This window comes from Emticicia agri, from assembly GCF_004168285.1.
In the GTDB taxonomy this organism is placed as follows: domain Bacteria; phylum Bacteroidota; class Bacteroidia; order Cytophagales; family Spirosomataceae; genus Emticicia; species Emticicia agri.
This window is the reverse complement of the sequence record NZ_SEWF01000008.1, coordinates 1-57,671: the sequence shown is the minus strand read 5'-3', so window position 1 is coordinate 57,671 and position 57,671 is coordinate 1. Positions and strand designations below refer to the sequence as shown.

The 57,671-nt window shown below is 39.6% G+C and carries 46 protein-coding genes; 20 read left to right on the top strand and 26 right to left on the bottom strand.

What is annotated here, in order from left to right:
* Window positions 1-11 precede the first annotated feature (11 nt).
* The 5 genes from lpxD to EWM59_RS07190 all read right to left on the bottom strand — a co-directional run bounded on the left by lpxD (window position 12) and on the right by EWM59_RS07190 (window position 5,161).
* On the bottom strand, window positions 12-1,064 hold the full coding sequence (gene lpxD, locus EWM59_RS07210; RefSeq protein ID WP_130020276.1) for a UDP-3-O-(3-hydroxymyristoyl)glucosamine N-acyltransferase: 1,053 nt from the start codon (window positions 1,062-1,064) through the stop codon (window positions 12-14).
* A gap of 133 nt (window positions 1,065-1,197) precedes the next feature.
* Window positions 1,198-2,469, bottom strand: coding sequence for an HD domain-containing protein (locus EWM59_RS07205; protein ID WP_130020275.1), 1,272 nt, complete (start codon window positions 2,467-2,469; stop codon window positions 1,198-1,200).
* A 190-nt stretch (window positions 2,470-2,659) separates the two neighbouring features.
* Window positions 2,660-3,289 carry a nucleotidyl transferase AbiEii/AbiGii toxin family protein gene (locus tag EWM59_RS07200; RefSeq protein ID WP_229239303.1) on the bottom strand — a complete coding sequence of 210 codons (630 nt, stop codon included), beginning with the start codon at window positions 3,287-3,289 and terminating at the stop codon, window positions 2,660-2,662.
* Between the two features lie 11 nt (window positions 3,290-3,300).
* Window positions 3,301-3,603 carry a DUF6922 domain-containing protein gene (locus EWM59_RS07195; protein WP_130020274.1) on the bottom strand — a complete coding sequence of 101 codons (303 nt, stop codon included), beginning with the start codon at window positions 3,601-3,603 and terminating at the stop codon, window positions 3,301-3,303.
* Window positions 3,604-3,751: 148 nt separating this feature from the next.
* Entirely contained in the window at window positions 3,752-5,161 is a 1,410-nt protein-coding gene (locus EWM59_RS07190) for a hypothetical protein (RefSeq protein ID WP_130020273.1), read from the bottom strand.
* Window positions 5,162-5,478: 317 nt separating this feature from the next.
* Here EWM59_RS07190 and EWM59_RS07185 point away from each other — a divergent pair, with 317 nt between their 5' ends.
* Complete coding sequence (locus EWM59_RS07185) at window positions 5,479-6,843, top strand: vanadium-dependent haloperoxidase (protein ID WP_130020272.1); 1,365 nt, start codon at window positions 5,479-5,481, stop codon at window positions 6,841-6,843.
* Between the two features lie 187 nt (window positions 6,844-7,030).
* On the opposite strand, the gene tsaD is transcribed toward EWM59_RS07185, so the two are convergent.
* On the bottom strand, window positions 7,031-8,038 hold the full coding sequence (gene tsaD, locus EWM59_RS07180) for a tRNA (adenosine(37)-N6)-threonylcarbamoyltransferase complex transferase subunit TsaD (protein ID WP_130020271.1): 1,008 nt from the start codon (window positions 8,036-8,038) through the stop codon (window positions 7,031-7,033).
* A gap of 252 nt (window positions 8,039-8,290) precedes the next feature.
* Between tsaD and EWM59_RS07175 the strand changes: the two genes are divergently transcribed.
* Window positions 8,291-12,874 (top strand): translocation/assembly module TamB domain-containing protein, encoded by a 4,584-nt coding sequence (locus tag EWM59_RS07175; protein ID WP_445447091.1) that lies wholly within the window; start codon window positions 8,291-8,293, stop codon window positions 12,872-12,874.
* Window positions 12,875-12,996: 122 nt separating this feature from the next.
* On the opposite strand, the gene EWM59_RS07170 is transcribed toward EWM59_RS07175, so the two are convergent.
* The 3 genes from EWM59_RS07170 to EWM59_RS07160 all read right to left on the bottom strand — a co-directional run bounded on the left by EWM59_RS07170 (window position 12,997) and on the right by EWM59_RS07160 (window position 19,327).
* The gene (locus tag EWM59_RS07170; RefSeq protein WP_229239302.1) at window positions 12,997-14,316 is read right to left on the bottom strand and encodes a putative porin; all 1,320 of its coding nucleotides are present in this window, start codon (window positions 14,314-14,316) and stop codon (window positions 12,997-12,999) included.
* A gap of 140 nt (window positions 14,317-14,456) precedes the next feature.
* Window positions 14,457-15,872 (bottom strand): inorganic phosphate transporter, encoded by a 1,416-nt coding sequence (locus tag EWM59_RS07165; RefSeq protein ID WP_130020269.1) that lies wholly within the window; start codon window positions 15,870-15,872, stop codon window positions 14,457-14,459.
* A 278-nt stretch (window positions 15,873-16,150) separates the two neighbouring features.
* Entirely contained in the window at window positions 16,151-19,327 is a 3,177-nt protein-coding gene (locus tag EWM59_RS07160) for a PAS domain S-box protein (protein ID WP_130020268.1), read from the bottom strand.
* Between the two features lie 372 nt (window positions 19,328-19,699).
* Here EWM59_RS07160 and EWM59_RS07155 point away from each other — a divergent pair, with 372 nt between their 5' ends.
* Both EWM59_RS07155 and EWM59_RS07150 read left to right on the top strand, forming a co-directional pair.
* Entirely contained in the window at window positions 19,700-20,407 is a 708-nt protein-coding gene (locus EWM59_RS07155) for a gamma-glutamyl-gamma-aminobutyrate hydrolase family protein (RefSeq protein ID WP_130020267.1), read from the top strand.
* 151 nt (window positions 20,408-20,558) lie between these two features.
* On the top strand, window positions 20,559-22,112 hold the full coding sequence (locus EWM59_RS07150) for a phytoene desaturase family protein (RefSeq protein ID WP_130020266.1): 1,554 nt from the start codon (window positions 20,559-20,561) through the stop codon (window positions 22,110-22,112).
* A gap of 137 nt (window positions 22,113-22,249) precedes the next feature.
* Here the strand turns inward: EWM59_RS07150 and EWM59_RS07145 are convergent, their stop codons facing one another.
* From EWM59_RS07145 to EWM59_RS07135, 3 genes are all read right to left on the bottom strand, one after another.
* A complete protein-coding gene (locus EWM59_RS07145; RefSeq protein ID WP_130020265.1) occupies window positions 22,250-23,929 on the bottom strand; it encodes an N-acyl-D-amino-acid deacylase family protein in 1,680 nt (559 codons plus the stop codon).
* A gap of 137 nt (window positions 23,930-24,066) precedes the next feature.
* On the bottom strand, window positions 24,067-24,459 hold the full coding sequence (locus EWM59_RS07140; protein ID WP_165372132.1) for a nuclear transport factor 2 family protein: 393 nt from the start codon (window positions 24,457-24,459) through the stop codon (window positions 24,067-24,069).
* A 49-nt stretch (window positions 24,460-24,508) separates the two neighbouring features.
* Complete coding sequence (locus tag EWM59_RS07135) at window positions 24,509-24,934, bottom strand: hypothetical protein (RefSeq protein WP_130020263.1); 426 nt, start codon at window positions 24,932-24,934, stop codon at window positions 24,509-24,511.
* A gap of 166 nt (window positions 24,935-25,100) precedes the next feature.
* Here EWM59_RS07135 and EWM59_RS07130 point away from each other — a divergent pair, with 166 nt between their 5' ends.
* Together EWM59_RS07130 and EWM59_RS07125 are read left to right on the top strand one after the other, a co-directional pair.
* Window positions 25,101-26,111 (top strand): sensor histidine kinase, encoded by a 1,011-nt coding sequence (locus EWM59_RS07130; protein ID WP_130020262.1) that lies wholly within the window; start codon window positions 25,101-25,103, stop codon window positions 26,109-26,111.
* The gene (locus EWM59_RS07125; protein WP_130020261.1) at window positions 26,108-26,809 is read left to right on the top strand and encodes a LytR/AlgR family response regulator transcription factor; all 702 of its coding nucleotides are present in this window, start codon (window positions 26,108-26,110) and stop codon (window positions 26,807-26,809) included. Before EWM59_RS07130 ends, EWM59_RS07125 begins: the two co-directional genes overlap by 4 nt.
* Window positions 26,810-26,811: 2 nt before the next feature.
* Here EWM59_RS07125 and EWM59_RS07120 read toward each other — a convergent pair whose 3' ends face one another.
* Both EWM59_RS07120 and EWM59_RS07115 read right to left on the bottom strand, forming a co-directional pair.
* Window positions 26,812-27,360 (bottom strand): Uma2 family endonuclease, encoded by a 549-nt coding sequence (locus EWM59_RS07120; RefSeq protein ID WP_165372131.1) that lies wholly within the window; start codon window positions 27,358-27,360, stop codon window positions 26,812-26,814.
* A gap of 22 nt (window positions 27,361-27,382) precedes the next feature.
* Entirely contained in the window at window positions 27,383-27,889 is a 507-nt protein-coding gene (locus EWM59_RS07115; RefSeq protein ID WP_130020259.1) for a dihydrofolate reductase, read from the bottom strand.
* A gap of 276 nt (window positions 27,890-28,165) precedes the next feature.
* Between EWM59_RS07115 and EWM59_RS07110 the strand changes: the two genes are divergently transcribed.
* Window positions 28,166-29,047 (top strand): EamA family transporter, encoded by an 882-nt coding sequence (locus tag EWM59_RS07110; protein WP_130020258.1) that lies wholly within the window; start codon window positions 28,166-28,168, stop codon window positions 29,045-29,047.
* Window positions 29,048-29,101: 54 nt separating this feature from the next.
* Here EWM59_RS07110 and EWM59_RS07105 read toward each other — a convergent pair whose 3' ends face one another.
* From EWM59_RS07105 to EWM59_RS07070, 8 genes are all read right to left on the bottom strand, one after another.
* Window positions 29,102-29,482, bottom strand: coding sequence for a nuclear transport factor 2 family protein (locus tag EWM59_RS07105; protein WP_130020257.1), 381 nt, complete (start codon window positions 29,480-29,482; stop codon window positions 29,102-29,104).
* A 218-nt stretch (window positions 29,483-29,700) separates the two neighbouring features.
* Window positions 29,701-30,459, bottom strand: a complete 759-nt coding sequence (locus EWM59_RS07100; RefSeq protein ID WP_130020256.1) for a hypothetical protein — start codon at window positions 30,457-30,459, stop codon at window positions 29,701-29,703.
* Between the two features lie 135 nt (window positions 30,460-30,594).
* The gene (locus tag EWM59_RS07095; RefSeq protein ID WP_130020255.1) at window positions 30,595-31,731 is read right to left on the bottom strand and encodes an iron-containing alcohol dehydrogenase; all 1,137 of its coding nucleotides are present in this window, start codon (window positions 31,729-31,731) and stop codon (window positions 30,595-30,597) included.
* 112 nt (window positions 31,732-31,843) lie between these two features.
* The gene (locus EWM59_RS07090) at window positions 31,844-32,542 is read right to left on the bottom strand and encodes a zinc metallopeptidase (RefSeq protein WP_130020254.1); all 699 of its coding nucleotides are present in this window, start codon (window positions 32,540-32,542) and stop codon (window positions 31,844-31,846) included.
* A 78-nt stretch (window positions 32,543-32,620) separates the two neighbouring features.
* Window positions 32,621-33,100 carry a D-glycero-beta-D-manno-heptose 1-phosphate adenylyltransferase gene (gene rfaE2, locus EWM59_RS07085; RefSeq protein WP_130020253.1) on the bottom strand — a complete coding sequence of 160 codons (480 nt, stop codon included), beginning with the start codon at window positions 33,098-33,100 and terminating at the stop codon, window positions 32,621-32,623.
* 386 nt (window positions 33,101-33,486) lie between these two features.
* On the bottom strand, window positions 33,487-34,479 hold the full coding sequence (locus EWM59_RS07080) for a lysylphosphatidylglycerol synthase transmembrane domain-containing protein (protein WP_310587835.1): 993 nt from the start codon (window positions 34,477-34,479) through the stop codon (window positions 33,487-33,489).
* A complete protein-coding gene (gene panD / locus EWM59_RS07075; RefSeq protein ID WP_130020252.1) occupies window positions 34,476-34,826 on the bottom strand; it encodes an aspartate 1-decarboxylase in 351 nt (116 codons plus the stop codon). Before panD ends, EWM59_RS07080 begins: the two co-directional genes overlap by 4 nt.
* 312 nt (window positions 34,827-35,138) lie before the next feature.
* On the bottom strand, window positions 35,139-36,023 hold the full coding sequence (locus EWM59_RS07070) for an alpha/beta hydrolase (RefSeq protein WP_374755937.1): 885 nt from the start codon (window positions 36,021-36,023) through the stop codon (window positions 35,139-35,141).
* A gap of 368 nt (window positions 36,024-36,391) precedes the next feature.
* Here EWM59_RS07070 and EWM59_RS07065 point away from each other — a divergent pair, with 368 nt between their 5' ends.
* The 3 genes from EWM59_RS07065 to EWM59_RS07055 all read left to right on the top strand — a co-directional run bounded on the left by EWM59_RS07065 (window position 36,392) and on the right by EWM59_RS07055 (window position 40,576).
* Window positions 36,392-38,467: a DUF5916 domain-containing protein gene (locus EWM59_RS07065; protein WP_229239309.1), complete on the top strand. Its 2,076-nt coding sequence runs from the start codon at window positions 36,392-36,394 to the stop codon at window positions 38,465-38,467.
* Window positions 38,468-38,496: 29 nt separating this feature from the next.
* Window positions 38,497-39,162, top strand: a complete 666-nt coding sequence (locus tag EWM59_RS07060; RefSeq protein WP_130020251.1) for a hypothetical protein — start codon at window positions 38,497-38,499, stop codon at window positions 39,160-39,162.
* A 334-nt stretch (window positions 39,163-39,496) separates the two neighbouring features.
* Window positions 39,497-40,576: a hypothetical protein gene (locus EWM59_RS07055; RefSeq protein ID WP_130020250.1), complete on the top strand. Its 1,080-nt coding sequence runs from the start codon at window positions 39,497-39,499 to the stop codon at window positions 40,574-40,576.
* Window positions 40,577-40,759: 183 nt separating this feature from the next.
* On the opposite strand, the gene EWM59_RS07050 is transcribed toward EWM59_RS07055, so the two are convergent.
* Complete coding sequence (locus EWM59_RS07050) at window positions 40,760-41,971, bottom strand: chorismate-binding protein (protein WP_130020249.1); 1,212 nt, start codon at window positions 41,969-41,971, stop codon at window positions 40,760-40,762.
* A gap of 168 nt (window positions 41,972-42,139) precedes the next feature.
* On the opposite strand from EWM59_RS07050, the gene EWM59_RS07045 reads away from it, so the two are divergent.
* The 7 genes from EWM59_RS07045 (at window position 42,140) to EWM59_RS07015 (ending at window position 51,649) form a co-directional block, all read left to right on the top strand.
* Entirely contained in the window at window positions 42,140-43,471 is a 1,332-nt protein-coding gene (locus EWM59_RS07045) for a thioredoxin family protein (RefSeq protein ID WP_165372130.1), read from the top strand.
* 273 nt (window positions 43,472-43,744) lie between these two features.
* Complete coding sequence (locus tag EWM59_RS07040; protein ID WP_130020247.1) at window positions 43,745-46,591, top strand: DUF7133 domain-containing protein; 2,847 nt, start codon at window positions 43,745-43,747, stop codon at window positions 46,589-46,591.
* A gap of 63 nt (window positions 46,592-46,654) precedes the next feature.
* Complete coding sequence (locus EWM59_RS07035; RefSeq protein WP_130020246.1) at window positions 46,655-47,704, top strand: sugar phosphate isomerase/epimerase family protein; 1,050 nt, start codon at window positions 46,655-46,657, stop codon at window positions 47,702-47,704.
* Between the two features lie 357 nt (window positions 47,705-48,061).
* Window positions 48,062-48,520 (top strand): peptide-methionine (R)-S-oxide reductase MsrB, encoded by a 459-nt coding sequence (gene msrB, locus EWM59_RS07030; RefSeq protein ID WP_130020245.1) that lies wholly within the window; start codon window positions 48,062-48,064, stop codon window positions 48,518-48,520.
* Between the two features lie 6 nt (window positions 48,521-48,526).
* Complete coding sequence (locus EWM59_RS07025) at window positions 48,527-49,336, top strand: helix-turn-helix domain-containing protein (RefSeq protein ID WP_130020244.1); 810 nt, start codon at window positions 48,527-48,529, stop codon at window positions 49,334-49,336.
* Window positions 49,337-49,410: 74 nt separating this feature from the next.
* Complete coding sequence (locus tag EWM59_RS07020; RefSeq protein WP_130020243.1) at window positions 49,411-51,060, top strand: serine hydrolase domain-containing protein; 1,650 nt, start codon at window positions 49,411-49,413, stop codon at window positions 51,058-51,060.
* Window positions 51,061-51,223: 163 nt separating this feature from the next.
* Window positions 51,224-51,649 (top strand): thioredoxin family protein, encoded by a 426-nt coding sequence (locus tag EWM59_RS07015; protein WP_130020242.1) that lies wholly within the window; start codon window positions 51,224-51,226, stop codon window positions 51,647-51,649.
* Here the strand turns inward: EWM59_RS07015 and EWM59_RS07010 are convergent.
* The 3 genes from EWM59_RS07010 to EWM59_RS07000 form a co-directional block, all read right to left on the bottom strand.
* Window positions 51,646-52,023, bottom strand: coding sequence for a co-chaperone GroES (locus EWM59_RS07010; RefSeq protein WP_130020241.1), 378 nt, complete (start codon window positions 52,021-52,023; stop codon window positions 51,646-51,648). The genes EWM59_RS07015 and EWM59_RS07010 overlap by 4 nt on opposite strands.
* Before the next feature lie 232 nt (window positions 52,024-52,255).
* The gene (gene feoB / locus EWM59_RS07005) at window positions 52,256-54,364 is read right to left on the bottom strand and encodes a ferrous iron transport protein B (RefSeq protein ID WP_130020240.1); all 2,109 of its coding nucleotides are present in this window, start codon (window positions 54,362-54,364) and stop codon (window positions 52,256-52,258) included.
* 33 nt (window positions 54,365-54,397) lie between these two features.
* Window positions 54,398-54,640 (bottom strand): FeoA family protein, encoded by a 243-nt coding sequence (locus tag EWM59_RS07000; RefSeq protein ID WP_130020239.1) that lies wholly within the window; start codon window positions 54,638-54,640, stop codon window positions 54,398-54,400.
* Between the two features lie 305 nt (window positions 54,641-54,945).
* On the opposite strand from EWM59_RS07000, the gene EWM59_RS06995 reads away from it, so the two are divergent.
* From EWM59_RS06995 to EWM59_RS06985, 3 genes are all read left to right on the top strand, one after another.
* Window positions 54,946-55,608 (top strand): heme exporter protein CcmB, encoded by a 663-nt coding sequence (locus EWM59_RS06995; protein WP_207219949.1) that lies wholly within the window; start codon window positions 54,946-54,948, stop codon window positions 55,606-55,608.
* Between the two features lie 112 nt (window positions 55,609-55,720).
* Window positions 55,721-56,386 (top strand): cytochrome c biogenesis protein CcsA, encoded by a 666-nt coding sequence (ccsA, locus tag EWM59_RS06990; protein ID WP_130020237.1) that lies wholly within the window; start codon window positions 55,721-55,723, stop codon window positions 56,384-56,386.
* Window positions 56,387-56,624: 238 nt separating this feature from the next.
* Window positions 56,625-57,671 (top strand): hypothetical protein (locus tag EWM59_RS06985; protein WP_130020236.1); only part of this gene is annotated, 1,047 nt, incomplete at its 3' end.

The window sequence follows — 57,671 nt, the reverse complement described above, 5'->3', positions numbered from 1 at the left end:
GCTACTTTTAGCTATGAAAATACTCCCTCGGCAATTAGCTCTTCAAGGCGTTTTTCCAACTCTCTGACTTGTTTTTCTAATTGTGGGAGTTTTCTGAAAACAGCTACCGACCGAAGATAGTCGTTTAATTCTGATACAGGTTTTCCTGCTACCGAAGTATTTTCTTTTTTGATTCCTCTTGTAATGCCTGTTTGTGCGCCGACTTTTGTACCGTTTGCTACTGAAATATGCCCTACTACACCCACCTGACCGCCAAATACACAATTTTCGCCGATAACTGCTGAACCGGCTATACCGGTTTGTGCTGCAATTACGGTATTTTTTCCGATTTCTACATTATGTGCAATCTGAACTAAATTATCAATTTTTACACCCTGACGGATAATGGTAGAACCCATAGTAGCACAATCAATGGTTGTATTGGCTCCGATACTTACATTATCTTCAATCAGTACGTTCCCCAATTGAGGAATAGTTTTATAGGTGCCATCTTCCTGAGGAGCAAACCCAAAGCCGTCGCTGCCTATTACTGCACCTGCATGAAACACACAATTGTTACCAATAATGGTATTGCTATATATTTTTACACCGGCATAAATCAGTGTATTGTCGCCAATGGTTACGTTATCGCCTATATATACCTGAGGGTAAATCTTTACATTTTTTCCTATTTTTGTATTGTTTCCGACATAAGAAAAGGCACCCTGATAGGCACCTTCACCTATCTCTGTTCCTTGTCCTACAAAGACCGGTTGCTCAAGGCCTTTCTTAGAAAAATTCAAAATCTTCTGATACTCTTCAAGCAGTTGCGTAAATGAATTATAGGGGTCTTTGACTATAATCAGCGCAGCAGAAATTTCTTTTTTAGGAACAAAATCTTTCCCGACAATGACGGCTGAAGCCTTGGTAGTATAGATAAAATGCTCGTATTTCTGATTGGCAAGAAATGATATATCGCCAGGAACACCTTGTTCAATTTTGGCTAACTTGCTGACTGTCAGGGAGTCGTCGCCTTTGACTTCTCCATTCAGTAAGTGAGCTATTTGCTTTATCGTAAATTGCATAAGATACTTAAGCGAGTTTAAACTTTGCGTTAGTTGTATACAGTGACACTTTGGTTAAATTGAGTGCCGACAAAATAATTTTTGTCGAAAATATTCTTGAAATAGTACAAAAATAATTCACAACATAGCAAAATCATTGCAAATATACATTTTTGCCCCAACATACATAGTATTTTTTCACGATGTTGCTCAATGCCTTGATGGTCGGTAAATCTGAGGCATCGGCAATGTCTACTACTTCTTTATTTTTGGTGCAAATGTAGATGGTTTCATCACCGCGCACGTAACCTTTGTTGCTTACGTCGCCTTCGGTGATAAAATAGTCTAACTGATTGTCGGGGATACCGTTGTCAATGAGTGCTTGTTTTAATGAACTAATAAGTGCTGGTTCTATGGGTTTATTAGCTATTTTGATTTTGAACAGGTTTCTGTTCAGTAAATCTCTGCAAATGGTCGATAAAATTTTATCAGCATGAAACTGCCAGTTTTTTACACAAGCCCAGATGTCGTAATCGTCTAATAGTGTAAACGCTTGCAGATACTTATCATTGTTTTGAAACTCTTTTAAACTGACGTTTTCTTTCAAAAAAACTAAAAATGCCGGATTCGCAAATAATTCCTCTCCCTGATTAATCAATTCTCTGGCACGTCTGATAATCTGCATGAGCATAGTTTCGGCACAAATAGCGGTTTTATGTAAATATACCTGCCAGTACATCAGGCGTCGGGCACTTAGAAAATTTTCAACACTTAATACGCCTTTTTCTTCTACTACCAACTGATTACCCACTACGTTTAGCATCTTGATAATTCTGTCTACGCCAATGGTTCCTTCTGCCACTCCGGTAAAAAAACAATCACGGTTCAGATAATCCAGCCTGTCCATATCTAACTGACTCGAAATCAGTTGATGAAAAAAATCACGTTCATAAGTGCCGTTAAACATTTCAATAGCTAAAGAAAGTTTTCCGTCAAACTCTCTGTTAAGTTTTTCCATCAACAAAGATGAAATATGCTCATGATGCACCTGGTCTAAAATAGTGTATTCAAGTACATGAGAAAATGGTCCATGCCCTATATCATGCAGCAGAATTGCTATTTGTGCCGCTTCAAATTCACTTTCGGATATAGCCTGCCCTTTCGATTGTAGCACCACCAAAACCTCGTGCATTAAGTGCATAGCCCCTAACGCATGATGGAAACGTGTGTGTAAGGCACCGGGGTAAACCAGCTCTGCCATACCCAATTGCTTTATACGACGTAAACGCTGGAAAAAAGGATGCTCAATCAGGTCGAAAATTAAATCTGAATGTATCGTTACAAATCCATAAACCGGATCATTGAATATCTTACGTTTATTGGTCGTTATCGGAGAGTTGCCTGTAACGTTATTGGCAAACGTCATATATCTTTTGTGAAATTATTAATAAAAAATTAATAGCTGCTGCACAAACAACATAAAGAAGACGTAAATGGTTGTGAAAAGGCTGAAAATGCGCATGAAATTTATTGAACAATAGAGGAAAGGATTAATTGTGAAGAGGAAAATAGCCAAGTATGGAGACGTATTTTTGCTATTGAAGTATGCAAAAATGCTATAACTGCTGTCTTACAAACAATTCAACGGTTTTCTTTATTTTTGATTTTACTTGCGCCCATGTGATACCTTTTAGGTCTTCAGGGTCATCTTTTTGAACTTCTGCATCAACAAAGTAGGTCATTGAACGAATGATATGCCCAATATCGCTGTTAGGGTATTTCAGTTCGTAAAACTCTAACATTGTTTGTAGATTATAATAGTTGAGCAGTTCTGCAATATCCCAAAAATCCTTTTTTGCACCTCTTGTCGCCATTGCCTCTAATTTCATAGGAATAATATCTTCAACTGACATAAAACGAATGGCATCTATTATTTGAATGGGTCTGATATATGGATATTTATGTAAAATGACATCAACTTTTACTCCTTCAATAGTAAGCCAGATGGTCTGTTTTCTTTCGTCAATCTTAATAGTTTGAGGGAGTGCTGTAACAATGCCCGTAAATACTTCTTCTCTGTCAAACTCAGTGTTCGTAAAGAGGTGTAAATCTATCGAAATGCGGTGCCCGAATTTTAGAGATAGATTAGTACCACCAACCAAAACAAATTCCGATAACTCGGGTATTTGCATGAGTTTTTTAAGTAACTCGTAAGTACTTTCTTTAACAGTAGTTGTATATAGCATGGTACATGGTATTACTGATCCCAGATAGATGGTCTTGCTTGTCTTCGCTGGTATGCTTCAAAATCTTTTTCCTTCAAGTTAAGAATAAGACAAAGAAAAGAAAGTGTAGTATTCTTGAAATATGGAGCGTGTATGATTTCTTTTTTTACTCTTTCTATGCCATAGAATCTTAATGTTTCAATAATATCTGACCATGTGCCATAATTGAAAACCTTGTCCATTACAAAAAGACTATTATGTTCAAAGTCTATCTTGTTAAAATTAACGTCCCAAAATGCCGTTGGAGAAATATTGGGTTTAGTTTTCTTGTCCATACCAAGTAGTGAGTAAATTACCATAACCGAAGTTATTATAAATCTTGTATTAAATCTAATTAAAGAACATGAAAACTATATATAAGTTTTAAATGAATTGAAAAATGTTAAGTCCCTACTCAATAAAATAAATTTTTAAAGAAAATTATCAATACACCTTATCATACCTCTGAAAACACTTGGCTATCAAAGCAGTTGTATAGGCGTCTGATTGCCAGATAAGAATATTACGCAACAAAGTGCCGCCTGAAAAATAAACACCTCCTTCCCAATGGCACAGGCCGTTTGCTCTTTGTGCTTTTGATACCAAAAAATCAATAGCTTTTCTGATATTTTCGTCAGGTATAGCTACCCCCTTGTCTCGTAAATCTAACATGGCATGAAGCGCATAGGCCGTTGACTGGATAATATCTTTTTTATTTACCCAAGGTTTGCTTTCAAAACTCCCATTGGCCTGTTGTGTTTCTAAAAGATGTTTAGCTATTTTTTTTGCGGCATTGCCTAACTCCTCTACACCATTATGATAAGCTTTAGCTACTGCATAATCAATATGATAGCTGTTGGGATAATAGACTGCGGCGGTACTCCACAAGTTTTTTCTGACACTATGTTCAATTACTTTTATGGCACCGCTTTTACCTACGCTTTGGTTTACCTGAGACGTTAGTGAAAGGTAATTAAGAATATTACTATTCACCACCACATCTACATCATTGGCCCCGAATGGAATCCAGGGCTGATAGGCTACAGGATAAGCCGAACTGAAAGGCGTAAAAATAAATAATAGCGAAAAGTAAGTAGTAACAGGGGTCCAGTGGTCGTATTCATACTCCTGATGATGCCAGGTAAGGTAGGCACCCGATTGCCTTGGAGAGGGCAGCATAAAATTGTACCAGTTCCGGTTTTTGCGCTTTTTGTCTAAATACTCATCAAAACCTGCATAAGAAAGGGCTTTCACGGAGTCGTTAAAAATCTGATTATGATAATACGTAGCTGTATTGGCCAGCGCCGTATCATCGGCATCTTCGGGTACATTGGCAGTTTTGTTGATAAACCTTGATTTGAGCGGATAGTTGGTGGGGCGTCGTACTAACAAATGTGGGTCTTTACCAAACATCCGATGATTACGAGGCGTTGGCAACAGTTTCCAGAAATTGTATCGATGGTCTACCTGATAGGTCTGAATCTCATGAAAGGCTTTCAGTAAAACAGGTTTTAGGGCTGACAACGTAGTGTCGTGCAGATAAATTTCTGACAGAAAATTATGTATCGCTGATATATTAAAGCAGTTAGAGTCACGGGCTTTTTGTTTCTTACCAATAAATAGGTAAGGTTCAATCAGGTTCATATACACGGGCCATTCCCCGGCATATTGCTTGCCTGCAATGGTAGAATCGCATTGGGTTTGAATGAGGAAATTGATTGATTCCTGAAAAATCTGTTGCGGTGTGGGATTCTGGGCAAATGTTGTGAAAGAAACAGATAAGCAAAAAATACAACTTCTAACTGAAAACTTTCTGCTTTTTAATAAAAGATATGTGGCTATAAAAGTAGGCATTATGGGCTTCACAGGAAATAGTGCAGCATTTTAAGAAAAAAAACGGAGATTGAATAATGTAACACGAATTTTTAAACAGGTTTCGTATAATTCGTATAAACAGTAAGTCCTGAAACAGGTTTATGTAAATCTGCTTTAGTGACGGTTTTTTTATTGATGCACCTGAGCCAGTCAGAAAATACATGATTTCAACATGAACAGATTTTGTAAGTTAATTAAACAGATATTAAAATGACAAAAATCATCGTTTCAATTCAGTAAGTTTTGTAAATTTGCATTTAATAATTGTATTTTTTTTAGTTTCGTTTGCACTACCCATGTTAAAAAAATCTTTTCTCTTTATTAGTATTGCTGTTATCGGCTTATCATTGAATGCTTGTAAGTCTAAAAGCAATGCTAAAATTTATAATGCTAAAGCCGCCGACCCTGAGCTTTATCACCAATCAGTTGAATTGCTAACAGAAGTGATTATTCATGATATTTTTAAACCTCCGGTAGCTGCCCGTATTTATGCCTATTCTACACTTGCTGGCTATGAAGCTATGGTGCCGGGTTTCCCTGAATATGAATCTTTAGGAGGAAAACTCAAAGGTTTTACCGAAGCACCCAAGCCTGAAAAAGGACTGGATTATTGTTTTCCATTAGCCAGTACAAGGGCTTTTCTGAAAGTAGCACGTACGCTTACTTTCTCAGGCAATTTCTTTGACGATTATGAGAAAACTTTCTTTAAAAAATATGAAGATATGGGCGTGCCTGAAGATGTAATGGAACGCTCAATGGCTTATGGCGATAGTGTAGCCGCTCATGTGATGCGGTATTCTGGGAAAGATAAATATAAACAAACACGTGGTATCCGATTTACGGTAACTAACCTGCCAGGTACGTGGGTGCCTACGCCTCCTGCCTATGCCGATGCCTGCGAGCCTGAGTGGAACAAGATACGTGCTTTTGCCTTAGACTCGGCAGGGCAATTCCCTCCGCCGCCGCCACCCATGTATAATCATGATAAAAAGAGTGCTTTCTGGAAAGAAACCAACGAAGTATATGAATTGGGTAAGAACCTGACAGAAGAACAGAAACGCATTGCATGGTTCTGGGACGATAACCCATTTGTAATGAATGTGATGGGACACGTGATGTTTGCTAATAAAAAAATGACTCCCGGCGGACACTGGTTGGCAATTCATACTACGGTTTCCCGTAAAACCAAAGCTTCTTTCGAGAAAAGTGTTGAGGGGTATGTATTGGGCTCAATTGCTTTATTAGATGGTTTCATCAGTTGCTGGAGAGAAAAGTACCGCAGTATAAAAGTTCGTCCCGAAACAGTTATCAATGCCGAAGTTGACCCTAAATGGCAACCATTCCTGCAAACTCCGCCTTTCCCTGAGTACACAAGTGGCCACAGCACTATTTCTGCCGCTGCTGCCGAAGTATTCAGTTTTGTACATGGCGATAAGGTAGCATTTACAGATTCTACCGAATATAAACACGGGCACGGGGTTATGTCGTTTAGCTCATTCAGAGAAGCGGCTCTGATGGCAAGTGTCAGCCGGTTGTACGGCGGTATTCATTACTGGTCAGGGTGTGATGAAGGTAATAAATGTGGAATAAAAATAGGGCAGGAGGTGCTAAGAGTTGCGCAGACAAGGAAGAAAAAGAATACTGTTGCAGTAAATAAGTAATAGCGAAATCGCCTTGCCAACTGGCAAGGCGATTTCGTTACAGCGATTTTTCTGATATTTGTCAGCGACTGAAGTCGCCGTCTAAGATAACAACGGTATTGTCATCTTACATAAGCGGACTTAAGTCCGCATTACACAACTAAAATTGTTCCTTTGTTATTTTAGACGGCGACTTCAGTCGCTGATACTACGAATATTTACCATCCATTCTCGGCAAGGGGCTTACTTCCTGCGAGGTAAACTCGCCTTTCAGGTATTTAAAATGAGCCGCCATAGCAATCATTCCGGCATTGTCGGTACAGTACTGAAACTGTGGGATATAAACTTTCCATCTTTCTTTTTCGCCTAATTCCTGTAAGGCTTTTCTCAGACCCGAATTGGCCGAAACCCCTCCGGCAATAGCTACTTCTTTAATGTTTAATTCACGAGCTGCCTTGCGTAGTTTTTGCAATAGCATTTTTATGAGTGCATGCTGTACACTCGCACAAATATCAGCCATATTTTCTTCAATAAAATTCGGATTTTTCGCCTGATTAGCCTTTAAAAAGTACAGAATAGAAGTCTTGATACCACTGAACGAGAAATTGTATTTGGGCATTTCAGACAAAGGAAACTCAAAAGCCTCGGGGTTGCCTTGTTGGGCATATTTATCTACCAATGGCCCGCCGGGATAAGGTAACCCCAAAAGCTTGGCCGTTTTATCAAAGGCTTCACCAACGGCATCGTCCTGGGTTTCACCAATTACCTCCATATCTAAATGGCTGCGTACCAGTACAATCTGGGTATGACCGCCGCTGACTGTAAGGCATAAAAAAGGAAACGCCGGAGCAGGCTCATCAATAAAGTGTGCCAATACATGTGCCTGAATATGATTGACTTCTATCAGTGGAATATTGAGCCCAAGAGCCATAGCTTTGGCAAATGAAGTGCCTACCAGCAAAGAGCCTAAAAGCCCCGGGCCACGTGTAAAAGCTATGGCATTTAGCTGATTTTTTGTTACCTTTGCCTTTTCCAGTGCATTTTCGACCACGGGTAAAATATGTTGCTGGTGGGCACGGGAAGCCAACTCAGGGACAACTCCACCAAAACGTTCATGAATTAGTTGTCCTGCTACAATGTTAGAGTAGATTTTACCGTTAGAAATAACAGCCGCTGACGTTTCGTCACAAGAAGATTCGATCGCTAAAATATTCAAAACTAAAGATTAAAATTTTGTGTTTTCAAAAGTATCGGTGAATGAATTCACCGCCTAAGATAACAAAGGAAATATTACTATAAGCCGGACCGCGCGGTCCGGCTATGTATACAAAAAAAGACCGCTGTTATCTTAGCCACCGACCGCAACGGCAGACCGTTTTATTCGGTGAAGTAATTAAAACACAAAATTACCATTGGTAATTCAGTAATTAATTGATTTGTTAATTATTTTGTTTATTCGCTCAAGTAGTTGCGCCGCATAGTTAAAATATCAACCAGAATCCTGCTGAATCTTATTTTCATTATTTTTATGGGAATAGTTACGGTATTTTATGCCTTGCAATTGCCTGTAGTACAAACCCTTACCCTACAAAGAGCTACCGAATACCTCTCTCAGAAATTAGGTTCTCAAGTAAAAATAGAAAAAGCCAAACTTACCTGGTTCGATGAAATCACCTTAGAGAATGTAACGATTTATGACTACAAAAACCGTGAAATGATTTTTGTAAAAGAGTTATATGTGAACTCTAAAACCAATTTCAATTTCAACTGGAATACTTTTCTGACTTTCGACAATAACCTTGATTATGTAATGGTACTCGACCCACGGGTAAAGTTAATTTATGAACCCGATGGCGATCTGAATATTGATAAATGGATTGCGAAGATTGAAGAACTGACCTCAACGCCTGATACTGCCAAAGTTAGGATTGAGCATAATATTCCGTTTACGATTGATGAAACTTATATTCAGGGGGGCACATTTACGCTGCAAGACCCTGAAGAAGCCCGTTTCCCTAAAGAAGAATTTGATTATAATAATTTTACAGTTCATGGGGTTCAGGGGTTGCTGAAAGACTTTTTTATACAGGGCGATACCATTAAGTTTGCTCTGACAGATTTAAAAGGAGCCGACCGCAGAAGTAACCTTGAGATAAAAGAATTAAATACACAATTCTTTTATTCGAGGCAGCACATGAGATTTGATGACCTGTATGCCCGAATTAATAATTCTACACTCAAGCGGTCGGTTCATTTCAATTACCTTACACCAAGAGATTTCAGCGATTTCAACGAAAAAGTGGAAATGATAGGAGACCTGCGCGATTGTGAAATTGATGCACAAGACTTGGGCAGGTTTGCAACTGATATGTATGAATATCATGAAAACTACTTGCTTAACGGAGATTTCAAGGGAACAGTACATGATTTCAGGGTCAAAAACTTTAACCTGAAATTTGGTAAGAACAGCTACCTTGATGGGGATATTGCCTTTAAAAATATGCCTGACTTGCGAAAGGCAGTGATGGACCTGACCTGGAAACCTTCGCAGATTGATGCCATTGATGCCCGTCAGTATGTGGGCGACTCGCTCTATCTGAAACACGTACAGAAGTTTGGTATCACTACTTTTGCCGGAATATTTAAAGGACTGTATAACGATTTTACAACCGATGCTTTCGTAAAGTCTCAGTTGGGTCTGGTAGCAGGGAATATTACCATGAAGATACCCAATGGTAAAGCTTTACCTACTTATACAGGTTCGTTGATGGTTGATGAATTAGAATTAGGCAAACTGGTGAACGAAGAAAAAATGCTCCAGAAAATGTCTTTTACAGGCGATATTAAAGGGAAAGGATTGACCATTAAAGATGCCTTATTGAATTTCGACGGCACTGTGAAGCATATATGGTTTAATGGTTATGACTTCAGAAATATTACGGTTGACGGCGAAATGAGCCAGTCTTTATTTGATGGGCGAGTGAGCGTAAAGGATACTAATCTGACTTTTGATATAGGTGGTAAAGTTGATTTCAGTCAGAAACTTAATAAGTTCGATATTCATGGCTTTGTTCAGAATGCCAATCTACAGGCTTTAGGATATGCCAAAAATGATGTAAAACTACGCTCTGAATTAACCTTAGATTTTCAGGGAAATGAATTAGATAACTGGATGGGGCGTGCGCAGTTATTGCACACAGTTCTGCAATATGATAAACGGAAATTGGGCATTGATTCGGTATTTGTTACGTCTACTTTAGACAGCAATAGTCGTCGTATCAGTCTGCTTTCAGAGTTTTTTAATATTGATGTAACAGGTAAGTTTACGCCAAGTCAGGTAATCAATGATGTGGTACGTTTCTCGAAAGAATATACACAGTATTTTGTTGAAGATGAAGCTACTCGCATGACTTATTATGTTAATTTACCTACTTCTACTTTTCAACCAAGATATAATCTCGACTATAAAGTCTTATTCAAGAAGTCAGAACCTTTCTTTGCTTATTTCTATCCTGAGTTGTTTATCTCGCCTAATACCGAATTGAACGGACAACTCAATATAAGAAATACAATTGAGGTCTCGTTGGGGGGTAAGATTGATACTTTACGGCATGGAAGTTTTGCGTTTTATAACAATGAATTAGACTTTATTACATCTAAAGAATTGGCATCGCCTAAGATTCTTACTTCTTTGGTGTTTAATTCGGATAAACAGAAATTAGGCGATATGGCGCCTACCGAAAAATTAGAAGTAAACGGTGCATGGGGGCAGGCTAATGTGATAGAATTTGATGCCAGAATCAAACAACAGAAGAGTTCAAACAAAGCGCAGGTGTTTGGGCAACTTACCTTTTTACAGAATGAAATCGACGTAAATTTTAACCATCGGAATACCAAGCTGGACTTGTTGGGCGAAACCTGGCAATTGGCAAGAAACAACCTTATTAATTTCTATCGGTCAGATATTTGTTTTCAGGATGTAACCATTGCTAACAAAAACCAGAGTATTTCCATGAATGGCTATCTGTCGGCTGATAGTCTCAAGGAAGCCTATGTAGATGTGCATGATTTTGATTTGCAAACCATTAAGCCACTCTCAAATGTTGACCTGAAAGGCATTGTGAATGGTAAGCTGATGCTGAAAGATATGTATAGCGATGGCTTGGTTACAAGTGAGTTTGGTATTGATAAACTGATTTACAAAAATAGCCTGGTAGGTACCATAGCAGGGGGGATACTCTGGGATAACCTAACCCAGAAGCTGAATATCAATGGCAATATTGTCAGAATCGATAACGAGATATTTCGCCTGTCGGGTACTTATGACCCTAAAGATGAATATGACCCGCTTAACCTGAAAGCTGAGCTTAAAAAAGCGAATCTTGAAATATTCCAGTCGTTTGTTGATGATATTTTTTCTAATGTAGCAGGCTACGGCTCAGGTATATTGTCTATCGGCGGTACGCCCGGCGACCCGGTTATCAGGGGTAGCGTAGCTGTTGAGAAAGGGAGTCTGGTGGTGAATGAACTAAATACTGCCTTGTATTTTGATGATAAGATTAATTTTAATGAAGAAGGGTTTGTGGTGCAGAAAGGCTTTAAAGTACATGATACTGAAGGCAATGAAGCAGAGTTGGCCGGAGGTATTTTTAATGGCGGAAGCGGCAATTTCATGTTAGGGCTTCATGCTTATATGCGAGGCCGAGATGGGTTCAGAATCATGAATACCTCCATTAAGAACAACGAAGATTTCTTTGGCACAGCAGTGGCTACCGGAGATTTGCATATTACCGGAAGCCTGAAAAATGTGGCCATGACAGGTAACCTGACCAGCAAAAAAGGGACAAAAATTACGATTCCGTTAGATGGAGCAACCTATGTGAATACCGAAGAAGAGGGCATTACTTTTGTTACCAGAAACGAACAGAATCCTAAAAGTAAAGCCACTAAAAAAGACTCAACTGTAACAGAAGAGTCAGGCAGTTTAACGATGGCGTTTAACTTTACTATTACGCCTGATGCGGAATGTATAGTGATATTTGACCGTATCAATAAAGACCAGTTAACCGCCGTAGGAAACGGGCGAATCAGTATTGAATATGATACCCGTGGAGGTTTTACCATGACTGGCCCCTATACCATCAGAAGTGGGAAGTATGATTTCAGCTTGCAGAATATATCAAGGGTAAGGAAATTTGATATTGCCGATGGTAGCTGGATTCGTTGGTCAGGCGACCCTTATGATGCAGACATCAGTATCAATGCCATTGTAACAGCCAATGTATTTTTACCAGATGGCATTGTTTCGGCTACCAACAGTGCCGAACTGAAAACTCAATATCCGGTAAGTGCCTATGTGATGCTGACCGATAAACTCATGACGCCAACAATCAAATATGACATCAGATTCGACCAGAGACGATTACCATTGAATCTCCAGCCACAGGTAATTGCTTTTGAGCAGAGGCTAAGAAACGATGAACAATTATTAGCGAATAACTTTGTTGGGGTAGCAGCGTTTAACCGATTATTCTCTGACAATAGTTTCAGAGATGTGGTTGATTCTCAATTGCTTTTAGATAATGTCAGTAGCCTTCTGACCAACCAGTTGGGCACTATTGCTTCTAAAATAAACCCTAACCTTGAAATCGGGGTACAGTTGGGGGCTATGAGTACCGTACGTCAGAGTTTGTTTAATAATGTACAGGTCAATTTCTCGTATCGTTTCAGCAATAATCGTTTGAAATTGAGTGTAAATAACACTATTCTACAAAACCAGGAACAAACCGCCGGAAACTATTTTTATGGTGGAGAGGTAGAATGGCTATTGAATGAAGATGGTAGCTGGCGTTTAAAGGCTTATAGCCGCAACGTGCCAAATTACTTCTATAACTTTAACACAAACGTTACGGTAAATGGCGTAAGCCTGCAACATACCCGTAATTTCAATACAATCTTCAAGCGTAAACCAACACCCCCAACCCCTAAAGGGGAGCTTTCAGATTCGACGATTTTTTTTAGCTCCCCTTTAGGAGTAGTAAAAAAACCTTAAATAAGGCCTTCACAAGTATTAGCTGAATTTTAGAATACCATTACGTATGCTACGTGAGTTTCATAATCGTCGAATTTGTAGCACCCCTTTAGGGCGGTCCGACGGGTCGGCGGGGCGTCTCTTTAAAACCTATACTGCACCCGACAAGTAAAGTTATTATCCTTCAAATCCTTCGTATAGTCAGTCAAAGCTGTTTGCTCATTCTGCGGCATTTCATACCAGAGCATCAATCTTACATTGTCATAAATATAAGTCAGGTAACCAAAACCAAAGGTATTAAAGCGAACATCAGCGGCTGAGAATCCTTGTCCTATCTGCGTACCTTTTACTTTTTTATTAGGGTCATACCAGTCATATTTCAGTATTAGCTGATGTTTTCTGCTGCCTAAGTGCTGGAGGTAATAAAAATAAGCCCCATCAAAATGACGGATATAGAGTGGAGCTAATTTGCCATTTTCCATAGGAATAACCGCTGGGGTTTCGGTAGTACCCTGAAGTGCCGTTTGCGTACCTCTGATATACTCTGCCCTGAATTCTGTTTCACCTACACGGTTTGGAATCCTGATTTGTATATCGGCTCCATAATAATTTCGGGGTGCAATTCTTCCTACATTACTGGCCGATGAATCAACCAAAAATTGTCTGGTAGATTCGTTCATCCGATAAATCTTGTTGGTAAACTGTTCCATGCCTCCCACAAAGCCTGATACGCTTCCGCTCACAATCAGTTTTGGTGCCAGATTAAAGTGTTTTACTGAAAGCCTTGAAACGACATCTTTGTGATTGTCAAAATCAGCTACTGCATTTACTCCTTGCCCATTAAATACGGCCAGGTCAAATTTGATATATTTCAGAAAATTGGTTTTTGCACGGGGTTCATAACTACCCATAAAACCAAAATCACGCTCTACTTTCATCAGAATCTGTGACATTCTTCCACGTTCCGGTGATTCACGGTCTGGTGAGCCATAACCTAATTCGAAGCCGAACGGACGGGCAAACATACCGGTAGTAAGGTAAAAAGACTTGAATTTATTTTCATAGATACGTCCCCAGAAATCACGTATAAAAATGCCTCGCTCGGTGCCGTCAAACTGAAAGATAAAATAGAGTTTGGGCATATTGTTTTCGAAATAGCGGGCATAATCAAAGCGGATACGACCACGGCGCAGCATAAAACGGTTGCTGGCATTGGGCTGAAAATCTCCGCCATTAAAATTTTTGGCTCCTTTGGTCTGTATCCATTGGAACTGCGGCTGTATATAGCCACTGATACCTACAAATTCGTATTTTTTGAGTGTAGCAAAGAGTTTACGGGCTGTAGTGGTATCAATATCTGTTAAAGCTCCGTGGTCTTGCGCAAAAGATACCGATAGGGTACAACAAATTAAAAAACTGCCTATAACAGTTCTCTTAGAGAGATTTAAAACAAGGTTCATCATTGGTGTAAAATCAATAGTGCTGCAAAATTGAAGGGATTTTTGCGATATACAAAAGATTTTGGGACAGGATTGAGTCTATCCCAAAATCTTTTATTAATAAAAGAAGTACATTCTTCTATTTTATCGTTTTTTCTTCTCTATTACAATAACCAACGGAAGAAGAGAAATAATGTAGCTGAAAGAATAATAGCAACCGGTAAGGTAAGCACCCAGGCTAATGCGATATTTTTGATAGTGCCCGATTGTAAATTTTTGATACCTTTGCTGGCAACCATTGTACCTGCAATACCCGACGATAAGGAGTGCGTAGTACTTACTGGTAATTTAAACCACGAGGCCAATCCGATAGTAGTAGCTGCCACTAATTCGGCTGATGCTCCCTGAGCATAAGTCAGGTGCGATTTTCCGATTTTTTCTCCTACGGTTACTACAATCCGTTTCCAGCCTATCATGGTTCCTAATCCTAATGAGAGCGAAATCATGAGTACGACCCACATAGGAGCGTGGTCGGTATATTTTCTGATACCTTTCTCTTCTTGTACGGCTGCGGCTTTCAGCGCAGTTTTATCGGCTGCACTCAGAATTACGTCAGGGTCTTCTACTAATTTTTTAGCATTGCCACTGATAGTCAGCAAAGCTTTGCGGGCGTCTAAGGCATTGGCTTTGCTGACTTTGTTACTATCTGCCAGCGAATTAAGAAAGCCAACACTTGCTTTGATGTCATTGATCCTTACTTTTTCAACATCTGAAACTTTAGTAGTATCTATTAAGGCTACTTTTTCAGAAATAGTGGACAGGTCGGGTTTAATTTTATCAAAATCAATGGTATTATTGATAGCAAAATAAGCAGGCAGAATCCCAATCAGAATCAACATTACCAGTCCGATACCTTTTTGTCCATCGTTACGGCCATGAAAGAAACTTACCAGTGTACAGGTTGTTATCAGAATGGCTCTTACCCAAAAAGGCGGTTCTTCGTTTTTCTTAGGCTCGTCAAATATCTGTTTTCTGATGTCTTTATTTAATACTCTACGAAGCGTAAACATTAAGATAACAGCTAAACTAAAACCTACGAGAGGTGATAAAAAAAGTGCATAGAATATTTCTTTGGCTTTGTCCCAGTTTACGGCAGCTACTCCTGTGGCGTTATCGGGCAATAGGGCGTATCCTAAACCAACCCCTAAAATAGCACCGATGAGTGTATGCGAACTGGATGCCGGAATACCAAAATACCAGGTTCCGAAGTTCCAGATGATGGCACTGAATAATAAGGCCAGTACCATGGCTATACTATGGTAAACATTCTGGTCAATCAGAAGCTCAACCGGAAGCAGATTTACTATGCTCATTCCTACGCCTACTCCGCCGGTTACTACACCTACAAAATTAATTAACCCCGACCATACAACGGCTTGGGTTGGTTTTAGCGAATTGGTGTAGATAACAGTGGCAACGGCGTTGGCGGTATCGTGGAAACCATTTATGAATTCAAATGCGCAGGCCGCCAGAAGGCAGAAAGAAAGTAAAAGAAAAATGTCGGTTTCTAAGCCAAACATAAGGGATTTTGGGTTTAAGTTATTACAGTATGATTTATATTGGTGTTCATAGTGCAAAATTCCGAAAGTTTCTTCAATAGTAGGAAGAAAACATGTTAAGAAATTGTAAACTTAGGAAGAAGAAAGGAATTGTCGAATGTCGAACGGGTCGCCATTGCGATTCGGATTGTCAATTTGATTGTCGATTTTCGATTGCAAATTGTCGAGTTTACCATTCGACAATCTGCAATTGACACTCGACAATAAAAAAATATTCGACAATATGCAATCGACAATTCTTATACAAAGCTCATGATCTTATCGAATAGTTCTTTTTGATTGAAAGGCTTGGTAATGTATTCGTTCATGCCAATTTCAATACATTTGTCTTTTTCGCCTACCAATGAGTGTGCCGTCATGGCCATAATAGGCGTTGTATCTTTTAGCTCGTTGCGTATAAAAGTAGTAGCCTGATAACCGTCCATTTCGGGCATCTGTAAATCCATCAGAATAATATCATATCGATTGTCTCTGACTTTTTCTGTTGCAATCCGGCCATTTGCTGCCAGGTCAGAAGTGAACCCGAATTTCTCTAATACTCTTAAAGCGAGTTTCTGATTCAGAATATTGTCTTCGACCAACAATACATGTACTTTCTTATCGCTTACGAGCAGTATATTATTGCCGTTTTTATTCTTTGATACCTCGTCTTTTACCTTTTTATAAGTAAGTGTAAAGGCAAAAGTAGAACCCTGGTCTGGTACGCTTTCTACCCATAATTCGCCATTCTGCAACTCTACCAATGATTTTGAAATACTTAACCCTAAGCCTGTACCACCAAATTTACGGGTAGTATCTGAATTAGCTTGGGTAAAGCGGTCAAAAATCATATCTATCTTGTCTTGCGGAATACCTATACCAGTATCAACCACCTTAAACGCGATAGTAGTTTCAGTATCGGTACTTGCGTTTTGCTCTACTATGATATTAACCGATCCTGAAGTAGTAAACTTAACCGCATTGTTGGCCAGATTGAGTAATATCTGGTTCAATCTGGTCGGGTCTCCTAACAGTACTTCAGGAATGTTTTCGTCTATCCGACAATCTAATTCCAGGCCTTTCTCAGTAGCTTTGTTTTTCAGAATACTTCTTACCGTTTTTACAATTTCCTTTATACTGAAAGGTATTTCTTCGATTACAATATGCCCTGATTCAATTTTTGAAATATCTAAAATATCGTTGATAATCCCTAACAGGTTTTCGGTTGAGGTAATAATATAAGACAGATATTCCGCCTGTTCTTCATTTAAAAGGGTGTCTTTCAACAGATTGGCAAAACCAACAATGGCATTCATCGGCGTACGGATTTCATGGCTCATATTCGCCAGAAACACATCTTTGGCATGGGCATTCTGTTCTGCTTGTACTTTTGCTTTAATCAGTTCTTTCTCCATCAGAATACGGTCTGTCATATCTACAGCATTACCTATTACGTATTTTTCGCCATCCATCAATTCAGAAAGAATATTATTATACATCCAGGTCTTGAAAGAACCATCCCGGTGCTGAACTTTCATCAATCCTTTAAAGTACCCTTGTTCCTTTATCTGATGCAGATAGGCCTTTACTACGTCGGCATATTCGGCAGGCACTAAATCAAACAGAGATTTTTGCAGATACTCTTCAGCCGAATAACCTAACAATTGCGCTCCGGCCGGATTTACAGTCAGGAATCTGCCTTTTAAGTCGTGCGTACACATCAAACCCTGAGAGTGCTCAAAGAAACCTCTGTGGCGCTCTTCACTGAGCATGATCTTACGTTCCCATATTTTCTTGGCAGTAATATCTTTGGCAATACCCACAAAGCCGGTAATTTTCTTTTGTGGGTCAGTAAGTGGCGTTATTGACAGTTCAACTGTGATTCTTGACCCATCCTTGGTAATGTAAGTCCACTCATTGGTATCAGTTATGCCCAAACGCGGTTTGGCTACAAATGCTTCATTGACCTCTCTTAAAGTAATACCCAATTCGGCAGTTATTTTTTCTGCATGTTTTCTCACTTCTTCAGGGTCATGGAAAGTACTTGCTTTCTTAATACCTATTACTTCTTCGGCTTTGTAGCCCAGCATCAATTCTGAACCTTTATTGAAAGTCCTGACCGTACCGAAGTTATCGCTTGTAATAATCGAAACCCCTGAATCGGCATCTAATATGGCTTTTAGTTCGGTATAAACTTTGTCTAATTCAAGCCTTACCTGTTTCTCTTTGTCTATATCTTGTATAGTGCCATAAATAATATTAGGCTTGCCTTGGCTAAACTCTACTCTACCTAATGCCCGTACCCATTTAGTATTGCCTTTATCGGTTACAATCTGGATCTCGGTATCGAAAGGTTCACCTGTTCTGATGGCAGATTCTACCAGGTTTTGAATCTCACTCCTGTTTTCTTCTCCTTTAGTAACGAGCATACTGTGCTCTATTGTTGGAATGTACTCAGGGCTTAATTCATGAATTTCTTTCGTAATTTCAGAAAATATTACCTCTTTAGTTTCTAAGTTTACTTTCCACGCCCCAATTCTGGCTATCCTGTTGGTCGACTCCAACATGTTTTTGGTTTCTACTAACTCATGTTCGATACGATGCTGTTCAGTAATATCACGGCCGATGGCATACGAATTTCCTGTATCAGGTTCTTTGGTAACCACCCATTGCAGCAGTTTATAATCGCCTTCAGCTGTTCTGTATCTGTTATTTATACTTAATGTTTTTTCGCCGTTAGAGAGGGCTTTGAGTTGTTCTTTTGAATTTTCTATATCTTCACGATGAATAAAGTCCTGAACCGGTTTTTCTAACAATTGTTCATTAGTCCAACCAAGGGTATGGTTAAATGCCGGATTAATCTTTTTAAAATAGCCATCATTGACAATACATATCAAATCATTTGAGAGGTTAAAAAGCGTTTCATAGTTTTTCAGATCTTCTTTTTCTTTGCGGGCAATAATCTGTGAAATTACTTCCTGTGCTATAATCGTAAGTGCCTCTTCCTGCTTTTTATTCAGTTTTTTAGGTTTATCATCGATTACGCACAAAGACCCCAGCGCATAACCATTTGGGTCTATCAAAGGATAGCCCGCATAAAAACGTATATTGGGCTCTCCTAATACGAGCGGATTATCTTTGAAGCGTTCGTCTTGTGTAGCATCTTCTACTTCAAAAATTGCTTTGTCCATAATCGTATATTGGCAGAAAGAAATATCACGACTGGTTTCGTTGTCTTTCAGGCCAATTTTGGATTTGAACCACTGCCTTTCTTCATCAACCAAACTCACCAGCGAAATAGGAACGCCGCAAATAATGGAAGCTAATCTGGTAAGTCGGTCAAATTCTTCTTCGTTTACTGAATCAAGTAAATTGTAGCTTTTCAGGGCTTTTAGTCTATCCTTTTCGTTGACTGGAACAGGTAATAAGGCTGTCATTCTTTTTGTTTAAATAAATTCATTTCAAACTCAAACACTAAACCGTAAAGTTTATCATAATTTTACTCAGGCATGAACAAAATTATTTTATATCGTAACGTGTGTTAAAACAATATGATAGCAGCAGATTTTACGTTTTAGAAAGATTCCGGCAAAAGTAAATATAATGGCTATTACAGCGATTGTACAAACTATTTGTTTTTAGTTTGATAAATTACAATTTTTGTGAGAGCAACTACTGTTGAGTAGTCAAAAATCATACCATCTAAGACTTTTTACATTGTTAAATCTTATGTTCCGTAGTAATCAATAGTTTCCTTATTGAGCGGATGCATTACCTCGTTTTATCTTATCTTTTTCACTATTTGTTCGATGAAAATAACAATTGGCATTACTGACTGCGGCGAAAAGCACCCGATTTATGAACAATGGGTTCTATGCCAAAACGACAATATACGTATAATCAAACTTGGATACAAGGAAAATAATTTAGAAGAAATCAGCCAATGTAATGGCGTATTACTTACAGGCGGAGAAGACGTTCACCCCAGATTTTATAACAAACCGGAAAACCTTGCCTTGTGTAACCCGGCGTTTATGGACGAACAACGTGATGAGTTTGAATGGAAAGTTTGTGAATATGTTTTTGCGCATAAGGTGCCGTTATTAGGTATTTGCAGAGGTTTGCAATTTGCCAATGTTTTTTTAGGGGGAACCCTGATTGGTGATATTCCGAGCATCGGAAAAAATAATCATTCCAAGTATTATGAAGGTAAAGACCGATACCACCAAATAGAGGTTTTTCCTGACACAGAACTGGCTGAAATTACCCGTGTTACCACAGGAGAAATCAATTCGGCACACCACCAGTCAGTAGATGTACCGGCAGATACTTTAGTGGTTAACGCATTGTCGGAAGACGGAATTGTAGAAGGTCTTGAATGGAAAAATCCGAATGGGCATTCGCTGACGCTGGTGCAATGGCACCCTGAACGGATTGAAGATTTTCAGAACCCTTTCAATAACCGAATCAGAGAGGTTTTTATTCAGGCGGCAGGGGGATTTAGTCTTGAACTATGATTGAACTGATTAATGGATTTACCTGATTGATTTTTGACATTAAACATTTTATTATCAGATAATCATTCTACTATTATCAAAACCACAATTCAGAGAAATCATTTAATCAGCTAAATCATAGTTCAGACAACTTAACTACTTATCAATTAAAATGATCTACGATTCAGTCATCATAGGAGGGGGGCATAATGGCCTGGTAGCTGCTTGTTATTTGGCAAAAGCAGGTAAAAAAGTATTGATTTTAGAAAAGAACGATTATATAGGTGGGGGTACAACCTCACAAAAAGTTTTTCCTGATTATGAGGCTTATCTCTCAAGATATTCTTATCTGGTAAGTCTTTTTCCAAAAGAGATTTTTGAAGAACTAAATCTTGATATAAAGTTACTCCGCAGAAATATTGCTTCTTATACACCTTATGTGCAGAATGGGGTACATAAAGGCTTACTTATCAGCAATGCAGATGAAGAAGTTTCACGGAAATCGGTGCTGAACATGGGCTATGGAGAGGAAGAATGGGAGGGGTACCAGACTATTCTGAAGAAACAACAGACATTTGCCGGATTGATATGGGATTCGTTTTTGTTACCCCTAAAAAGTAAAGCAGACTGGAAGGCCTATTTTGAGGCGGAGAACCAGAGCGAACTCTGGCAAAGTTTTGTAGAAGAGCCCATCGGCAAATTCATAGAAACCCATGTAAAATCTGATATTCTTCGAGGTGTATTGATGACCGATGCCAAAATAGGGTCTTATACCCATGCCTATGACGAAAGTTTGTTACAGAATAAGACATTTATTTATCATATCATCGGCAACAAGACAGGCGAATGGCGGGTGCCACAAGGTGGCATGGGTAATCTGGTAGCTCAGTTAATAAAAAAAGCAATTGACTCAGGTGTAGAAATAATAGCAGATGCAGAAGTGAAGCGTATAGATGGCACTAAAATAATTTATAAGCAGCATGAAAAGCCATATCAGGTAACAGCCGGAGATATACTGCACAATGCTGCCCCAAAAGTATTGGAAAAACTTTTAGGGTATAAACCCTTACCCTACAAATCAACAGAAGAAGGAACTGCTTTTAAAATTAACCTGCTGCTGAAAAGACTACCTCAGTTAAAAGACACTCAGGTAAAGCCAGAACAGGCATTTGCAGGCACTTTCCATATCAATCAATCATTTGAGCAAATGGAAGAAACCTTTAAAACGGCTGCATCAGGTAAAATTCCTGATAAAATTGCCTGTGAAATCTATTGCCATACACTGACCGACCCCTCTATTTTATCAGAAGAGTTACAAAAACAGGGGTATCATACGCTAACTGTATTTGGCTTGGATTTACCTTATGAACTGTTTGTACATGATAATGAAGCTGCCAAGAAAGAGGTAGTAGAAAAATTTCTGAAAGGAATTAATGAATATCTGGCAGAACCCTTAGAGGATTGTCTGGCTAAAGACAAAGAAGGCAACTTATGCCTGGAAGCCAAAAGCTCGGTAGATTTAGAGAAAGAATTAGGCATGCCAAGAGGAAATATATTTCATAATGGCTTATCGTGGTTTTATGCCGAAGATACCAATCACATAGGCAAATGGGGTGTAGAAACACCTTATGACCATATCTACATCTGCGGCTCAGGTGCTGTTAGAGGCGGTGCTGTAAGCGGCATACCCGGCAGAAATGCGGCGAAAGTGGTGCTAAATCAATAACCATTTTCTGTTATAATAGACGGGCAAATAGTTTGGGGTATCATAAAACGTAGAAGTGTTTTATAATACCCCATTTAATAGCAGCTTTATTCAATACGATTTCCGTAACGACGGACCGTAAAAGTCGTGATACATATCTATGGCTTCCAGCCCGGCCCTTTTACAAATCTTCCTGATTTTACGCCCGTGTGTTCGCCATCTTTCAGTACTTGCTGGCCGTTTACAAAGACATGCACCATACCCTCTGATAACTGATGGGGTTTTTCGAAAGTAGCATTGTCTTTCATTTTAGCCAAATCGAAAGCTAAAATATCGGCATAATAGCCTACTTTTAATCTTCCTCTTTTCTGAATCTTCAGATTATCGCAGGGGAAAGACGAGAGTTTTCTGATAGCTTCCTGTAAAGAAATTACCTGCTCATCGCGCACATATTTTCCTATCAGGCGGGTAAAACTGCCATAGGCTCTTGGATGCGCACTCGATTTCAGAAATACGCCTTCCGGTGCCATTGAGGCCGCATCAGAACAGAAACTCATGTAAGGTAATTGAATCTGTTTTTTTACATTTTCTTCGCTCATTAAAAAATACACCACGTCAACCCTTGAATCGTCCTGAATAACCAAGTCCATCGCAGTTTCATACCATGTTTTATGGCGTAGTGCCGCTACTTCTGCCAGTGTTTTGCCTATATATTTTTTCAGGGAGTCTTGCTTGAAACCAATCAGTAAGGTTTTATCAGCCCCTGCTGCCAGACAAAGATTCTCCCATTCGTTTTGTTTGGCCTGCATTTCTTCACCCACTCTTCTTCTGATAATTTCTTCTTTCAGGCGTCTGCGCCACTGTGGTAAACCACCCTCTTGCACCCATGGGGGCATAGCGGCATCTAAACCTGTGGCTCCTGCAATATAGTTATACATATCGGCTGTGATATTAATCCCGGCTTTGCGGGCGCTATCTACCTTGGCAATTACTTTATCTAATTTGTGCCAGTTGTCTTTCCCTGCGGCTTTCAGATGGTATATCTCTGAATGGATATTGGCATCTTTCCCTATTTTTATGATTTCATCTACGGCTTCTTCCAGTTTGTTCCCCTCACTTCTGATATGTGAAATATACATTCCGCCATACTCTGACGCTACTTTGGCTAATTCTGTGAGTTCGTATGTAGAGGCATAAGTACCTGGTACATAAATAAGTGATGACCCTACACCCATAGCGCCTTCTTCCATCGCTTTTCTTACCTGTTGCCTCATTCTCTCTAATTCTTCCAGATTTGGAGGGCGGTTGGCATAACCTAATTCATTGGCTCTGACAGTAGCCGCTCCTACAAATGAGGCTACATTGGTAGAAACCCCACGTTTTTCTAAATAATTAAGATATTCGCCCAGGGTAGTCCACTCAATTTTATATTTAATATCCCCTTGCAGGCGTTGTGCATAGGCTTTTACCGAATCGCTCAACGGCCCCATCGAATCTCCTTCGCCCATTACTTCGAGCGTTACGCCTTGTTTGATTTCACCTAATGACCTGCCATCCTGAATCAGGCTTTCGGTACTCCAGCTTAGCATATTCACAAAACCCGGTGAAATCACCAGACCGCTGGCATCTATGGTCTGTTTAGTTCCTGACTGTCCTGATAAATCACCTATAAACGCAATGGTATCAGCCATGATGGCAATATCAGCCTTTACGGGTTCACCACCATTGCCGTCATACACAAGGCCATTTTTAATGATGATGTCATACAGAGGTTTTTCTTCACAAGAGGTGATAAGAAAGAGAATCAATAGTCCTATTAAGAGTTGGGAGTGTCGCATTGGGGTAATAGTTTAATTAAGATAATCAGTGCAACAAATTACGATTTTTGGATTGATAGTTATTGGAAAAATGCAATAAAAAAATCTATGTCAGATTTTTGACATAGATTTTGAGATTTCAACAAACTATATAAATTCTATTTCTTGTCTTCCCTGAAAAAAATCTTACTTACTACTTTCCACTCTCCATTGATTTTTAAGAGATTGAAATAATCTATGAATTTAAAAGTAGGATATTCTAATTCTAATTTTGCCTGTGCGGCTGTGCCTGTTATATCAATATTCACGATTTTAGTCGTACGGTCAGCCTTTTTGCCTGCGCTGGCTTTACCTCCTTCCAGATATCTGGCAATGGGTACATCTCTGAACTCACCTGTTTTTACATCAACAAATTTCATAAAGGCAGTCGGATGAAATACCTTTGCCATTTTGGCGGTATCGCCGTAGGTACCGCCGTCCATGTAATTCTGAACTGTTTCTTTTACTAAATCAAGGTCTGACTTTTGAGCCAAAGCGAGAGAACACTGCATAAGAATGCAGCAAAAAATAAGCATGAGTTTTTGCATAATTATAAATGGTTTATTTACGTTTTTCTTTGTCATCTGTCCAGACCCTATACCAGTTAAAAACCACTGTTTCCATAAAGTCATTACGGCGTTTTTCGTTCAGATAGATCGGGCCATTAGGGTGTATTTTTTTCAGAATCGGACGAAAATTTTCTTCACTTTTGCGGTAAGATAAGCTATCAGGGTATTCAGTAAACAAGATGATGTTATTGTTTACGCTATCGGCTTTATTTACCAGAAGTTTATACGAACTGATAATGCCTTCTTTGATGGCGTCTTCCCGATACAGTTTCCAGTTGTTTTCAAAAAAGTAGAGGGCTTCTTTCCAGAGTCCGTTTTTGACTTTAACAATGTCCATAGCCACATAAGAGGCTTTTTGCGCATGGGTTGGGTGATAGGTCAAAGAACCTATCACCAGTAAAAGAATCAGCTTTTTCATAATTGTTTTTTTGTGCAATATTAGCGCAGGCTTATCAATCAGGAAATATTATTAGACTGATTGGACTGTTTTTTCGACCTTGTGATAGAGATGGAAAAGCATCGAAAAAAAACAGGCAGCTATCGAAAAAATTAGGGATAATTGCCGAAAAAAAGCAAATTTGGGTATGAATCAGACAAGAATTAATTTCAGACTTATACAGGTAGTGCTATGGATGATGGTATATACCATGCTTGTCTTGTACTTTACTCAAAAAAACAGATGGGAAATCGGGTTTGTAACCGCCAATATTTTTGTAATTTTCTTTTTGGTTGCTGTTTATGGGAATGCTAATTATCTGATAATCAAATATTTTCACCGGAATAAATACTGGGAATATGGTGTGTACTCAACAGCTTTTTTACTGGTAACAGTTTTTCTGAGAATGTCGATTGAAGACCAGTTGCTGAACAGGGTATTTATCAGGCATACCTTTTACGGATGGAATTATACGCATTTTTCTTTTCTGTTAATTACCCAGTTTCTGGCCTTTCTGTTTGGGTTTCTATTGCGTATCTCAATTGATTATGTCGATTTATTACATACACAGGAGATTCTGAAAAACAAACAACTGACCTCTGAACTGAATCTGCTGAAAGCACAGGTACAGCCACATTTTTTGTTCAATACGCTCAATAATATTTATTCGTTGAGTGTGAGCCATTCGCCAAAGACCTCAGAAATGATAGCCAAATTATCGGATATGATGCGGTATTTTGTTGATGAAGCCACTAAAGAAAAAGTGCCGTTAGAAACCGAAATTAAGTTTCTGGAAAACTATATCGAATTAGAGCAAATAAGAATATTGAATCCGCTGAAACTGACTTTTGTGAATACCATTGCCAACAGGTATTTTTTAATACCGCCCATGCTATTGATACCTTTTGTAGAGAATGTTTTTAAGCATGGGGTTAATAAAACCCTGAAAGATAATGAAGCCGAAATTTCATTGAGTTTAGCCAATTCGATTCTGCATTATACCGTAAAAAATAAAACCTTTAACCAGAAAGCGGCGACATGGCGGAGTTTATCTAATTTGCAGAAGCGATTAGCTTTGCTATACCCTGATAATTTTGGGTTTGAGGCTTATTGCAAAGACGGTTATTTTTATGCCTCTTTATCATTTCCTGTATTATGAAATTCAGTTGCCTGATTGTTGACGATGAGCCTTTAGCAGTTGCCTTGATGGAAAACCACATCAGACAAGTGCCTTTTTTAGCATTGGCAGGCAAGTGTTTCAATGCAATGGAAGCCATTGCTTTTCTGGAAAAAAACGAAGTTGATTTGATTTTTTTAGATATCGAAATGCCTTACCTGACAGGAATGCAACTGAAGAGTTTTCTGCCCGAAAAACAGAAAGTGATATTTACCACCGCTTACTCTGCATTTGCCATTGAGAGCTACGAGAAAAATGCGTTTGATTACCTGCTGAAACCTATCACTTTTGAGCGTTTTCTGAAATCGGTAAAGCGTTTGCAAATGGTTGAACCTGTAAAGCCAGCAGTAGTTTCAAACCCGGCCGAGGCGCATATTTTTGTAAAATCGGGTAGAGAGATTATCAAATTGGAGTATGATGATATTCTGTATATTGAGGGACTAAAAGATTATGTATGTCTGGTAACGGAAACAGACAAGGTAATTACCTATAAGCTGATGCGGGAGCTGGAAGAAACTCTACCTGCCAATTTTGCCAGAATACATTTGTCGTACATTATCAACTGCAATAAAATCAAGAAAATCAGCGATAATCAGGTGATTATACAGGAGAAAAACTTGCCTATTTCGGAAAAGTACCGGGAGAGTTTTTTGCAGAAAGTCAGTAACCGAATGTTGTGAGATTATTCAAATAAATCGCTCCATTGTAATTCAAATCCGGTTAGTACGATTGATTTTACACTCAGGGATTCCTCGCCGTCGGCAGAGGAATAAGGCTTGTACTTGTTTGATTCAAGGCTGAAAATCTGTATAAATTTATTCTGAGGGTCAATAATCCAGTATTCTTTAATGCCAAATTTCTCATAATCTTCTTTCTTCTCTACATAATCGCGGATGATGGAGCCTTTAGATACAATTTCTATCATTAAATCAGGCGCACCAAAAACACCTCTTTCTTTGATAATTTCTTTGTTTTCGTTACTCACAAAAAGCAAATCAGGCTGAACGGTATTTCCCTCATCGAGTATGACATCAAAAGGTGCTTGATAGAATTTACCTAATTTATTGGCGACAATATGATTTCCTAAAAGTAGGGTCAGCTTAAATTGTAATTCCTGATGTTTTTCAGTAGGTGAAGGCATATCAATAAGATTATAATTCCGAATTTCATAGCGAGATTCGGCAGGCAGTTTGGCTAACATATCACTATAAGTCCATTTCTCCGTTGTCATTACCATTATTGATTTAATGTCATTACTTATCAAATCCTTTCCGCTGATAAGTCAAAATAGAAATATCATAAGGGGTATTTTCTCCTATTTTAAATTCCTTGCGCTCTATTGTATCAAAATCATTTTCATCAAAGGTTGGGAAAAAAGTGTCGCCCTCAAAAAACGCATGAACGAGAGTTAAATAGATTTTATCAGCCATTGGTATGGCTAACCTGAATATTTCTTCTCCGCCCAACACAAAAACTTCTTTCTGGTCAGCGCACTTTTCTAAGGCTTCTTCTAAACTGCTTACTACTTCAAAACCTTCTTCTGCTTCATAATCCGGCTGACGGGTAATGATATAATTGCCAGCATCTGACCATATTCTGTGCGGATTATCGTAACTCTTACGCCCCATAATCATCTTTTTGCCATTGGTTACTTTTTTCAGATTATCCCAGTCGGCAGGAATAGGTTTCCAGGGCAAGGCATTATGAAGCCCTATGGCTCGGTTTTTACTCATCGCAGCAATCAAAGAAATAATGGGCATGGTGGTTAGTAATGGTTAAGAAGTATAAAAGTATCAATTTTCTGAAATTTTGCAAGTTTTAAATTGTATGACGATTTTTCAAATCGTCAAAATTCGACAGAATTTTATAAATTAACCATGTAGATTTGACCATTTTCATAAAAGAAATAAAGTATGCCATTTAAATTACTTTAGTATTCGCCGAGCGACGATTTGAAAAATCGTCATACAAAAAACAATCGGCAATAGATTAAATCTTTACTTTTGTTCATAGAAAAACTAAACCTATTTATCCCTTTGACAAGTACTATTCTCATACTTTCCATTGCCATTTTACTAAGAATCTTCTCCAATCCGTTTGCCAATGTTTTTCAGAAAAAACTGACTATTCAGGGGCTTTCGCCTTTGTTTGTAAACTTCCTCACTTATTTTATTCTGGGGCTTATATGTCTGGCTTTTGTCTTTCAATTAGATTGGGAAAATATATCGGCTGATTTCTGGATTTACTCAGTCATTATGGGCGTATTGGGGGCTTTAGGTAATCTGTTTTTGGTAAAAGCCCTGCAAGCAGGCGACCTGTCAGTTTTAGGGCCAATTAATGCTTACAAAGCCGTTATCAGTATGCTGATAGGTTTTTTCTTATTGCATGAAATACCTGATATATGGGGCTTGATAGGGGTAGGGCTAATTATAGCCGGAAGTTATTTTGTGTTGAATACAACCGAAGAGGGTTTTACATGGCAACTTTTCAGACGTAAAGAAATTCAGTTCAGAATCTGGGCGATGATTCTGACAGCTACTGAAGCCGTTGTGGGTAAGAAAGTAATTCTGCTTTCTTCTTATATTCATTCGTTTTTTACCTGGTGCTGGTTTGGCACTGTTTTTTCGTTGCTGCTGCTTTTATGGAGCAAGGAAAAACTACAGAATAGCTTACAAAAGATTGAAGTATCAATAATAGGGATATTTGTAGGTCTTATTGTTTGTATTGGTATTACCCAGTTTTCAACCACTTATATATTTCAGCAAATGCCTGTGGGCTATGCCTTATCGCTTTTTCAACTATCGGTGTTGGTAAATATATTTTTAGGATATAGAATTTTTCAGGAACAGGATATTTATAAAAAACTGATTGGCGGCGTAATTATGATTATTGGCTCGGTAATGATTATTTTGTTATAAGGCAACCACTGTAGGGGTTCAAAATTTTGAACCCCTACCTTAGGTAATTCTATTTTATCCTTTCACATAAGCTAACTTTTCAGCAACCTTGCCATTGCGGACTTTGAAAATATCTACACCCCGCAAATGCCAGGGTTTTCCGTCTTTAGTCTTCCGATAAATCCATCTCACTACACAGCGGTCACCATCGGCAAATATTTCTTCTGCCTCAAAAAAAGCATCAGGATTATTCGTAAAGAATTTTGTCCAGTAGGCTCTTACAGCCTCAGCACCCACTATACGGGTACCATCAGGTGCCGGGGCTGTATTTTCAAAAATACAGTCTTCGGTCATGGCATTCATTACAGCCTCAACATCGTGGCGGTTGAAGGCTTCATTGAATTTTTCTACTGCGGCAAGCGTAGCTTTTTTCCGGGTTTCAGTTTCGGTTAGCATATCTTTTTGTGTTTCTTTATTTTTAAGACTGTTTTTACAAGAGGTCAAAATGAATGATGCCAGAACAAGGATTATCAAAATTTTGCTCATTTGATTAACATTTTTGAGTGAAATAAAATGACTCAAGTCTGTGGTCAGATACACAATAGCTATGTGGGGGAGGGATAGAGAAAAGGGTGGCTATAATGCAGAAATTTTTTGCCACCCCCTGAATATTTTTACATCATACCAAGTGAATCGTAATACCTGAAAACTTCAATCAACCCTTGTTCAGTTTTCAAGTTAATATGATTAGTTTTTACAAATTGTTCTAATAAAGGTCTTTTACCTTTCGGGAATGTCTGTAAGGCTTTTTTTCCGGTGGGTACTGCTCTCAACATATCGTCCTGAATCGTGAAATACTTATGGTATTTCCTGAACTCGCCCTCATAGGCAGCTGTTCCGCTTTGGGTATCGTAGCCCGTCTTTTCAGAGTATCCAGTGCTTAAAACACAACTATATCCCTTTAGCAGAATGTTTCGCTGCATATAGAGCGTCTCCAGAAATATATCTTCATATTTTCTGAAAGTATGGCCTTCAATCGTAAACTCTTCCGGTCGTACGGCCACCGCATCCATTTTGGCGTTTTCTACTACATATACCACGTTTTTCTGGATATTGTAAGCCATCAGAAAACTCATGTCTTTTCCGTTTTCTGAACTCATAATTCCCTTATACCACCCGTTTTTAAAAAACGGAGTACCCTTAAAGACTTTGGTAAATTCCTGGAAAGTCCTGCTTGGCCCATCTTGTGATTTGTAATGAGCTACAAGCGTAGTATCACCTTTATCGTTGATAACAATTTTGGTCTGATTGTTATCCGAAATTCTTGAATCTCTTATAAAGTAACGGTAATCTTTGGCCGGATTATAGAGTTCTTGCCCTATAAGGCAGCATGGCAGCGCCACTAATGTGAAAAGAAGTACGAAAGTTTTCATAGGTTGTAACGAATACGAGTAAATATCTAAACAAAAATAACATTAAAAAATGCGTTTTTCTTATAATAGTCAACAATATTATAAGCGTTGTTTATGTCTATTCCGTTTAAACCTATGATGCCTATACTTGCTGTTCTATAACGCCTCTAAATACAAGGCTTTGAAATCTTCCCTGCTCACAGGTTTCGGATTGTTGGGATGGGCAAAGTCGGCAATAGCTAAGTCTGCAAGGGTTTCTATATGCTCTTCTCTGACACCAATGTCTCTTAATCGATGTGGAATATTGATACGGCTGTTGAGATTAAATAAATAGGTTACTACTGATTCGCCTGTTTCTTCTTTCAGGTCTAAAGTACGGGCAATTCTACGGAACTTGTCTTCAAAACCTGCCATATTGAATTGCATGCCGTAAGGAATATTTACAGCATTGGCCAACCCATGATGCGTATCAAGCAACGATGAAAGCGGGTGAGCCAATGAGTGTACTACCCCTAAACCTTTCTGAAAGGCAATAGCACCCATCATTGAACCTAATAACATCTTACTGCGTGCATCAACATCAGGGTTAATAACAGCCTTTTCTAATGAATGGTGGATTAAAGAAATACCTTCCAGCGCAATACCCTCACAAATCGGGTGATACATTTTGGCTAAAAATGCCTCCATGTTATGTGTTAAAGCGTCCATTCCGGTAGCTGCCGTTACGAATGGAGGTAAGTCCATCGTAAGGAGCGGGTCAGCGAAAACAATTTTTGCCAGCAATTTAGGCGAAAAAAGAATTTTCTTCTGGTGTGTCTCGTCGTCGGCAATAATGGCACTTCTTCCTACTTCACTACCTGTACCCGAAGTGGTTGGAATGGTAATAAAATGCGGAACATCGTTGGTTACATAAATATCTCCGCCAATCAGGTCATCATACTTGAATAAATCTTCTCTGTGATTGATGCGTAACACGATGGCCCTTGCCACATCCATAGCCGCACCGCCACCAATGCCTATAATACTGTCACGGTCGGTAGCATGGTAAGCCTCATCGCCTTTATAGACATCTGATTTCACAGGATTTTTGTGAATATCAGAGAAAACCTCAACACTGATACCTTTAAGACGTAAGTTTTCTGCAATTCGCTTTAGGAAAGGTAGACCTGCTACCACCGGGTCGGTTACGATAAGTGGTTTTGACAGGTTATTATCTTTCAGATAATCAGCTAATTCTTCTACGGCACCTGCGCCAAAGCGTATTTTAGTAGGGAAGTTGTAGGTCGAAATCACAATAGAAAATAAAGTTAAAATGAGTAAAAAAACAGAAAACCATCAATCAAACAAAAGTAATTAATAAGCTCGTTTGATTGATGGTTTCCCTTTATTTTTTTGTAAGCAATGCTTAATCGCGTCTGCCCAGATACATACTCACGTAATACAGCAAGTTAGCTACTGCACCGGCTGCGGCTACTACATACGTAAGAGCAGCCCATTTCAAGGCATCTTTAGCCATACCATGCTCACGGCTGTTTACTACGCCTCTGTTTTCCATCCAGGCTAACGCACGGTTACTGGCATCGTACTCAACAGGTAGTGTAATTAATGCAAAGGCCGCAATAATAGCATTGGCTACTATTAAGCCTAAAAGAACTGTCTGGGCCATAGGAGTATTTTTTGAGAAAATATAGGCCATAAACATAAACCCAAACATATAAAAGAAATTCATGGCGTTAGTAGCCACATTTACGATAGGCACCAAGGCCGAACGCATTTTCAATGGAGCATAAGCAATATTGTGTTGCACGGCGTGTCCGCACTCATGAGCTGCTACAGCGGCCGAAGCGGCACTATTGCCATTGTAAACATCATAGCTCAGGTTAACAGTCTTATTGAGCGGGTCATAATGGTCTGTTAACTGGCCTTCTACCTGTGTGATTCTTACATCATATATGCCATTGTCGTTCAGCATTTTGCGGGCTATTTCAGCCCCTGTCATACCATTAGACAAACCTATCTTTGAATACTCGGCAAATTTCCGCTTCAATCTTGAAGAAACGGCCAGACCAAGTAGCATAAAAACAATACTTATTACAAAAATCATAGCTTTACTTTTTCATTTTAATTGTGATAGTAGTTTGACGGATTTTTTGTGAGCAGGTTTAACACTCCTCTAAAGGTATCAGTCTAAATCCTTTATTTTTTTAATAATAGAAGTAGTTGAGTAGCCATTTACTAACGAAATAGTCTTTACTTCCCCTCCTTTACTAATAACAAAATCTGCTCCAACAATGTTCGCTACCGTATAATCGTCCCCTTTCACTAAAATATTCGGACAAAGTGTCTCAATCAGTTCTTTAGGGGTTGGTTCATCGAACAAAATGACAGTATCTACAAATTCAAAGGCTGACATCATTCTTGCTCTGGCATATTCATTCACAATGGGGCGGCTTTCCCCTTTCAGCCTTCGCACCGAAGCATCTGTGTTTAAACCCAATACCAGTTTGTCGCCCAAATTACGGGCTTTCTCCAAATAGTCGATATGCCCTAAGTGTACAATATCGAAGCATCCATTAGTAAAAACGATTTTTTTGCCTTCAGATTGCCATTGCTGTATTTGTTTCAGGGCTTCTTCTTTAGTTTGTATTTTTGATTCAGTCATGTGTGCGCTTAAAATTTATAATTGTTCGAGTGCCTCCTATGCGCGGCCTTCGACTTCGCTCAGGCACCGGATAGGCTTCAGTTTATTTGTTGATTTCTTATCTCAATTGCCTGGTTGTCCTCTCTACTTTGGCACTTAAAACTCGGATTCGGCGGCTGAGCGGAGTCGAAGCCCCGGGGCGCCCAAGCTAACTAATTTAATAAAATATGTAGGTTTTACTTACTATTAACCTCTAAACCATACTTTTCTTTCAACTTCCTTATTGTCTCCTCAAAATCCTGTCTTTCTTGAACTTCTCATAACGTTCAAGCAGAATCTTTATCTCTAATTCTCTATATTCTTCATCGCTCATTTTTATATATTGAATTTAGAAATCTAAACGAATTTCAAACACCCTCCAACTTTTTCTTCGGCAAAACAAGTGTCAATAAAAACGCTACAACCCCAAAAACCACCACAAAAAACAGCCCTTGCATGGCATGGAGGAATGTTGCTAAAGTAATACCGTCCTGCTCTGATAATCCATATAATACGACAATACTACCCACTAAAAAGTGATAACTGCCGATACCCCCCTGCGTAGGTGCTGCCATTCCGATAGAACCCATCACAAAAATAGTTAAGGCGGCTAATGGCGAAAGGTTGGCGGTTTCGGGTAAGGCAAAACAAAGCACATAAGTGGTGATGTAATAGATTACCCAGATAAAAACCGTATGGAACACAAAGACCATTGGGTTCTTGAGATTGCGCACACTTAAAAAGCCATCGGCCAATCCCTTAATAACATTGGCGACTTTCTGATACAGTGGTAATTGTGAAATTTTATCTTGATTGCGTTTAAAGGTCATAAAGGCCATAAAAGCCAGTATAAGAAAGGCAGCCCCCAAGCCCAATAACAAAATCGGATTTTTGAATTTATCGCCGAAGAAATTGAAAAAAAATGTACTCAAGCGGTCAAATTCTAATAATAAATTCAATAAAATTAGAACCAGTAAAACCAGTACATCGGCTATTCTTTCGGCCACTACTGCACCAAAAGATTTTTCAAAAGGAATATCGTCGAGGTTTTTGAGCGTGCCACAACGGGCAAACTCACCTGCTCTTGGAAAAACCAGATTAGCCAGATAGCCAACTAATACGGCTAAGGTAGTTCTGAAAACAGAAGGATTATAGCCTAAAGGTTGCAACATTAATGCCCAGCGGTAAGCCCGGCTCCAATGGGCAATTAAGGCTAAAACAGCCGATAGCCCTACCCATTTGTAATCGGCTTGTTTTATTTTTTCCCAAAGGGCGTTTAAATCTATATCTTTAAAAACAAACCATAATAAACCTCCGGCTACTGCCAACGAAATAACATATTGCAAAACCTTTTTTATCATTTCACTACACGGTTATTCTCATCAGGAAACACGACAAGGGGTTTATGAGTTTTGGCTTCTTCGGGTGTCATCCACGCATACGAGATAATAATCACAATATCGCCCACTTCTGCTTTGCGGGCTGCTGCTCCATTCAGACAGATAATGCCTGAGCCCCGCTTGCCTTTAATGGCGTAGGTTTCCAGACGTTCGCCGTTGTTATTGTTCACTACCTGTACTCTTTCGTTTTCCATAATACCTGCGGCGTCGAGCAAATCTTCATCAATCGTAATACTCCCTACGTAATTCAACTCTGCCTGGGTAACTTTCACTCTATGAATTTTCGACTTAAAAATATTAACAAGCATAATACCTTCCTTTTTTTGATAGTGGTGCAAAATTATAAAATTGCTTAGTAAACAAACATCAGGCTGTAGAATAAAATTCCTTGGGGTGGTTTAGGCTATGATATGAATTTGTAATATAAAGAGCGTCCTTTGATTGAAGGACGTTCTTGTGGGTCACCGAATAGAATTCGGTGGCTAAGAAAACAATGGAATATTATTTATATATGTGCCGACTTAAGTCGGCCACTAAAAATAATAACCTTTGTTATCTTAGGCAGCGACCGCAGCGGCGGACTGTTTCCATTCGCTGTCGTTGTCGGAGAAATTAGGTTGTCACTTCCCTTCAACAGCCGAGCCATTACCTTTCAAAACCTTCTGGAAGAAAAGTAGATGATAGGGCAATGAATTCTGCCAGTATTCCCAGGTATGGGCGCCGGGTCTTTCTACGTAATCATGCGGAACGTTGTTATACAATAAACGGTGGTGTAATTCACGGTTGGCTTCTATCAGAAAATCATCTACGCCACAATCAATAATAATGGGCATTCCATTCTTTTTAATGGCATCTACCATATTGATGATAGAGTTTTTGACATACACGTCGTCAGAAGTATCTGAGGTGCCTAATAATTTCTGAAAACGGTCTTTGAGCGATTTGGCAAAATCTTCATTTATCCTGAATTTAGTATAGTTCATATCCATTGCACCACTCATGGTACCTGCCGCACAAAACAATTCGGGATGTCTGCCAGATAAATACATAGCACCGTGTCCGCCCATTGATAAACCTGTGATTACCCGGCCTTTATTGCTACGAACAGTACGATAAGTATTATCTATTTTCTGAATCACTTCTTTGGTGATATAGGTTTCAAACTTGTTATTGGGGTCAACAGGGCTATCAAGATACCAGCCAAAGGTCTCGCCTTCGGGCATAACAATAATCATATTAAACTGGTCAGCCAGGTTCTTCACCAGCATTTTATCCGGTGTTAAGGTCAGCCAGTCACGAAAATGCCCCGACCCGCCATGCAACAAATACAATACCGGATAAGCCGCCTTACTATTGGCATACGAAGCAGGCAATACAACGGCAGCTTTATAAGCTTTGTTCATAACAGCACTGGGTACATCCAGACTATCAACCGTAGCGGCATTTGCATAGAAACACAAAAAGCATAAAGCAGAGAAAACAATTAAGCGGAAGTTTTTCATCATAGAATTGAGATTAGAATGAGATAGTAAATAATTAAGAGCGCAACAAAACTAATAAATAGGACGAGATTCTTTGAGCATTGTATCACGATTTTTCAAATCGTCCGTATATAGAAAAGCGTAGCGTACTCAGGTTTTAATGAGAGATTTATTTCTCAATTTGTACCTTAGAATAGAAAAAAACACGAGTTTTTGCTATTTTTGTAAAACTGAAAAAGCTACCCATTGTATGATTAAAAAACTACCTATTTTTTTATTTTTTATTACTTCTTTTTCTTTTGCCCAGGACGCAGAAATTTTTAAACCCGACTCAGTAAAAAAAAAAGATAGAAGCCACACTTATCAGTACTAATCTCCGGATTGACGGCGTGATGAATGATGCTGAATGGAAGTTTGCCAAACCTATAGCAAACTTTATTCAGATTGAACCTTTTCAGGGAAAGCAGCCGAGCCAACGGACAGATGTACGTGTGCTTTACAATAAAAACTACCTGTATTTTGGGATTTTTGCCCGTGATTCTCTGGGTAAAAAAGCCATACGTGCCACTGACTTCAAGCGGGATTTTAGTTTCAGACAGCACGATTTAGTGGCTTTGTCGTTTGATGGGTTCAATGATAAGCGCAATGCTATGGCATTGGTAACCAATCCTTACGGCGTGCAGAGAGACTTTCTGTCGTTCGACGATATTTATTACGACATTGACTGGGATGGTCTGTGGCGTGTACGTACTACCCGTACCGATTCCGGCTGGGTGGCTGAAATGGCCGTACCCTGGCAGACTTTACGTTATCCTAAAACTGATTCTCTGATTCAGAACTGGGGTTTTAACGTATTCCGTAACCGACGCCTGACCAACGAGCAATCGGCTTTTTCGCCTTTCCCCCGTACTTTTACCAATACCCGTATGGACTACGCCGGGGTATTAACCAACCTGCAACCACCGCCACCCTCAACTAATTTGCGTATCCAGCCTTATTTCCTGACTTCGTTCGACCGCTATAAAAATTTTGACAGGCCGGACAAAAATACCTATAAATTAGGGGGTGAGGTGAAATGGGCCATTAACCCGAATGCTATTTTAGATTTAACAGTCAATACAGACTTTGCTCAGGCTGATGCCGACCGTCAGGTAAATAATGTAACCCGATTCTCCGTATTTTTTCCTGAAAGGCGACAGTTTTTCTTAGAAAATGCCTCACTTTTTGGCGTAGGTGTCGGGCCAAATGAAGACCTTTCGGGAGGTAGTATGCGTGTACAACCTTTTTTCAGCCGAACCATAGGGCTGGACGATAGTGGTAATCCGATTCCGATTGATGTAGGTGGCAGATTTGTGTACCGTTCCTTGAAAAGAAACTACGGGGCAATTGCCATGCGCCAGCGAGGAGTAGGGGATACACCCGGTACTAATTTCTTTGTAGGAAGATACTCTGAAAACTTTGGTAAACAGAACCGCATCGGTGGATTGGTAACGGTAAAAAACCGCCCTGATGGCACCAATCTGACAGGTACCATTGATGGATTTTTCCGTTTAAGTGAGTCGCATTCATTGAATACAATGGCGGTTTATTCAACCTCTTCCAATACCGGTAAATCAGGTTTTTCAGGTTTTGCCCAATATTATTATACCACTAACCAGTTTAAAATCTGGTGGACTCAATCTATTGTAACCAAAGACTTTAACCCTGAAATGGGTTTCGTTTCAAGAAGCGATGTCATCGGTACTACGCCGGGGATTTTCTTCTTTAACCGGGGTAAATGGATTCCGTTCAAGAAGTTTATCCGTGCATTTGAACCGGGTATTATGACCGAGTTTTATCATCAGGCTTCTACCGGAAAACTGATTGAACGACAACTGAATATTAATCCTATCTGGTTGAATTTTCAGCGAGGTGGGTTCTTTGGCTACCTGATTAATCCCACATTCCAACGGCTTACAGAGCCTTTCGTGCCATTAGGAGTACAGATTGATAATGGTGATTACAATTATGTAAGGCATCAGATTTATGCCAGTACTAATCCCTCGGCAATCGTTAGTCTGAATACTTCCTTTGAATGGGGTACTTACTTTAACGGACGTCTGAACTCACACGATATTCGTTTGCAGATAGCACCTATTCCGCATATTTCAATTTTAGCAAGATATAACCGGAATCATTTCAATAAGGTGGGCTCTCTCGCTCAGGAAGCTAACGGTGAATTAGACGTAGATTTATATAGCATTGAGGGTCGGTTTGCCCTGAACCCACGTGTGCAGTTGATAGGTTTTTATCAGAAAAATGCTGAAAACCTGTCGCAGAATTATAATATTCGTCTGTCGTGGGAATACCAACCATTGTCTTATATTTATGTGGTGTATAATCATAGAGAATTTGATAATCTGCTACAAAAACCGAGACAAATAGAAGACCACGTAATTGCCAAAATCAGTTACCTTAAACAATTCTGAATATGAGGTTGTTATTCACAATAATACTGTTGAGTATTTTATTGAATGCCTGTACATCTGATACCAACGAACAAAAAGTTGATTCAACTGCTTTGGCTGATAGCAGCGAGGCGATAGTTAGTAACTGGGAGTGTATTCCCGGTGAAAAAGCAGGGTTAATTACGAGCGGAAGCAGTGAGCAGCAATTAATCAACAAATTAGGTAAAGCCAATGTAAGTGTACACGATACCATTTATGGCGCAGAGGGAATGTTCTCAATCGGGACTATCATTTATAAAGGTACACCCAACGAAGCGCATATTACCTGGAAAGATACGCTTAACTTTAAAGACCCTGCGTATGTAGAGATAGGTTTTGTAGAGCCCGGCAAAGAAAATGAGGTACAATGGTACGTAACCAATGGGGTAAAAGTAGGTACAAAGCTGACGGAGTTAGAGCAAATAAACGGAAAACCTTTTAATTTCTCAGGCTTTGGCTGGGACTATGGTGGGTCGGTTGTGGACTGGAATGGCGGTAAACTGATGAATGCAGACAGCACAAGCTATTTATCAATCATATTAGCTTATGATTACGAAAATCAGGCGTTGAGTAGTGTGGCCGAAAAAGTAATGGGCGACCAGTCGTTTGAGTCTAAAAATCCACATGCGCAGAAACTGAATCCTTTTGTTGCGCACTTTATTATCAGTTTTAAGTAATTGAGTAGCCGTTATATGGTGATTTTGTCTTGAACTGGGATTTAGCTGATTAACCTGATGGAACTGATTTAAAAACATAGTGCCTACTGAAATATATTAGATTTTCTAAAGAGTTTCAGTGAAATCTGTTCAATCAGCTAAATCCCAGTTCAAGACAATCACCCAACCGTGAAACTCAGTGATACTCCGTGGTAAAGTATAAACGATACCTACGTATATAATTTTAATAATAAAAAAATAAGCTAATTGATTAAAAATCAATTGCTTTGGTTTTATTTGTGTGAAATTTATCAGACTCTTTTATCCAATTTACTAACTCAAACTCTGAAGCGAAATGGCAACTAATAAGAAATCCGAAACCACTGACAAAGTTGAAGAAACAAGTATCCCATCAGATGCAGTAGCAGATGCTAAAGCGGCTGTAGCTGAAACCATTGAAGCAGGTAAAGAAAAAGCTGCTGAAATCAAAGAAGAAGCAGCCGTGGCTGCCGAAGAAGCAAAGGCTGTAGCTGAGGCGAAAGTAGAAGAAGCTGCTGCCAAAGTAGAAGAAATAAAAGCCGAAGCTACTGAAGCTGCGGCAGATGCCAAAGAAGCGGCCGCTGACAAGATAGAGGAAGTAAAAGCCGAAGCAGAAGAAAAAGCTGCCATTGGCGGAGCAAAAGCAGAAGAGGTAAAAGAAGCTGCTAAAGAAAAAGTAGAGGAGTTGAAAGAAGAGGCTGCCACTAAAGCTGAAGAAGTAAAGGCAGCAACTGAAGAAAAAATAGCTATAGCAGAAGAGAAAGTTGAAGAAGTGAAAGCCGAAGCCAAAGAAAAGGCAGCAGAAGTAAAAGAAGAAGTAACTGCTAAAGTTGAAGAAGTAAAGTCCGTAGCAGAAGAAAAAGTAGCTATGGCAGAAGAGAAAGTGGCGGAGGTAAAAGCTACTGTAGAGGCAAAAGTAGAGGAGGCTAAAGAGAAAACAACCGAAACTGTAGCAGAAGGTAAAGAAAAAGTACAATCATTTACCGAAACTGCTACAGATAAAATCAATGATTTGAAAGAAGATGCAAGTGATGCTTTTGATGCGGCAAAAGTAAAAGCACAGGAAGCAGCGGCTATTGCGGCAGACAAATTTGAAGATTTAAAAGAAGATGCTAAAGAAGCAGTAGCTAATGCAAAAGTAAAAGCGCAGGAATTAGCGGCTGAAGCCTCTGAAAAAATTGAAGAGCTGAAAGCCAAATATGTAAACGAAGAAAAGATTAACGAACTGAAAAATCAGGCGGCTGAAAAATTAGATGATATTAAAGAAGATGCGGCAGAGGCATTGGAAACAGCTAAACTAAAAGCACAGGAGTTAGCCAGTGAAGCCTCAGAAGCGGCCGAAAAGGCCACCCAAAAAGCCAAAGGTTTCTGGGCTCGTCTGTTTGGCAGAAAGTAAGCTAAACGACAATAAAATTGTTTTTGTTTGGTACTCACCGAATGAATTCGGTGTCTAAGATAACAAAGGATTTTTTTATACAGTGCCGGACTTAAGTCCGGCGTGCAATTAGAATAATTCCTTTGTTACCTTAGCCAGCGACCGCGACGGCGTCCGTTTCATTCGCTGTATTTATAGGATTTATCAAACCAGAAATTTGCCCAAAGTCTGTAATTTCATTTCGGTTTCAATCCATTCTTTTTCGGCATTTGAGTCGGCCGTGATGCCGCAGCCTGCGTAGAGGGTAGCTATCCCATTCTGTAGTTTCATGGTACGCAGATTAACAAAAATATGTGATTCCTGCTGAATATTTACCGGACCTAAAAAACCACTATAAAACTCACGGTCATATTTTTCGTTGGCTAAAATAAACTGTCTGGCAGGTTCTTTGGGCATTCCGCAAACGGCAGAGGTCGGGTGCAGTAAATCCAGCATAACAGTTGCCATTTCCGGGAAGTTGATTTCAACAGTGTCCACAATAAAATCCATACGCAGGTGCATCAAATTCCCTGCTATTACAGTTTTCGGCCCTTCTTCTTCAAACTCACGTACCCGTATTTTTTTCAGGCAACTCACAATATAACGGCTTACGAGGGCATGTTCCTCAATTTCTTTTTGTCGCCACAAAGCCTCAGATGGTTTTATCAGATTGCCATCGGCATCAAAGGCCGATTGTGTCCCTGCCAGCGCCATTGTACGGAATATTCCCTGTGCATCCTGACTTACCAGTGTTTCCGGTGAAGCCCCCATCCAGACCATACCTAAACTCGGGATAGATACCACCGATACAAAAGCATTAGGATAAGCCACACATAATTTATCAAAAACCGTTACTATTTCAAAATCGGTAGGAATACTGAAATTTTTAGTTCTTGAAAGAACCACTTTCTTGAATTTCCCGGCCTCAATATCATTGATTGCCGTATTTACCTCTTCAATAAATTCTTCGCTTGAAGTAGTATTTGCCACTGCACCATTCTTTAAACTGAAAAAGGGTTTGGTTGAGGGTTGGGCATTCAGTAAATCTATAAAATCGGGGTCAACAGAGGCAGGAACAATTATTTCCTGAAAGGTTTCGTTTTCAGAGGTAGCTGCATCAGAAAAAATATAGTGTAGGTCAGCTTTTAGAAAATAAGTATCGTTGCCATCAGGATTAATAAAAGGCGAGAAGGCAAATCCGGGACCCAACTCTTCAAATTCTATTTTAATCTGTTCAGGATTCTTAAGGAAAGAGGTAAGGAAGTGTTTATCGTTTTGTTTAGGTAAACGCCACATAGCTGTCGGAAAACCTGATTCAAGCGCTGCATTCCAGAGGGTTTGTCTATAAGTACTGGTCTTTAAGTTTGTTGTTGTCATATTACAAAACTATATCTTAAACAAAAAACCAAGATATAATGTATTTATTGAAGCCTTTATTGATATAACAAATTTGAGGCGAAAACCTTTCAAAAAAAAGCGGATTTTTTCTGATATATCTTTATTCGTTTAAATTTGTCAGAAATCTGCAAGAAAATGCGCAAAGCTATGAAAAAAATATATTACCTACTATACTGGATAGCTTACACAGCCTATGCCAATGATACCAAAGGTATCACTTTCAGCGAAGGTACATGGGCGCAAATACTCAGCGAAGCTAAAAGTCAGCGCAAACTGATATTTATAGATATGTACACTACCTGGTGTGCGCCATGCAAAGTAATGGATAGAAATGTATTTACCAATACCGAAGTAGGAGAGAAGTTTAATGCTTCGTTTATCAACTATAAAGTTGATGCCGAGAAAGGAGAAGGCAATACGCTGGCAAAAAAATATTCGATTTCGGGCTACCCGACCTATCTTTTTATCAATGCCGAAGGCGACGTGGTTTATCGTGCCATTGGCTCTATGTCAGCCCAGAAATTTATGTCAGAAGCTGATAAAGCCTTACAGGCAGGCATTGATTACAAGCCGATTGCTGCACTGGAAAAAGATTTTGAGGCAGGACGCAGAGACGCTGAATTTTTGCACGAGTTTCTGAAAAGAAAAAAGCTGAATGGTGAACAGAATGCCCTGATATTAGATGAGTATCTGAAAGCCATTCCCGTATCGGCACATAAGACCGAAAAGGTATTGATGATAATTTCGGAGAATATCGGAATGATTGACACCAAAGCCTTTGAGATTCTGGCTAATGCGCTCGACCGATTTATGAATATGACACCTGAGCAACAGAAATTTGTGTTGGATGGTATCTCAAAAGCCAAGCGGAATACCTTTAAAAAAGCCATAGAATCAGCAGATAAAGAACTATTTGAACGATTAATCAGTGCAGTAAGACAGACCTCTTACAGCGAAGCAGGATTTGAAGCAGAGGAAAGGCAGTTCAGGTTAGATTTTGCCAAAATAACCCGTGATGCAGGAAATTTCAGAATGATTGCTTCTAAAGAGGGTGCCAGACTGATGGAGAAAACCAACGAACAACTGGCAGAAGAATCGCAACAGAAAACAGAAAGGTTTATACAAGGTGCCAAAGCCAAAGGTATCAAAGACAATACCATGCAATACCTGTCGGCTGTAGAAGACATGAAGAGCAGCGCTGAAAAACTGACCTCTTTTCACTTGAACGAGTATGCCTGGGGGTATTTTCAGTTGATTGAAAATAAAGAGGAACTGGAAACAGCCCTGAAATGGTCGGAACGTTCCATAGAACTATTCAAATCTCCTGTTAATTTAGATACCTACGCCAATCTGCTATCAAAATTAGGCAGAAGAAAAGAAGCCATCAGAACTGAAAAAGCAGCCATCAAATTAGCCAAAAAGCAGGGTATTGAGACTAAGGAGTTGAAGTTGGCTTTGAAGGAGATAAAGCGGAGGTAGTCATTTGTGGGGCGAACTTCCAGTTCGCCTTAGATACTGAAAAATAGGCTTGAGTTATTAATAAACTTACTTTAGAAACTGCTTCTATTGCTTGACTTGCTATAAAAAAGATTGATATTAGGCGAACTGGAAGTTCGCCCCACAAATAACAAAAGCACCTAATCTCCCCCAATCTCCCAATTTGCCGTTTTAATCTCGGAATTTGTCGATTTTCTTGGAAGTATGCCCAACAATGAAGTATTTTTATTGGAATATTATTTTTCAAATAAAAAAATGAAAGTATCTAAGAAAAATCCTTCCAAAAACCTGAAAATTTTCTTATTCTTTGCTTTTTGTCTGTACCTTATCAGTTCTTGTAAATCCAGTCAGCCTATCCAGAATACCGATAATGGTAACAATACGGCTACTGCGACAACTGCCCCTCAGCAAGACCTGGTAAAAGACGTTATCAACTCATTTTCTTCCACTTCACCACAGATGTTGCTCCCTGCAGGAGCAGACCCGAATAGTGACGACTGGAAGGGGGTTGACCTGGAAGCTAAAAAACCTGTTATCCCACTCTATGCTTCAGAAGAAGCCAAACATTTCTTACTTCCGCCCGGCTACCGCATTGAACCTGTTCTGACCGAACCTGCCATTCAGCAACCCGGAGCGATTGCCTTTGATGGGAACGGCCGTATGTATGTGCTTGAACTAAGGTCTTATATGCTTACTGCTGACTCTAAAGATGAATTGGAGCCGACAAGCCGCATTTCAAGATGGGAAGATAAAGACAACGACGGCGTGTATGAAACCGGAACTACTTTCATTGATAATCTAATATTCCCTCGCTTTGTATTGCCTTATGGCAAAGATTGTGTGCTAACGATGGAATCTGACGCTGACAATGTGTATAAATACACCGATACCGATGGCGATGGTAAAGCGGATAAAAAAGAATTATTTACCAACAAATACGGCCGCTCAGGTAATGTAGAGCATCAACAGGCTTTTATGTACTGGGGCATGGACAACTGGCTGTATAGTACTGTTAATGCTTTTCGTGTAAGAGAAACACCTGGTGGGGTTATTCGTGAAAAAACGGGCTTTAACAGAGCGCAATGGGGTATCACGCATGATGATGATGGCAAATTGTGGTTTCAGGGTGGTGCCAGTGGCTTGCCATCATATTTCCAGTTTCCGATTCACTACGGAAATTTTGAAGTGGCTAATGAATTTGCCAAAGGCTTTGATATTCCTTATGGAGCAGCCGTAAAAATATCGGATATGCAGGGAGGTATGGACGAAATCAGACAGCCTGATGGTTCGTTGAAACGGGTTACCGGTTCAGCAGGAAATGACGTATATCGGGGAGACCGCCTACCGGAATCACTAAGAGGTCAGTACTTTTATGGTGAACCGGTAGCCCGGATAGTTCGTCAGATTAATCCTGTGGTGAAAGAGGGGTTAACTACTCTTCATAACGTGTACCAGGATCAACAATCAGAGTTTCTGCGTTCTACCGACCCGCTTTTCCGTCCGGTTGATATGGCAACTGCGCCTGATGGCACTATGTATATTGTAGATATGTATCATGGCATTATTCAGGAGGGGCAATGGACACAAAAAGGTACCTATCTGCGTACCAAAATTGAGCAATACCAATTAGATAAAGTGGTGGGTTTAGGCCGCATCTGGCGCATTACTTATGATGGTAAAGAGCGTGATAAAACCAAGCCTAAAATGCTGAACGAAAAAACATCAGCCTTGGTAAAGCACCTTGAACACCCGAATGGCTGGTGGAGAGACGCCGCTCAGCAATTAATTGTATTACGCAAAGACCTTTCGGTAGCACCGGCTTTAGAAAAAATGGCATTGACCAGCCCGAATGTACTGGCAAGAATGCACGCCATCTGGGCATTGGAAGGCTTGAATGCTTTGAAAACAGAAACGGTACAAAAACTATTGAGCGATGCTAATCCTCGTATTCGTGTACAGGCACTAAGAGCAGGAGAAACTTTATATAAAGAAGGTAAAAAAGAGTTAGAAGCCAGTTATAAAGCAGCTTTAAGTGATGCAAATACCGATGTGGCTGTGCAGGCCATGTTGAGTCACAAGTTTTTGAAACTGCCTGATTTAGAAGCTAACATCAAAAATACGGTAGAGAAAAACCTGGCCGCAGGTGTAAAATTAGTTGGTGCGCAGATTATAACTCCGCCAAGACCTACGAGAGGGCTTGGGATAATGGCAGAGTTGAGCAAAGACCAGCAGGAAATGCTGAGTCGTGGGGCAGTGATATACAATGAACTATGCTCGCAATGTCATGGCAATAATGGCATGGGTACTCCGGCGGGCGACGGTAAATTGTTGGCTCCGGCATTGGCAGGTTCTGCCCGTATTCAATCACATCCTGAATACGCCATCAGGGTAATATTGCATGGCATGGATGGAGCCATTGAGGGCAAAACCTATGCAGGGGGCATGATGGCAAGCATGAAAGAACAACCCGACCAATGGGTAGCCGATATAGTTTCTTATATCCGCAACGGACTCTCAAACGATGCTTCGTTGATTTCAAAAGATTTAGTAGCTAATATCCGTCAGAAAACAGCCGACCAGACAGGCATGTATCAATACGATAAACTGATTAAATTAGTACCGCATGAATTGCAACAACGTGAAGGCTGGAAAGTAACCGCCAGCAACACAGCCTCTACCCGTATAGGGGGGAATGTTTCACCAATTAGTGCCTTTACTTATGAAGGATGGTCAACCGGAGTAAAGCAGGAAAAAGGCATGTGGTACCAGATTGAGTTTCCGAAAGAAACGGCGGTGAGCGAAATACAGTTTAATTCGGCAGCTATGGTAAAAAGAGGCTGGGTACCCAAGCCTAATACGCCACCCGGCCAAAGACCGATGGTACAGACCCATCCAAGAATGTATATCATAGAAACTTCATCAGACGGTATAAACTGGCAACAAAGCCTAAGCTCACAAAAGGGAAATGATGGCGATAATGTGATTGCATTGAACCCTAAAAAAGCGAAATTTATCAGAATAAAACTCGACCAGGGTATAGATAATCCTGAAGACGATATCCCGTGGACAATGAAACAACTCAAAATATTTGAACTTAATTAATAACCGGAATCGGTATAGTAAATTTTCATAATCGTAATAAAGTAAGTGAAACATAATCATCCAATGGAAAAATCAAACAATCCCTCTGTGTCACGCCGCCAGTTTTTAGGAACTGCCGCAGCACTTGTTTCAGGTTCGGTCTTAGCAAGCAATTCGGTGTTCGGAGCGCCTGCTTATATTAAAAACCTTTTCGGGCCTAATTCACTCATTAATGGTGTGCAGATTGGCGTTATCACGTACTCGTTCAGAGAAATGCCTGACCAAAGTGCAGAAGCTGTTTTGCAATATGTATTAGAGTCGGGTATCAGTGCCATTGAATTGATGGGCGACCCTGCCGAAATCTATGCAGGTAAACCTAAAAGCTATGTTGATATGCGTTCTGTTTTTCCGTTGATGAGAAAAAGAAACGAAAAACAGGAGTTAACCGAAGAAGAAAAAAAGAAATTAGAAGATGCCGAAGCACAAATGAAATCTTATAATGCCGAAGTGGCTAAATGGAGAGCAGGCGCTTCTATGGCAAAATTTGAAGAATTAGGCAAAACCTATAAAAAAGCAGGCGTTTCTATCTATGCTTTCAAACCCAATGCGTTTGGCAGAAACAACAGCGATACTGAAATTGAATTTGGTATGAGAGCCGCTAAAGCTTTGGGTGCCAATCAGGTAACCTTAGAACATCCGTCTAACGACGAACATACGTTAAAATTAGGTACTATTGCACAAAAAGTAGGTGTAAAAGTAGGTTATCATGGCCACGAACAACAAACCTATACTTTGTGGGATACAGCATTGGCACAATCTCCAGCCAATTCATTGAACCTTGATTTTGGTCATTTTGTAGCGGCAGGTAACCCAACGCCATTAGATTTCATCAAGTTGAAACATGACCGTATCGTGAGTATGCACTTAAAAGACCGTCAGACTCCGGCACATGGCAAAGGTAACGTCGTATGGGGACAGGGAGATACACCTATCAGAGAGGCTTTAAAATTGATGAAAGACAATAAGTACAGTTTCCCGGCTACTATTGAATTAGAGTACAAAGTGCCGGAAGGCTCGAACCCGGTTGCAGAGGTGAAAAAATGTTTAGAGTTCTGCAAGAGCTCTTTGAGTTAGTAAGTAGATATTCTATATATTCGGTCCCGGCTTTGCTATCATTGTGAAGTCGGGATTTTTTTGTTTAGCTTGAGTACGCTCAGATTCTCCCGAGTGCGAAAGCCAATAACATGGCAAGGGGACTCTGAGATTTTTAGAGAGCGGATTAAAGTTTGTAAAGAAAAAATAATAAAAGTATGATAATTTTAAGCGAAAAGAATTGAAACATTTTGTTAAAGTACGACGTTTCATTAATAAGAAATGAGTATAACTAAAGCAGTAAATGATATGATAAAATCCACGAGCATAAAAATAGCAGGTTTAGTGTTCACTATTTTATGCCTCTTTAGTTGTCAGAATAAATCCCAACAAAATACTATGCAAACTGAAGAACTCAAAAAAGGAAATCCGTATTATTCGCATACCGATAAAACACCCTTGCACGTAAGTGATGCCGAATGGAAAAAAGTATTGCCGCCTGATGTGTATGCCATTATGCGTCAGAAAGCTACTGAAAGAGCTTTTACGGGTAAATACTGGAATTATACAGGTAAGGGAACCTATTACTGTGCGTCTTGTGGTAATAAGCTATTCCGCTCCGATGCCAAGTTTGCCAGTATGTGCGGTTGGCCGAGCTTCTTTGAGCAGGAAGACGCCAGCAGTGTGGTTTATGAAGAAGATTACTCGCATGGCATGCACCGCACAGAGGCCCTTTGCGGACGCTGTAACGGTCATTTAGGCCACTTGTTCGACGACGGCCCTGCGCCTACACACAAACGCTATTGCATGAATTCTATCGCTATGGATTTTGAGCCGGATGATAAGACGCAGTTGTAACCCAGAATGAAACACTTACAAACAGGACAATTTCATGGGCAAACCAACCGGACTATCAGGTTGGATGGTGTTACTTTGACCGATACCGAATATACGCTTGATACAGTAGACTGGCATTATCACGAAAACGCCTATTTCACTTTTATTCTGCAAGGAAAAGTAATAGAAGGGAATAAGAAAGAAGTCTACAATTGTGATGCCGGAAGTTTGTTGTTTCATAACTGGCAGGAACCTCACTATAATATAAAACCTCCCGGTTTTACCCGTGGTTTTCATATCGAATTAACCAATCAATGGGTGAGAGAATTAGATTTTAGTTTAGATAACCTTACAGGGAGCCTCAATATCTCAAATCCTGAATTGAAATTTCTGCTCTATAAAATTTTCAGAGAATCGAAAACCGATGATATGACTACGACTCTCGGTATTCAGACTTTACTGCTGCAACTCCTGAGCCAGATGGAGCGGGAGGGTCAGACACCGCTCTATAAAAATCCGGCCTGGGTAAACCAACTGAAAGGATTACTACATGATACTTTTGCCGACCAATGGAGCCTTACTGAATTATCAACAGAATTAGGTATTCACCCTGTACATCTTTCGAGAGATTTCTCTAAATACTTTCATTGTAATATCGGCGAATACATCAGGAAACTGAAAGTCGAAAAATCGCTTTCATTACTTTCTCAAAAAAACAAATCATTGGCTGATATTGCTTTCGAATGTGGTTTTGCCGACCAGAGCCATTTTGCCCGCTGTTTCAAAGCCGTTAATGGTATCAATGCTTTAGAACACCGTAAAAATGTGCTGAATTAGGCTTTGATGTTAATTCTGTTCTATTTTTTACGGTAAAGAGGCGCTTACCTTTGTGATTCACAAAAAATGAAGAAATGAAAAAGCTAATCTTAACTTTATTGGTATTATTTCCGGTATGCCACGCTACTTACGGACAAACTAAAGACCTTGTGCAAACCGATGGTTTTGTCAATCCTCTGCATCAGGCGAATGTCGGGCGAATTGCTTTCCTGCCAGACAATATTCCCATAGAACAATTGAAAGAAAGTGATTTTCTGACAAGTTTTGAGTTGAAGCCTGTTTCTGATTTAAGCATCAGACCTTTTTTAGCTAATTCTATTACCAATTATCTGCATCAGTTAGCACCTGATGTACCGGCCGATGAAATCATTACGAAAGGGAATTACCAGTTTTCTTTTTATGTTGACGGAAAACTGATTTACAAAGAAAATCTGCATCATGGCGCAGGGCTGAAAAAACATACTACTACCACTTTCAGAGTACCCATCACTACCTCAAAAGGTGAAGACTGGTGGGCGGTATATATGTTCAATCGATTTTTATTGAGAGGGGGCGAAGATGCCCTGACAGACGGAACCCATCAACTGAAAATAGAGATGCGCCCTTATATCAACTTAGGGCAAGAGGTAAAAGTAGGCGATTTGATTGCTCTGGGAGACATTAAACTTATTATTAAAACACCTGAACTCACACGTGAGCAAATAGCTGTACAACCTATTCAACCAAATTCGGGTTGGGAACTTTCCAAGGCTGCTGTTGATACACAGAAGATAGAAGAAATGAACAGACTGATTGCGCTGAATAAGTTAAAGGAAATAACCAGTGTAGTAGTAATCAAAGACGGTAAATTGCTGCTGGAAGAGTATTTTAATAAGGCAGACAGAAATACCTTGCACGATACTCGTTCAGTAGGCAAATCTTTTGCCTCTGCCATGATGGGCATTGCCATTCAGGAAGGCTATATTAAAGATGAGAACCAGACGCTGGATAAATTCTATGATTTGAAACAGTATGCCAATTATAGCACAAAGAAAGATAGTGTTAAAATAAAGGATTTGCTGAGAATGAGTTCAGCCTTTAATGGGTCTGATAGTAATATGGAATCACCGGGTAATGAAGAGTATATGTATCCAACGGCTAACTGGGTAAAATTCGGATTGGATTTAGGAATGGATGACAAGAAAATCAGTGGTAATCAATGGGATTATTTTACTGTCGGAGTAGTATTGTTAGGTGATATTCTGAATAAATCTGTGCCCGAAAGTCTGGAAAAATATGCTGATAAAAAGCTATTCAGTCCATTAGGGATTACCAGATATGAATGGCAATATACACCGCAAAAGGTAGCTAACACCGCCGGAGGTTTGCGCATGTCGGCACTGGATTATGCTAAATTCGGACAACTCTACCAGAACAAAGGTAAATGGAATGGCAAACAGGTTATGTCTCAGCAATGGGTAGCAAAAACATTTACTAAATACCTGCCAATTCCCGGCAGAACCAATGAATATTATGGCTATTTATTCTGGAATAAAACTTATACTATCAATGGTAAAGACTACGAAACTTTCTATTGTGCCGGTAATGGTGGTAGCAAAATATTTATCTTCAAAGATATACCTCTGACAATAGTCGTTACTGCCAAAGCTTATAACCGCCCTTACGGCCATCCACAGGTTGATAAAATGATGCAGGAATATATTTTACCTGCAGTGGTGCGATAGCTATTTGAAAATTTTTAACCACGGAGGTGCACGAGGTTTTGCACGGAGTTTCACGGAGGGTTTGGATATAAAACTCTGCGTTACTCTGTGCAAAACCTCGTGCAACTCTGTGGTTAAATTTTATTTATTTTCATTAGCTTTGTAATGACTGATAGCACATTATATGAAAAAACACCTCGTTTGGATACTATTAATCGGTAGCATAAACCTGACCCATGCGCAAATGAAATTTGTAAAAGGGCAGGAGAGAAGCATGCAGCAGATATTAGCAGAAGCCAAAGCTAAAAAGCAGATTATTTTTGTGGACGTATTTACTACCTGGTGTGGCCCTTGCAAATGGATGGACGAACATACTTTTGCCGATGCCCGTGTGTCGGAGAAATTCAACAAGCAATTTATTAATTTCAAAGTCGATGGAGATACTTCAGAGGGGCAGGTGGTCAGAAGTCTCTACAAAGTAGGGGCATACCCAACTTACCTGTTTATTGCTCCCGAAGGAAAAGTTCTCCATCGAATAGAAGGGGTCATGCCGCCCCAGGTTTTTATGGATGAGGCTGATTTTGCTGTGAAACGGGCAAAAGAAAATTAACCTAAATCTTCAAAACGCTCAAGCATCAGAATAGACGCCTGTGGCAGAATTACATATCTTTCGCCCTCATACATTACCTCAATGGCATGGCGTTGCAGATAAATAGCCAAATCGCCTTCTTGTGCCTGTAAAGGCATATATTTTACTTTTTCTTCGGTTTCTTTCCAGGGTTCGTCTTCTGTCTGTTGCGGTAGAGGGTAGCCCGGCCCGACCTTGATGATGTATCCGGTCTGTACTTCTTCTTTTTCTGTTACGGTAGGGGGTAGATATAAACCTGAATTGGTTTTATCAGACGGATTATTAGGTTTTACCAATACTTTGTCGCCTACTACAATCAGCCTTTTCAATTTGTTATCTGCGGTTACGCCAATCATAAATAATGAATCTAAGTGGAATCGTATTAAAAATATTTTTGCCACAATGTACAGATGGTACACAATGTTGCACAATGTTTTTCAATTGAATAATGTAACATTGTGTTATTTGTGTACATAGTGGCAATTCTAATTTAAAAAATGACTACAAAATTAGTAGAAAATATAAGACTTCCCGAATTGGTTTCAGGAAGTCTTGTGAAAAGCAAACGCAAATGCTCCGGAAAAAGTTTTATTTCAGAACCTGATACACTCCCAATGCTGCTACATAAGCCAGCACCGACATATAGCCTAACTGAATAAGCGGCCACTTCCAGCCTTTGGTTTCACGGTAAACCGTGGCAATGGTGCTCATGCACATCATGGCAAATACATAAAATATCAGTAATGAAAAAGAAGTGGCAATCGAAAAAGAGGGTTGACCTGTATTAGCATTAATCTCGTTGCGAAGTCGGTCTTTAATGGTGCTTTCGTCTTCGGGGTCTGCCCCTATGCTGTAAATAGTTGAGACAGTTCCTACAAATACCTCACGGGCTGCAAACGAAGTAATGAGCGCAATGCCGATTTTCCAGTCATAGCCTAAAGGTTCGATGGCAGGTTCAATAAATTTGCCAAAATGCCCCGCATAAGAGTTTTCAAGACGCACAGAAGCAATTTTAGAAGCTAATACTTCAGGTAACTGATTTGGGTTTTCGGTCAGTACCTGTTTTTCAGCCTGCTCCATCTCATCACCCGGGCCGTAAGAGGCCAGTACCCAAAGTACTATTGAAATAGCAATAATCACTTTTCCGGCTTCAAAAACAAAGGTTTTTACTTTTTCTATAATCATAAACCCTACCTGTTTCCAACGTGGCATTTTATAGGTAGGCAACTCCATAATAAAATAACTGCGTTCTTTCGATTGCAGAATCAGTTTCATCATCCAGCCTGCTATTAGAGCCGATAAGAAGCCTAAGAGATATAACCCCATCAAGGCGATTCCCTGCATATTAAAAATACCTAATACTTTGGTATCCGGCACAACTAATGCAATCAGAATGGTATAAATGGGCAATCTGGCCGAGCAACTCATTAGTGGTGTAACCATGATGGTAATGAGGCGGTCTTTCCAACTACCAATGGTACGAGCCGACATGATGGCCGGTACTGCACAGGCCATACTCGAAATTAATGGAACAACTGATTTCCCACTCATACCAAAGCGGCGGATGAGTTTATCCATGAGTACCACTACACGTGCCATATAACCCGACTCTTCGAGAATAGAGATAAAAGCAAATAAAAAGGCAATCTGAGGAATAAAAATAACTACCCCACCTACTCCTGCAATTAAGCCATCAGTTAGTAAACTTACTAAGGCACTCTCGGGCAATACTGATTTCAACCACTCATTCAGCCCTGCTACCCCCTGGTCAATTAAGTCCATAGGGTATTCGGCAAATGAGAAAACCGACTGGAAAATCAGGAACAGAATACCCAAAAAAATGGCGTAGCCCCAGATACGATGCAATAATATTTTATCGATTTTTTCCGAAACGGTTTCAGTCTTAACACCTGTTTCGTGAACCACCTGAGTCAATGTACTGCTGATGTCATGATAACGGTCAATTGTTTCGGCCGATTGAAAGGCATCGGCATTGAAATTGTATTTCTCAACAAGCGTTTGCAAATCCTTCTGGGCAATATCACCTAAGAACATGAGTTTAGGCGCTTGTGCCGCATATTGCAAGGCGAGGTATTTATTGGAGATATTATATTTTTTACGAACCTCTGAAGCAATGGCTTCTGATTTCTCATCAAAAATAGGAGGATTAATATGAGTTTTCCGGGTTTCAAGCTGAGTCAGAATGGTGTGTTTCAGTCCATCTATTCCGATTCCCTGACGGGCATTCAGTTCTACCACCGGAACACCTAAAATCTTCGATAACTTACCCGAATTGATAGAGATACCCATTTCTTCGGCTACGTCAAGCATATTGAGGGCAAGAATGGTCGGAATCCCCAAATCGCTTACCTGCTCAAAGAGCAGCATATTACGTTTCAGATTTGAGGCATCGGCTACTACAACGGCTACATCGGGGTATTCCGGGTGTTGCGGGTTGGCTAATACTTCTAATACCACCTGTTCGTCTAACGAATTAGGGTAAATACTATAAGTACCGGGTAAATCAAGAATCTGTATATCGGTTTTTGCATCTATCCGGCAGAAACCTGTCTTTTTATCAACGGTAACACCCGGAAAGTTTCCGATTTTTTGCCGGAGTCCGGTCAGTTGATTAAATAAAGAAGACTTTCCAGCGTTCGGGTTTCCCAGCAGGGCTATAACTTTTTTTTCTTTCACCTTAATTCCAGGAATTTAAATAATCAAGCCGGTTTATGCCTGATTGGGTTTCAATACAATGGTTGCCGCCTCTCTTTTTCTGAGAGAAAGATGATAACCCGCCACTCTGATACCAACGGGACAACCTAATGGAGCGATGAAATCTAAGGTAACCTCGGTTCCGGGCAAACAACCCATCTCTAATAATTTCAACGACATAACAGGGTCTTTGAAAGTATTAATAATCCCTTTCTCTCCAATGTTCAGGTCTGCAACAGTTTTTTCGGGAAACTTCACCAAATCTTATTTAGAATTATTTTAAATTGAACGCAAGTTTACAAGTTTTGGTTCGTAAATAAAAATGATTTTTATCATACTGTATTATAAGGCTACAATTGACCGGCGGTAATACCCAAGAAATGCAGGAGTTTATGCAACTGAACAAAAACCAATTGTGATACATTGTGTAATTCGTGTACTTTGTGGCTATTAATTTTTTATAGACAAAAACCCTGAAAAAAAGAATTAAAATCATAAAATCCTAATCGTTTGCGTAGTACCTTTGTACCACGATAGTACGACAAGGTATCGTGTTTCAGTACATGCAAGAAATCAGGGCACTTATAGAAAAAGAAATTCGTTTAGAATGGCGTCAGAAATACGCACTCAACGGCATGTTACTATACATTGTGAGTACGGTTTTTGTGTGTTATATGAGTTTCAAATTAAAGGTTGATATCATAGAACCTATCACCTGGAATACCCTCTTCTGGATTATTTTATTATTTACCGCTGTTAATTCCATCACTAAAAGTTTTACACAAGAGGGCGCAGGCCGCCAACTCTATTACTATACGTTGGCAAGTCCGCAAGGTATTATTATCTCAAAGATAATCTATAATACCCTGTTGATGTTAGTCTTGTCGGTATTGGGTTTTGTGGTTTATGTGGTAATGATGGGTAATCCGGTGGGTAATCTGCCTCTATATCTGGTTTGTATTTTATTAGGCTCTATCGGTTTTTCAACTACCCTTACTATGGTGGCCGGAATAGCCTCAAAAGCAGAAAATACCTCAACGCTGATGGCAATTCTGAGTTTCCCGATTATTCTGCCTATGCTCATGATGATAACCAAATTATCCAAGAGTGCGATGGACGGTCTGGGTTGGGAGACAAGTTATGATGAAATTGCCATTTTATTAGCGATTGATGCCATAGTACTCAGCATTAGCTATCTGCTTTTCCCGTATTTGTGGAGAAGCTAATGAATTTGATAAATTGTTTTTATAATATAAGTATCTGATAAGAATTAGTTTATATTTTATTCACTAATTCGAAATTCACCGCGGCGGCGGACCGCTAATTCACGATTGATATATGCGAAAATCCTGGTGGAAAATTCTTTGTGTAGTGCTTTTGTTCTACACCCTTATACAAGGGCTTATTGGTGCCATACCTCGCCAACCTGTACTCAACGAAACCCTGCGTAATGTGTATTTTCATGTGCCATTATGGTTTGGTATGATGACCCTGATGGTGGCGTCTGTATGGTTTGGTATTAAGTATCTGAGAGGTGGAAATATACAGGATGATGAGTTTTCGTCAGAATTTGCCAATACTGCAATTCTTTATGGGGCATTAGGTTTTATTACAGGTGCTGTATGGGGAAATTATACATGGGGCGACCCGATACCGAAAGACCCGAAAATTATTGCGGTAGAGGTAGGCTTACTGATATACTCGGCTTATTTTGTCCTGAGAAGTTCGTTTGAAGATGAGCAGAAAAGAGGTCGGTTGTCGGCGGTTTATAATATTTTTGCCTTTGCGGCTTTTATGCCACTGGTTTGGATTTTACCACGCATGACAGACTCTTTGCACCCGGGCAATGGAGGCAACCCGGCCTTTGGTAAATACGATATGGACAACCGTGTAAGAATGGTATTTTACCCGGCCATTATTGGCTGGACTATCTTAGGCGTCTGGATAACAAGTTTAAGAATCAGGCTGAGAATCATTAAAAGACTGAAGACTGAGCAGTTATAGATTTTATGGAAATAAACCTTTTGGCTTGGGTTATTTTTAAAGAATAGAGCTTTGAATATATCATCTCTACGGGACTTAATAGGTGTTTTAGTTGTCATTTCTACCGCGCGGCGGCCGCCGATATATTATCCCTATGGGATATTAGACAATGTTTTTTGATGATTTTAGTCCCTACGGGTAGGGTGTCCAATAAAAGAAAAAGTTCTTGCAATTTTGTAATTGGAAAAGAACAAAATATATGCAAGAACCCAAGCAGTGGAATGCTTTAGGAACAAATATAGCTGAATTAAAAGCAAAAGTCAAAAATAGCCGAACAGAGCTTAGACAACTCAGACAGCGACTGAAAGAATTAGAGGCGAGTCGGGATTTGTGGAAGCGTAAATATAAGACCTTACAATCCTCAGAATTGCGTTCTGTCAAGCAAAATTCAGGTCGGATTACTAAAGCTCAAGGATATCAGTACAGTGTTCAGACTATTCAAATGAGTGTATACTTATACTTGGTTTTAGGCTGTGGCTATAGAGGAATTGTAAAGATTTTGCTATACATTCAGTTAGAATTCGGTGTTTTAGGCGTCTTACCCAGTAAAAGTATCATTGCTGTATGGGTGCAGAAATTAGGCTACTATAAATATACTCATCCAGTCTGTGAGCTTGGTAAGTCCTATGGTTTAATCATTGATGAGTGTATGGTAATCGGTCAGCAAAGGTTAGTACTTATCTTGGGAGTAGCTGCCCAAAAAGAGCAGCCAACTGCTTTAAACTATGAACAGGTCAGTGTTTTGTCTATCGCAGTGCGATCATCCTGGAAAGCGGAAGATATTAGGGCAGAGATTGAAAAAGTGACAGAAAAAATGGGTAGTAAACCTGTCTATATTATCAGTGATGGCAATAGTAATTTACGCAAGGGTATTGGTGATAGTGGTTGTATCAGGATTGCAGACGTCTCTCATCAAATAGCCTTGATAGTAGAGAAACACTATCGTAACCATGGTAAGTTTATCAGTTGGCAGCAAGCCATCGCACAGGCTAAATTTCAAGGAATCATGAGAGAGGTGGCCTACTTGCTTCCACCTAAACAAAGAGTGATTGCTCGGTTCATGAATTTAGAGCCCAGTATTGTCTGGTCAAAGAAGATTATTACTTGTTTTGAAACCTTTTCAGCCAAAGAACAAGACTTTTTTAGACCTATCAAACAGCATCAGGGCTTAATTGAAGAGCTTCAAGCAGTTTTTCAAATGAGTCAACAGGTAATAGATTTACTGAAAATCAAAGGGTTATCTTAT

Excerpts from the sequence above, each read along its gene's own strand:
- lpxD (WP_130020276.1), bottom strand. The coding sequence starts at position 1,064 with ATGCAATTTACGATAAAGCAAATAGCTCACTTACTGAATGGAGAAGTC.
- EWM59_RS07205 (WP_130020275.1), bottom strand. The coding sequence starts at position 2,469 with ATGACGTTTGCCAATAACGTTACAGGCAACTCTCCGATAACGACCAAT.
- EWM59_RS07200 (WP_229239303.1), bottom strand. The coding sequence starts at position 3,289 with ATGCTATATACAACTACTGTTAAAGAAAGTACTTACGAGTTACTTAAA.
- EWM59_RS07195 (WP_130020274.1), bottom strand. The coding sequence starts at position 3,603 with ATGGACAAGAAAACTAAACCCAATATTTCTCCAACGGCATTTTGGGAC.
- EWM59_RS07190 (WP_130020273.1), bottom strand. The coding sequence starts at position 5,161 with ATGCCTACTTTTATAGCCACATATCTTTTATTAAAAAGCAGAAAGTTT.
- EWM59_RS07185 (WP_130020272.1), top strand. The coding sequence starts at position 5,479 with ATGTTAAAAAAATCTTTTCTCTTTATTAGTATTGCTGTTATCGGCTTA.
- EWM59_RS07170 (WP_229239302.1), bottom strand. The coding sequence starts at position 14,316 with ATGATGAACCTTGTTTTAAATCTCTCTAAGAGAACTGTTATAGGCAGT.
- EWM59_RS07165 (WP_130020269.1), bottom strand. The coding sequence starts at position 15,872 with ATGTTTGGCTTAGAAACCGACATTTTTCTTTTACTTTCTTTCTGCCTT.
- EWM59_RS07160 (WP_130020268.1), bottom strand. The coding sequence starts at position 19,327 with ATGACAGCCTTATTACCTGTTCCAGTCAACGAAAAGGATAGACTAAAA.
- EWM59_RS07155 (WP_130020267.1), top strand. The coding sequence starts at position 19,700 with ATGAAAATAACAATTGGCATTACTGACTGCGGCGAAAAGCACCCGATT.
- EWM59_RS07150 (WP_130020266.1), top strand. The coding sequence starts at position 20,559 with ATGATCTACGATTCAGTCATCATAGGAGGGGGGCATAATGGCCTGGTA.
- EWM59_RS07145 (WP_130020265.1), bottom strand. The coding sequence starts at position 23,929 with ATGCGACACTCCCAACTCTTAATAGGACTATTGATTCTCTTTCTTATC.
- EWM59_RS07140 (WP_165372132.1), bottom strand. The coding sequence starts at position 24,459 with ATGCAGTGTTCTCTCGCTTTGGCTCAAAAGTCAGACCTTGATTTAGTA.
- EWM59_RS07135 (WP_130020263.1), bottom strand. The coding sequence starts at position 24,934 with ATGAAAAAGCTGATTCTTTTACTGGTGATAGGTTCTTTGACCTATCAC.
- EWM59_RS07130 (WP_130020262.1), top strand. The coding sequence starts at position 25,101 with ATGAATCAGACAAGAATTAATTTCAGACTTATACAGGTAGTGCTATGG.
- EWM59_RS07125 (WP_130020261.1), top strand. The coding sequence starts at position 26,108 with ATGAAATTCAGTTGCCTGATTGTTGACGATGAGCCTTTAGCAGTTGCC.
- EWM59_RS07120 (WP_165372131.1), bottom strand. The coding sequence starts at position 27,360 with ATGACAACGGAGAAATGGACTTATAGTGATATGTTAGCCAAACTGCCT.
- EWM59_RS07115 (WP_130020259.1), bottom strand. The coding sequence starts at position 27,889 with ATGCCCATTATTTCTTTGATTGCTGCGATGAGTAAAAACCGAGCCATA.
- EWM59_RS07105 (WP_130020257.1), bottom strand. The coding sequence starts at position 29,482 with ATGCTAACCGAAACTGAAACCCGGAAAAAAGCTACGCTTGCCGCAGTA.
- EWM59_RS07100 (WP_130020256.1), bottom strand. The coding sequence starts at position 30,459 with ATGAAAACTTTCGTACTTCTTTTCACATTAGTGGCGCTGCCATGCTGC.
- EWM59_RS07090 (WP_130020254.1), bottom strand. The coding sequence starts at position 32,542 with ATGATTTTTGTAATAAGTATTGTTTTTATGCTACTTGGTCTGGCCGTT.
- rfaE2 (WP_130020253.1), bottom strand. The coding sequence starts at position 33,100 with ATGACTGAATCAAAAATACAAACTAAAGAAGAAGCCCTGAAACAAATA.
- EWM59_RS07080 (WP_310587835.1), bottom strand. The coding sequence starts at position 34,479 with ATGATAAAAAAGGTTTTGCAATATGTTATTTCGTTGGCAGTAGCCGGA.
- panD (WP_130020252.1), bottom strand. The coding sequence starts at position 34,826 with ATGCTTGTTAATATTTTTAAGTCGAAAATTCATAGAGTGAAAGTTACC.
- EWM59_RS07070 (WP_374755937.1), bottom strand. The coding sequence starts at position 36,023 with ATGATGAAAAACTTCCGCTTAATTGTTTTCTCTGCTTTATGCTTTTTG.
- EWM59_RS07065 (WP_229239309.1), top strand. The coding sequence starts at position 36,392 with ATGAATGATGCTGAATGGAAGTTTGCCAAACCTATAGCAAACTTTATT.
- EWM59_RS07055 (WP_130020250.1), top strand. The coding sequence starts at position 39,497 with ATGGCAACTAATAAGAAATCCGAAACCACTGACAAAGTTGAAGAAACA.
- EWM59_RS07050 (WP_130020249.1), bottom strand. The coding sequence starts at position 41,971 with ATGACAACAACAAACTTAAAGACCAGTACTTATAGACAAACCCTCTGG.
- EWM59_RS07045 (WP_165372130.1), top strand. The coding sequence starts at position 42,140 with ATGAAAAAAATATATTACCTACTATACTGGATAGCTTACACAGCCTAT.
- EWM59_RS07040 (WP_130020247.1), top strand. The coding sequence starts at position 43,745 with ATGAAAGTATCTAAGAAAAATCCTTCCAAAAACCTGAAAATTTTCTTA.
- EWM59_RS07035 (WP_130020246.1), top strand. The coding sequence starts at position 46,655 with ATGGAAAAATCAAACAATCCCTCTGTGTCACGCCGCCAGTTTTTAGGA.
- msrB (WP_130020245.1), top strand. The coding sequence starts at position 48,062 with ATGCAAACTGAAGAACTCAAAAAAGGAAATCCGTATTATTCGCATACC.
- EWM59_RS07025 (WP_130020244.1), top strand. The coding sequence starts at position 48,527 with ATGAAACACTTACAAACAGGACAATTTCATGGGCAAACCAACCGGACT.
- EWM59_RS07020 (WP_130020243.1), top strand. The coding sequence starts at position 49,411 with ATGAAAAAGCTAATCTTAACTTTATTGGTATTATTTCCGGTATGCCAC.
- EWM59_RS07015 (WP_130020242.1), top strand. The coding sequence starts at position 51,224 with ATGAAAAAACACCTCGTTTGGATACTATTAATCGGTAGCATAAACCTG.
- EWM59_RS07010 (WP_130020241.1), bottom strand. The coding sequence starts at position 52,023 with ATGATTGGCGTAACCGCAGATAACAAATTGAAAAGGCTGATTGTAGTA.
- EWM59_RS06995 (WP_207219949.1), top strand. The coding sequence starts at position 54,946 with ATGCAAGAAATCAGGGCACTTATAGAAAAAGAAATTCGTTTAGAATGG.
- ccsA (WP_130020237.1), top strand. The coding sequence starts at position 55,721 with ATGCGAAAATCCTGGTGGAAAATTCTTTGTGTAGTGCTTTTGTTCTAC.